Origin of the sequence: Erythrobacter donghaensis (assembly GCF_001557325.1) — a bacterium.
Lineage (GTDB): Bacteria > Pseudomonadota > Alphaproteobacteria > Sphingomonadales > Sphingomonadaceae > Erythrobacter > Erythrobacter donghaensis_B.
The window spans coordinates 1-40,861 of record NZ_LSJS01000206.1; the positions used below are offsets into that span (position 1 = coordinate 1).

Consider the following 40,861-nt stretch of genomic DNA (forward strand, 5'->3'; position numbering starts at 1 on the left):
GGTGAGACCTGCTTCACCGCCCGCCACGGCGGCGAGGAATTCGTGCTGCTGTTCGCCGGGCTGGGCGCGGAGGCCGCCAAGGCGCGGCTCGATGCGATCCGCCGCGCGCTCGGGGCGCGGGTGCTGATGAACCGCGACACCGGCCAGCCGTTCGGCAAGATCACCTTCTCGGGCGGGGTCGCCGAAGTCACCGACGACGCCGACACCCGCGGCGCGCTCGCCCGCGCCGATGCGGCGCTCTATCGCGCCAAGCAGCAGGGCCGCAACCGGATCGAGCTGGGTTAGGCCCCTCCCGGCCCGTCGACCTCGGCATCATAGGCGAGGCTGGCGTAGATCTGCGCTTCTGCCCCCGCAGTGATGATCGTGCGCACCCGCGCGCCGGCCGCGCGCGCCTCGGCGGCGAGCGTCTCGGCGCTGGCCCAGGCTTCCGCCTCGCCGCCCGGACGGTGGACCGCGAAGATGGTCAGCGTCGCGCGCGGATCGGGGGCCTGCGCCTCCAGCCATGCACCGAGGCTCGGCCCCTCCGCAACCGGACGGAACAGCGCCTGCGCGGCGGCGATCTCGGCTGCGGGCTGGGCGGCCTCGCGCGCGGCTTTCTCCTGCACCGCGCGCGCGGCGAGCTGGCGGCCGGTCTCGGCCTCGGCGGCAGGCAGGGCGGAGAGTGTCAGCAGGAACAGGATCAGGGCGAGGTCGGCGAGGATCAGCTGCCAGCCATGACCGCCCCGCCCGGAACCTGCTCTTGTCCCCGCCCGCAGGGACGCGGCAGTGCGGTTCATGCGACACCCCGCAGATGGGCGCGCCGCTCGCGCTGGGCGGCTTCCGCGCCGTCGACCTGAACGACGAACCAGTCGGCCAGCGCCTCGCGTGCGGCTTCGTCGGCGAGACCGCGCCGCTCGATCGCGCTCGCCAGCGGAAAGCAGGCGAGGTGCGCGATCAGGGCGCCGTAGAGCGAGGTCAGCACGGCGGTCGAGACCGCGGTCATGATCATTGCGGTCGCGCCGACCCCTGCGCCCGCAGGGGTAAGCTGGGTCAGGCCGTAGAGCGTGCCGATCAGCCCGAACACCGGGGCCAGCTCGCCCGCGCAGGTGAACACCTGCACCGCGGCGTAGCGGCGCTCCTCGGCGATGGCGCGGTCGGCGCGGCGCAGCCCGGCGAGCGTGTCGAGCGCGCCGTGACGCAGATAGGAGGCGACCAGCGCGGCCAGCGCCGGGTCGGGCGGCAGCGGCGGGTCGGCACGGCGCGAACCCTCGCGCTGGATCGCGCCCGCCGCCTGCGCCAGCGCCTTGCGGTTGGGCTCGCCCGCAAAGCCGCCGCGCAGCAGCCGCGCCGCCGCGCCGAGCGCCTCGCGGGAATCGGCCAGGCCGCAGCGCGCCAGCGTGGCGATCACCGTTCCGAGGGCCACGACCCCCAGCGCGGCGGGATCGAACAGCGACGACATCGTGGGCGGCATGGCGGATCCCTCCTGGTGGCAACAGGCGGAAGAACGGCAGCGCGCCCCGCCGATTAAGCGCCCGGAACCTGCGGCAGGGGTTTGCCCGGAGGTGCTGCGCCGGGCGGCAAAAGCCTGCCGCTCGTCCCCCGCGCTGCAGGCCGCGCGCCGCCAGTGAGCGGGTTTGGCACGCTTCCTGCTGAACCGCTGGCAACCCCGCGGGCCGTGCCCGCCCGCAGCAAGGAGGCTCTGAATCGTGAGCGAGCGACTTTTCGGAATCCACGGCGCCGCGCTGACCCTGCGCTCCGAACGCATGGGCGTGATCGCGTCGAACATCGCCAATGCCGCGACCCCCGGCTACAAGGCGCGCGACATCGACTTCAACGCCGCGCTCGATGCCCGGCTGGGCAATGCCCGTGGCCGCGCGCGCCTCGGCGGCGGCGAGGCCACGCTGCTCTACCGTCAGCCCACCATGCCCTCGCTGGACGGCAACACGGTCGAGCTGAACCGCGAACAGGTCGCCTTTGCCGAGAACGCCGTGGCCTATTCGGCCACCCTGAGCTTCGTGCAGGGCCGGGTGAACACCATCACCCGCGCGCTGAAGGGCGAGTGAGGCCGATGCCCGAACGCTCCCCCATGACGCTGTTCAGCCTCACCACCCGCGCGATGAGCGCGCAGATGGTGCGGATGAACGCGGCGACATCGAACCTCGCCAATGCCGGATCGGTCTCGTCCACCGAGGAAGGCGCCTATCGCCCGATCCGCGCGGTCTTCGCCGTCGAGCTCGATCGCGCCTCGGGTCTGGCCGGGGTCACCACCAGCGGGCTGGTGCGCGCCGATACCGCGCCGACCAAGCGCCACGATCCCTCCAATCCGCTCGCTGATGCCAATGGCGACGTCTTCGAAGCCCCCGTCGATGAGACCGCCGAGATGGTCGAGATCATGGACGCCTCGCGCCAGTACCAGAACCTGGTGCAGGCACTCCAGACCGCCAAGCAGCTGATGCTCGATACCCTGAGGAGCCAGTGATGAACACCACCAACACCACCAACAGCCTGCCCCCCGCCGCACAGGCGACGCTCGACCGCCTCAACACGCCCTCCACCCTGAGGGGCGGCGGGCTCGGCTCGCTCGATGGCGGGGACTTCATCCGGCTGCTGACCACCCAGCTGACCTTTCAGGACCCGCTCGAGCCGACCGACAACCAGGACATGCTCGCGCAGATGGCGCAGTTCTCCGCGCTTGCCGCCACCACCGAGAGCGGCGCGACGCTCGAGGACATCGCCGCCAAGCTCGACCGCCTGATCGAGGCGCAAGAGGCCACCGCCCGCGCCGCGGCTGCCGCCAATCCCGCCCCCTGACCCCTTCCCCAAGCAGAGGATCAAACCCCCATGTCGTTCTTCACTTCGCTGTCCGGCCTCAAGAACGCCGAGACCGACCTGCGCGTCATCGCCCACAACATCGCCAACGCCGAGACGGTGGGCTTCAAGAAGAGCTCGGTGCAGTTTGCCGATCTGGTCGCGACCGGCTCGGCCACCGATCCGCGCCGCAGCCCGGGCATCGGCGCGACCGTCGCCGGGATCACGCAGGACTTCGTGCTCGGCCCGCTCGAGCAGACCGGCCGCGCGCTCGACCTTGCGATCGACGGTGACGGCTTCTTCGCGCTCGCCAATCCCTTCTCGGGCGAGGTCAGCTATTCGCGCAACGGCAACTTCCGCCTGACCGCGGTCGGCGAGCTCGAGGATTCGTGGGGCAACCGCCTGCAGGCCTATCCGGTCGATGCCGCGGGCAACCCCACCTCGACCACCGCCGCCGATGTCAACGTGCCGGTCGCCAATGCCGCGGGCGTGTCGCTCGCCAACGTCACGATCAACAACCGCGGGATCGTCATCGCCGCCTATGCCGATGGCAGCACCGAGCCCGTCGGGCAGGTCGCGCTGGCGACCTTCGCCGCGCCCAACGGGCTGCGCTCGATCGGCCAGACCAAGTGGCAGGCGACCGGCGAGAGCGGCGCGGCCGTTTTCGGCAACCCGGGCATCGGCACCTATGGCGAGATGATCAGCGGCGCGCTCGAACGCTCGAACGTGGAACTGGCGGAGGAGATGGTCGCGCTGCTCACCGCGCAGCGCAATTTCCAGGCCAACGCCCGCGCGATCGATACCGCCACCCAGATCTCGCAGACCGTGCTGAACCTGCGTTCGTAAGTGAGCTGAGACGATGGACCGGCTGATCTACACCGCCATGACCGCGATGAACGCGGCGATGGACCGGCAGCGGGTGGTGGCGAACAATCTCGCCAACGCCTCGACCCCGGGCTTTCGCCAGGAGATCTTCGCGGTCACCCCGGCCGTGCTGCGCGACGGCTCGCTCGAGGCGCGCGCGCCCGCGCGCGGCAATGTCCGCGGCGCGGACATGCGGGTAGGGCGCGTGGTGCCGACCGGCAATGCGCTCGACGTGGCGCTCGAGGGCTCGGCGCTGATCGCGTTCCAGTCCCCCGACCGCCAGGGCGAGGTCTATTCGCGCCGCGGCGACCTGCGCGTCGGCGCGACCGGGGTGCTCGAGAACGGCGAGGGGCTCGCCGTGCTCGGCGAGACCGGCACCCCGATCACCGTGCCGCCGGGCTTCATCCTCAACATCGCCGCCGATGGCACGGTGCTCGCGGGCGATCCGGCGGCGGGCGATGCGCCCCCCGAGGCGGTCGGCCGCATCCGGCTGGTCAATCCCGAGGGCAGCCCGCTCGCCAAGGGGATCGACGGCTTCCTCAAGGTGCCCACGGCTGCGGGCGGCACCGGCGTCCTGCCCCCCGATCTTACCGCGCGCCTGACCCCGGGCGCGCTCGAAATGTCCAATGTCGAGACCGCCGACACGCTGGTGCAGATGATCGAGGCGCAGCGCGCCTTCGAGCAGCGCGCGCGCATCATCGCCACCGCGGGCGAGCTCGACGAGAGCGGCAGCACGCTGATGTCGCTGCGCTGATCCCCCTTTCTTCACGGAGACCCGACCCATGCCCACGTCCGCCCTTCACGTCGCCCGCACCGGCCTCGAGGCCCAGGATGCGCGGATGCGCGTCATCGCCAACAACCTCGCCAACATCGGCACCACCGGCTTCAAGCGCGACCGGATCGACTTCGCGACGCTCGCCTATCAGGAGCAGCGCAGCGCCGGCCAGCCCTCGACCGGGCAGACCGCCTTCGCGGTCGGGCTCAACCTCGGGACGGGCGTGCAGATCCAGGGCACCACGCGGATCCAGACGCAGGGGAGCATGAACCCCACCGGCAACACGCTCGACATCGCGCTCGATGGCGACGGCTTCTTCCAGGTCGAACTGCCGGGCGGCGGCCAGCCGGGCTATACCCGCGCGGGCAATTTCACCCTGTCGAACGACGGCACGCTGATCACCTCGCAGGGCTATGCGCTCCAGCCGCCGATCCAGATTCCGGCAGGCGCGCAGTCGATCACCATCGCGCCCGACGGCACCGTCAGCGCGCTCACCCCCGGCAATGCCGAGGCGACGCTGATCGGCCAGCTTTCGGTCGCGAGCTTCGTCAACCCGGCGGGGCTCCGGGCGATCGGCGACAACTTCCTGGTCGAAACCGCCGCCTCGGGCCCGGCCGAAACCGGCTTTGCCGGCGAGAACGGGCGCGGGCAGATCCGGCAGGGGATGCTCGAGGCCTCGAACGTCAATGTCGTCGAGGAGCTGGTCGAGATGATCGAGACCCAGCGCGCCTACGAGATCAATTCCCGGATGGTGAGCGCGGTCGACGAAATGCTGCAAAACGCCAACCAGACGCTGTGAGGAAGGTCATGGAGGGTCGTTTCATCGCGCTCGCGCTCGCCGCGCCGTTCCTGCTCGCCGCCTGCGGCGGGCTTGGGGGCAAGGGGCCGCAGCCGGGCTTCACCGCGCCGCCCCCGCCGGGGACAATGCTCACCGCCGCATCGCCGCAGGGCGATCCGGCAATGCCGCTGTCCGGGCCCGCGCCCGTGCCGCAGCCCGTCAGCGCGGGCGCGATCTTCCAGAGCGCCAACGGCTATTCGGGTCTCGTCACCGGCACCCGGGCGCGCCAGCTCGGCGACATGGTGACGATCATCCTCACCGAGGCCACCACCACCTCCAAGAGCACCACCGGCCAGACCAGCCGCGAAGGCAGCCTCGGGATCACCCCGCCGACCAAGGGCCCGCTCGATTTCCTTGACCCCGAGGCCCTTAAAGCTGCGGCCGAAGGGTCGTTCACGGGCAGGGGCAATGCCGGACAGCAGAGCCGCCTCAACGGTGCGGTCGCGGTGACCATCGCCGCGCTCTATCCCAACGGAACCGCCGAGGTGGTCGGAGAAAAGCAGATGATGTTCAGCCAGGGAGACGAGTGGGTGCAATTCGCCGGCCGCATCCGGCTGGTCGACATCGACGGCGACAACCGCCTCGCCTCCTCGCAGGTCGCCAATGCGCGGATCATCTATTCGGGCAAGGGCGCGGTGCAGCAGGCCAGCCGCCCGGGCTGGCTGAGCCGCTTCTTCAACCTGATCTCGCCGTTCTGAGGAGGACAGGCCCATGACCCGCACCCGCATCCTCGCCCCGATCCTCTACCTGCTGATCGCGCTGATTGCCGGGCAGATCCCGCTGCCCGCCCATGCCGAGCGCATCCGCGATCTCGGCCAGTTCGAAGGGCTGCGCGCGAACCAGCTGACCGGCTACGGCATCGTCGTCGGGCTCGCCGGCACGGGCGACAACAACCTCGCCTACGCCACCGAGGCGATGCGCGGCGTCTCGGGCCGCCTCGGCCTGCCGCTCCCGCCGGGCGTGAGCCCGACCTTGCGCAACGCCGCGGCGGTGATCGTCACCGCCGAACTGCCCGCCTTCGCCAAGCCGGGGCAGCGGATCGACATCACGGTCTCGACCCTCGGGCAGGCGTCTTCCCTCAGAGGCGGCGCCCTGGTGCTGACCCCGCTCTACGGGGCGGACGGGCAGATCTACGCGATGGCGCAGGGCAACGTCGCGGTCGGCGGCCTCGGCGTCAGCGGACGGGACGGCTCGCAGGTCAGCGTCAATGTCGCGACCGTCGGCCGGATCGCCGACGGGGCGAGCGTCGAACGCGCGGTCGCCACCGGCTTCGACACCGCGCCTGCCCTCAAGTTCAACCTCCACAAGGCCGATTTCCTCACCGCCGCGCGCGTGCGCGATGCGATCAATGCGCGCTATCCCGGCATCGCCAGCATCGCCGACGGCGTGTCGATCGCGCTCGCGCTGCCGCAGGGCAACGACGCGCGCTCGGGACTGATGGCCGAGATCGAGATGCTCAGCGTGACGCCAGCGCCGGTCGCGGCGAAGGTGATCGTCAACAGCCGCACGGGCACCGTCGTCATCAACGATGCGGTGCGCCTTGCGCCTGCCGCGGTCAGCCACGGCAAGCTGGTGATCCGCATCGACGAGAACCCCACCGTGGTCCAGCCCGCACCCTTCAGCCAGGGGCAGACCGCGCTCGAGCAATCCTCCGACATCAGCATCGAGGAGCAACAGAGCCGGATCGCCTATGTCCCCGGCGCAGCCTCCTTGAACGAGATCGTCGATGCGCTGAACCTGCTCGGCGTGGGCGCGGCCGATCTGGTGGTGATCCTCGAAAGCCTGAAGCAGGCCGGCAGCCTGCAAGCCGAAATGGTGGTGCTGTGATGATCGGCCCGCTCTCCCCCGCGCGCGCCGTGGCTGCGCCGCTGACGCCCGAGCAGGCCGAACTTCGCAAGGCCGCCGAGGGCTTCGAGGCGATCATGGTGCGCAAGATGCTCGAAACCGCGCGCGCCGCGAAGTTCACCGAGGAGACCCCGCTCACCGGCGGGGGCATGAAACAGTTCGAGGCGATGCGCGACGAGCACTTCGCCGACATCGCCGCCAAATCGGGCGCCTTCGGGTTTGCCCGCAGTATCGAGGCGAGCCTCGCGCAATACCTCCCTGCCAAAGGTGACAGCTGATGCCGACCGCGATCTTCACCATTGCCCGCTCGGGGCTCACCGCGACCCGCCGCAGCCTCGAGCTGACGGCGCAGAACGTCGCGAATGCCGAGAACCGGGATTACTCGCGCCGCACCCTGACGCAGGGCGAGCTGGTGATGACCGGCAATATCGGCAACAACGCGCAGGATTCCCTGGGCGGGGTGAGGCCCGGGGTGATCGAGCGCGCTGAAAGCGCGCTGGTGCAGCGCCAGGCGCGCGATTCGTCCTCGGCGCAGGCCGCGGCCGATGCCCAGTTCTTCGCGCTGAAGGAAGCCGAAAGCGCGCTCGAAACCTCGGGGGTCTATACCGGCCTCGTCGATTTCGAGGCGGCGCTGACCCGGCTCCAGAACAACCCGACCGAGCCTGCCCTGCGCCTTTCCGCGCTCGAGGCGGGACGCAAGATGGCGGGCAATTTCCGCATCGCCAACGGCACCCTCGCCAATGCCCGCAGCCTGGTGCAGGCCGAGACCAGCGCCAAGACGCTGACGGTCAACGAACTCGCGGGCGAGCTGGCCAAGGTCAACGCCGACCTCGTCGGCTCGCGCGAGGGCACGGCGGGCCGCGCCGCGCTGCTCGATGCGCGCGACAAGGCGCTGCGCGGCCTTGCCGAGGAATTCGGCATCGGCGCGACGATCAACCCCAACGGCACCGCCGACGTGGTGCTCGAAGGCACGCCCCCGCTCGCGCTGGTGACGGGCGGCGCCGCGCAGACGCTGGCGACCAGCTTTGCTGCCGACGGCACTGTCACTTTCACTCTCGGCGGCACGGCCTTCGTCCCCTCCGGCGGGGCGATGGCGGGCCGGGCGGGCGCGCTGGCCGAGATGGCCGGGCTCCAGACCAGCCTCGATGGCATCGCGGTCTCGGCAATCGCGCTTTCGAACACCGCGCAGGGCAATGGCGTGGGGCTTGATGGCAATCCCGGCCCCGCCTTCTTCGCGGGCACGGGCGCAGCGGACATCACCGTGGTTCTCGCCTCGGCCGACGGGCTTGCGACCGCCCCCGCAGGCGCACCGGCCGGGAGCCGCGACACCGCCAACCTTGGCGCGCTGATCGCTGCGCTGGGCGATGCGAGCGGGCCGATCACCGGCACGGATTCGCTGCTGCTCGGACTCTCCAGCCGCGTCTCCGCGCTCGAGACCCGCAAGGACGGGCTCGCCGTCGTCGCCGCCAGCGCCGAGGCCGAGCTGCTGCGCGAGACCGGCGTCGATCTCGACACCGAGGCGGCCAATCTCGTCCGGCTGCAACAGGCCTTCGAGGCCAACAGCCGGGTGATCCAGGTCGCAGCCCAGCTGTTCGACACGATCCTCGACCTCAGGTAAGGGAGCGCTGCGAGATGCCCTCGATCACCAATTCCGCCGGTTCCTTCTTCAACCGCTCGCTCGCGCAGATGGCCGAGCTGCGCAGCGGGATCGAACGCACCCGCACCCAGATCGCCACCGGCCGCAAGATCGAGCGCGGCTCGCAGGATCCGGCGGCGGCCGCGCAGCTGCGCAGTGTCGCGCGGCGCGAAGCGCTGGCCGAGGTCGAGGGCGACAACGCTGCGCGGCTCGGGCAGGATCTGGGCGCGGCGGCGAACGAGGTGCAGGCGGTGACCGACCTGCTCCAGCGCGCGCGCGAACTCGCGGTGCAGGCGGCGAGTTCGGCGACGGGCGCCGATGGGCGGCAGGCGATCGCCTTCGAGCTCGAGCAGCTCCAGCAGGAGCTGTTCAGCCGTTCCAACGCGGTCTCGCTGACCGGCGAGCCGCTGTTCGCGGGTCAATCGACCGACACGGCCTTCTCCCGCGATGCGGCCGGCGTCGTGACCTATGCCGGAACGCCCTCGAGCGGCGCGGTGCCGGTCGCGCCGGGCACCGCGATCGAGCGCGGGCTGCCGGGCAGCGAGGTGTTCGAGTTCGATCTCGGCGGCACGCCGTCGAGCGCCTTCGCGGTGCTGGCCACGCTCACCACCGCGCTCCAGGGCGGCGCGGGCGATCCGGTCGCGGCAGCCAATGCCAGCCTCGCCGGGATCGACGCCGCGCTCGACACCACGAACCGCGCCACCACCATCCTCGGCACGCGCATGGCCTGGGTCGAGCAGGTCGAAGACCAGCAGGCCGACCGCCGGGTCGCGCTCGCCGAGCGCCGCAGCCGGGTGGGCGACACCGACATCGCCGATGCCATCGCGCGGCTCCAGCAATCGCTGACCGCGCTCGAGGCGAGCCAGGCTGCCTTTGCCCGTGTCAGCTCGCTGACGCTGTTCGACGCGCTGCGCTGAGGAGACGGGGCCCGTGTTTGCTGCCATCGGTATTGTCGTTCTGCTGGCCATGGTGTTCGGCGGGTTCATCCTCGCCGGCGGTGCCATGGGCCCGGTGCTGGCGGCGCTCCCGCTCGAATTCATGATGATCGGCGGCGCCGCGACCGGCGCGACGCTGATCGGCAACTCGATGCACGAGATCAAGCTGCTCGGGGCCGGCTTCGGGCGGGTGTTCAAGGGGCCCAAGTACAACGACCAGGACCATATCGATGCGATCGCGCTCACCTCCAAGCTGATGAAGCTGCTGCGCTCGGAAGGTGCGGTGGCGCTCGAAAGCCACGTCACCGAGCCCGGGTCCTCGACGCTGTTCTCCGAATATCCGCGCCTCCAGGCCGATCCGGTGGTGACCGCGATGATCTGCGATCCGCTGACGCTGATGGTGGTCTCCTCGGGCACGCTCGATACCCACGCGGTCGAGGACATCATCGACAGCGCGATCAAGACCCAGCTGCAAGAGATGGACGAGCCGCAGCACATGATCCAGTCGCTCGCCGACGCGCTGCCCGCATTGGGGATCGTCGCGGCGGTGCTCGGGATTATCAAGACCATGGGCGCGATCGACCAGCCCCCGGCGGTGCTCGGCAAGATGATCGGTTCGGCGCTGGTGGGGACGTTCCTCGGCGTGCTGCTCGCCTATGGCCTCGCCGGGCCGCTGGGCGCGCGGCTGAAGCAGATCAACACGCATGACCAGCAGATCTTCCATTCGATCAAGCAGGTGATCATCGCCAGCCTCCACGGCTATCCGCAGCCGCTGGTGCTCGAGGCCGCGCGCTCGGGCCTGCCCCCGGCGCACCGTCCGAAGCTCACCGACCTCCTCGACATGATGCGCGGGCGCTAGGGGCTCTGACATGGCCGACGCAGGCGGAGCCATCCCGGCACCCATCATCGTCAAGAAGGTGACCATCGTCGAAGGCGGCCACCATGGCGGCGCGTGGAAGGTCGCCTATGCCGACTTCGTCACCGCGATGATGGCCTTCTTCCTGCTGCTGTGGCTGCTCGGCGCGACCGAGGAAAAGCAGCGCAAGGGGATCGCCGACTACTTCACCCCGACGCTCGTCAAGCTGCGCGAGGAAAGTGCGGGGAGCAACGGCTTGCTGGGCGGCTCGTCGATCACCGATGTCGACAACTACCCCAATCGCCAGGGCCAGACCGGTCAGCAGACCCTCACCATCCCGCGGGATGCGTCGGGCGGTCCGCAGGCTGCCGGACGGCAGACCAGCGAGACCGAGCAGGCCAATCGCCTTCGCGACCTGCGCGCGAAGATCGAGAAGAAGCTCGCCGAGCGCCGCACGCTGAAACACCTTGCCCGTCAGGTGCGGGTGATGCGCGCGCCCGACGGGTTCCGGATCGATCTGATGGACAATGCCGATTTCTCGATGTTCGAGCTCGGCACCACGATCCTCACCAAGGAAGCCCGCGACCTGCTCGAGGTGATGAGCGAGACGCTCAAGGACGAGGCGGCGCCGCTGATCGTGCGCGGCCACACCGATTCGCTGCCGTGGCGCGGCGGGGTTAAGACCAACAACTGGTCGCTCTCCGCCGGCCGGGCCGAGGCGACGCGACAGGCGCTGGTGCTGGGCGGGGTGACGCAGAACCGCTTCGCCCGGATCGAGGGCGTGGCCGACACCGAACCGCTCGTCACCGACGACCCTGCCGACCCGCGCAACCGCCGCATCTCGCTGCTGCTGCTCGAGGGCCGCGGCGCGGCTTCGGGCGGGCCGAGGGCGGCCGCGCCGGCGGCGCCCGAGGGCAAGGGCAAGGCGGCGGGGCGGCGCTGACCCGTCAGCCCATGCCCGCAGCCGCGCTGCTTCGGCCCGGGCCCCCGCCTTCCAGCCAGTCGGCCAGTTCGTCGTAATTGGCGATGATCTCGCGCAGCGGCCGGGCATTGATCTTGCGCAGCGGGGTCGAGACCGGGCGGTGCGGCAGGCCGAGAAAGTCGAGCACGCGGTTCGCGGTCGCCTGGTGCGCCGCGGCAGGCTCGAGATCCTCTTCATAGATCACGCGGGTGTGCGGGATCCCCTCGAGCGCCGCACGCTCTTCCTCGGCATAGGCGAGCCGCTCGGCGATCGCCGCATCGAGCGCCGCGCGTTCGACCCGCACCGCGGTCGTCTCGGGCCGGTCGTCGAGCTTGTGATACTCCTTGCGCGCCTCGGCGACGAGGTTCGAGAGCACGTGGCGCACGCGGTCCTCGCGGGTGAGGTGGATGATTCGCCAGCCCTCGCCGTGGAGCTGCCGCAGGAAGGCGCGCGGGTCGATCGGCGCGGCGCCCGCGGCGATGCGGTCGCGGTTCAGGTGGTAGACCTTGACATGGGCAAGGAAGCTGCGGCGCCCCGTCCGGCGGGCATGACCGCGCAGGAAGGCGTGGGGGTAGCGCACCCGCTCGTGCCCCTCGCCCAGCAGCTCCCCGCGCGAGGCGAAATGGCCGGTCGAGGCGAGCAGGCTTTCGAGCACCGTGCTCCCCGATCGCCCCTGCGCGAAGATCAGCACCGGGATGCTCCGCGGCTCGCCCGGCAGCAGCCCCTGCGCATAGGCCCACAGGTCGCTGGCCTGCCGCCGCAGCGGATCGAGCGGGGCGGGCACGTTGAGCATTGCGAACCTCCTCCTGTCGCCACGTGGCGTGGGGCCGCTGTGCCGCGCGCGCGGGCGGCCTGTCGCTAACCTGCGCTGCTTTCTCGCGGGCCGACGAAAAGAAGCCCGGAGCCTGTGAAGGCTCCGGGCTCTCGTTGGCCCCCGCTTCAGGGGAAAAGCGGCGGCGCGGGGACTTGGCGCTTAGCGGAGCAGCGACAGCACGTTCTGCTGCGACTGGTTCGCCTGGGCGAGCATCGCGGTCGAGGCCTGGCCGAGGATCTGGGCCTTGGCGAGCGCGGTCGTTTCCGCCGAGTAGTCGGTGTCTTCGATCCGCGAACGGGCTTCGGTCAGGTTGGTCGAAACGTTGGTGAGGTTGGCAACCGCCGAGCTGAGACGGTTCTGCACCGCACCCAGGTCAGCGCGGGCCGTGGTCACGGCGCCGATCGCGGTGTCGTAATCATCGAGCGACGCGGTGGTCACTGCGCCCGGGGTCGCACCGAAGGTGACAACCGCCGACAGATCGCCGCCCGCCACATCCAGCTCCGGCAGATCGATGTCGATCGTGTCGGCGGTCTGCGCACCGGCCTGGACGGTGATGGTGTTGGTCGCGGTCGAGAACAGGTTGATGCCGTTGAATTCGGTGTTCTCGACGATCTGGTTGATCTGCGAAGCCAGCGCGTTCTGCTCGGTTTCGATGTTGGCGATGTCTTCGGCCGAGTAGGTGCCGTTGGCCTTCTGCACGGCCAGTTCGCGGCTGCGCTGGAGGATGTTGGTGATTTCGTCGAGCGAACCTTCCGCGGTCTGGGCAAGGCTGATGCCGTCGTTGGCGTTGCGGACGCCCTGGGCGATGCCGCGGATCTGCGAGGTGAAGGACGCGGCAATCGCGAGGCCCGCAGCGTCGTCCGAAGCGCTGTTGATGCGGCGGCCGGTCGACAGACGCTCGGCGGCGACGCCCAGCATCTTGGCAGCATCGGTGCTGGCGTTGGTGGCGCGCAGCGCCGAGATGTTGGTGTTGATCACGTTCATTGTTCAAACTCCCGAATGGTCAGGCAGGACGAACAGGCCCGTCGCTGCTGGCCCTAAGAGCGGCCACCGTTCGGGATGTTTAAGGCGAAAAAATAATGCTTTCCAATCAATGGTTTGAGCGAAAGGCGGCGATGGGCCGCCGGATCCTGCCGCAGCCGCGGCGCGCCTGCATCGGGCCGGTCTAGGGAAAGCTACGGGGGCTTAAATTTGCCTCCTGTCCAGCCTGTATGCGGCACAGGATTGCCGAGACCGACCACGAGACCAACCATTCAGGGGCAAGCATGATGCAACCGGCGATCGGACCGACGCGCCGCACCAGGGGGGAGCCGCAAGCAGGCGCGCCCGCGCCCGGCGCGCACGATATCCTGATCGGCATGACCGTGCCGCTGATGGGCGGCAGCTGGCAGCGCGACCGCATCGTGCTGGGCGATGGCCTGCCGCCGGCGATGGCGGCGGGGATCGCGCGCGGCGGCAAGGTGGCGATCACCCTCGCCCATGCCGATACCTGCGCGCTCGCGCTCGCGGGAGAGGGGCGCATCAGCCTTGCCTATGATCCCGCCGAGATCACCCAGGCGCGCGCGGCGCTGATCGCGGCTTCGGCGCAGGGCGGCTGGCCGGTGGCGGGCGATCCGCAGTCGCTCGCGCTGCTGACGCTCGCCGAACGAATCGCTGCCTCCGACATCCCGGTCCTGCTCGAAGGCCCGACCGGCACCGGCAAGGAAGTGCTCGCGCGCTTCGTCCACCGTCTTTCCGCCCGCGCGGGCGGGCCGTTTGTCGCGGTCAACTGCGCCGCCATGCCCGAAGCCATGCTCGAGGCGCTGCTGTTCGGCCATCGCAAGGGTGCCTTCACCGGCGCGGCCGAGGCGGCCGAGGGCCTGTTCCGCGCCGCCGATGGCGGCACGCTGCTGCTCGACGAGGTCGGCGAGCTGCCGCTGGCGCTGCAATCCAAGATGCTGCGCGCGCTGCAGGAGGGCGAGGTGCTGCCCTTGGGCGCGACGAAGCCGCTCAAGGTCGATGTCCGGGTGGTCGCCGCGACCAACCGGCATCTTGCTGCCGAGGTCGAGGCCGGGCGGTTCCGCGAGGATCTGCTCTACCGCCTCAATGTCTTTCCCCTCGCGCTCCCCGCGCTGCGCGACCGGCCGGGCGATATCGCCCCGCTCGCCTTCGCGATGCTGCTGCGCCACGCGCCCTCCGCCGGCCAGCCCGGGTGGCTCTCCCCGCAGGCGCTCGCCGCGCTCGAGGCCCATCCCTGGCCGGGCAATGTCCGCGAGCTCGAGAACGTGATCCGCCGCGCGATCCTGCTCGGCGGCGGCACGGGCGCGATCGCGCCCGAGCATATCGTGTTCGACACCGCGGTGCGCCCCGTCGCCGAGACGGCCGCCGCCGGCGCCTCCGCGCTGACCCGCATCACCGCCCCGCGCTCGCTCTCCGATGTCGCCTTCGCCTCCGAGGCGCGCGCGATCCTCGAGACATTGAGCCGCCACGGCGGCAACCGCGCCGCCACCGCGCGCACGCTCGGCATTTCCGAACGCACGCTGCGCTACCGCCTCGCCTCGATGCGCGGCGCGGGGATGCTCGCAGCGGGAGGTGCGGCATGAACGCGCTCAGGGTCGGCTTTGGCGTCGAGGACGTGATGGCGCTGCGCAGCCAGGTGCTCGCCCGCAACGCCGCGCTGCGCGACGTGCGCGCGGCGAGCGAAGCGGGCAGCGCGCTCGCCGTGCCCGGCCGGGCGCCGGGTGCGGGCTTTGCCGACACGCTCCACAATGCCCTGAAGCAGGTCAGCGCGGTGCAGGAGCATTCGAGCCAGATGCAGGTCGCCTTCGAGCGCGGCCAGGTGACCGATGTCGCGCAGGTGATGCTCGCGCGGCAGGAAGCGGGGGTCGCCTTCGAAGCCACGCTCCAGGTGCGCAACAAGCTGCTCACCGCCTATCAAGACATCATGCGGATGGGGGGCTGATAGATGGCCGAGGCGCTTCCCGTCCCTGCCGATCCCGCAGGCCTGCCCGCTGCACCGCCCGCGCCTGCAAGCGGCTGGCGCACCATGCTGCCGCCCGGCATGCAGGGCTTCGTCAGCCAGCCCGCACTCGCCCGCGCGCTCCCTGCGCTGGGCGCCCTGGGCGCGGTCGCGGCTGCGGCCACGCTGTGGATGGCGATCTCCTCGGGCGCGGACCGCGTGCTCTACACCAGCCTCACCGACGCCGAGCGCGCCAAGGTGGTCGAAACGCTCGAGAGCGGCGGCATCGCCTATGCGATCGACAATTCCACCGGCGCGATCCGGGTGTCGGAGAACGATGTCTACCGCGCCAAGATGCTGGTCGCGAGCGACGCCGGGATCGCCGCGCCCGAAGGCGCCGAGGCGATGCTCGACGCGATGCCTCTGGGCACCTCGCGCACGCTGGAAGGCGAACGCCTGCGCCTCGCGCGTGAACGCGAGCTGATGCTGACGATCCGCGAGATCGACGGGATCGAGAGCGTGCGCGTCCACCTCGCCACGCCCGAACGCTCGGTCTTCGTGCGCGAGAACAATGCGCCCAGCGCTTCGGTGATGGTGCGGCTGGTGGGCGGGCGCAGCCTCAGTCCCGAGCAAGTGGGCGCGATCGTCAACCTGGTTGCCGCCAGCGTCCCAGGGATGAGCCCCGATGCGGTGCGCGTGGTCGATCAGAACGGCCGCCTGCTCTCCGACCCCAAGTCGCAGCAGGGCGAGGGCCTCGATCTCCAGCGCGAGCACGAGGCCAAGCTGCGCGAACAGCTCGATGCGCTCCTGCTCCCCTTGCTGGGCGAGGGCAATTTCAGCGCCCAGGTGCAGGTCGAGCTCGAGAAGAGCGAGGTCACCACCGCGCGCGAGACCTACGAGAAGGAGGGCGCGATCCGCTCCGAGAGCGCGCGCGAGGCGACCCGCACCGGCACTGCGCCCGCGGGCGGCGTCCCCGGCGTTCCGGCCAACACCCCGCCCCCGCAGGCGCAACTCGTCAACGGCCCGCCGCAGCCGACCACGCCCGCGCAGGCGACCACCTCCGACACCGAAACCGCGACCGACCGCGCCTATGAACTGGGCCGCGAGGTCGCCGTCACCACCGCTGGCCCGGGGGCGCTGAAGACGCTCTCGGTCGCGGTGGCGGTCAGCGACAAGGCCTTGAAGGCCGCCGCCCCGCTGACCCGCCAGCAATTGCAGGCGCTGGTGAGCGCGGCGGTGGGCGCGAACACCCAGCGCGGCGACACGGTGCAGGTCGTCGCCAGCAAGTTCGAGCCCGCCGATCTCACGCCGCCCGCCTTCTACGAAGAGCCGTGGTTCGCGATGCTGGTGCGCTATGGCACCGCGCTGATCGCGGTGCTGCTGGTGCTGCTGCTCGCGGTCAGGCCGCTGATCGGCAAGCTGCGCGGCGGCGGCGGGGGAGCCAAGGGCAAGAGCGGCGACGGGGCCGCTGCCGATGACGCGCCGCTGGCGCTCGCGGCGGATGACGAGGAAGCGGGCGAGGGCGCTGGCGCCCCGCTCGGCACCACCGACAGCGGCGTCCCGCCCATGTCTCTTGATACCGATCTGCCGCGCCAGGTCGAACTCGCGCGGCGGCTCGCGGCGCAGCAGCCCGAGCGCGCGGTCGAGGCGCTCCAGCGCATGCTCGAAGCGCCCGAACCGCGCCCGGAGGAGGCTGAGGCGGCATGACGCCCGAAGCGCTCCCCACCCCCGCCGCCCCCGCGCCGCTGCTGACCCGCGTCGACCGCGCCGCGGTGTTCCTGATGCTGCTCGGCGACGAGGAGGCGACCGGGCTGCTCTCGCGCCTCTCGCCGCAAGAGCTCGAGAAGCTCGGCGCGGCGATGATGGCGCTGGGCGAGATCGAACAGCCGCACATGGCCGAGGCGCTCGCCGATTTCGCGGGCGAGGCGGCGCGCGAGATGCTGCCGATGCGCGGGCGGGGCGACCGGGTGCGCACGCTGCTCGACAAGGCGCTGGGCCCCGCGCGCGCGGAGAGCATGATGCAGCGCATCGAGCCCGATGCCGCCCCGCGCTCGCTCGAGCTGGCGAAGTGGCTCGCGCCCGGCGTGTTGGTGCGCCTGATCCTCGATGAACACCCGCAGGTGATCGCCGCGCTGCTTCTCCTGATCGAGCCCGAGCCTGCCGCCGAGGTGCTGGCGATGCTGCCGCTCGAACTCCAGACGCTGGTGGTCGAGCGCGTCGCCAAGAGCGGTTCGATCTCCGTCACCGCGATCGCCACCATCGACACGCTGCTGACCCAGCGCATCTCCGCCACCTATGGCACCGCGGCGCTGATGTTGGGCGGGCCGCGCGAAGCGGCGAACCTCATCAACCTTGCGGCCGGAGAGCTGCGGGGCACCGTGCTCCCCGCGATCGCCGAGCGCGATGCGCCGCTCGCCGAGAAGATCGAGGAGGAGCTGTTCACCTTCGAGATGCTGTTCGCGCTCGACCCGATGTCGATGGGGCGCCTGCTGCGCGATGTCGACAACGAGAAGCTGGTCGATGCGCTCAAGGGCCTCAGGGAACCCGAGCGCGCGCCCTTCTTCGCCGCCATGTCGAGCCGCGCGGCGGACGGCGTGCGCGACGAGATCGACCTGCGCGGGCGGCTGGCCAAGAAGGACGTCGCCGCGGCGCAGAAGGCGATCGTCGAGATCGCCCGCGGGCTGGCCGATGCGGGCGAGATCGTGATCGGAAGCGGCAATGGCGAATTCGTCTGATTGGGTCGGCGCGTTTGCCGCCGCGCCCGATCCCGACATCGCCGAGGAGAACGCCCCCGGCTGGCTCGCGCTGCTTGGCGAGGGCGAGACCGCGGGCTTCCGCGAGGCGCCGCTGTTCGCTGCGCCCGAGGAGCCTGCTCCACCTCCCGCGCCGGCGGCGGCCGATGCCGATGAACCCGATCGCCACGCCGAGGCGCTCGCGCGGGCCCATGCCGATGGCATCGCCGCAGGCCGCGCCGCCGCCGAAGCCGAAGGCGAGGCGCGCAGCGCACGCCAGCGGGCCCTGCGCCTGACCTTCCGCACGCTCGACGAGGTCGCGCTCGGCGTGCTGGCCGATGATCTGGCCGCGACCGTCCTCCACCTGTGCGACGGCGTGCTGGGCGAGGCCGCGCGCGATCCGTCCGCCTTGCGCGAGCGCTGCATCGCCGCCGCGCGCCGGATCGGCGGGGCGGCCGACACGCTGGTGCTGCATCTCCACCCGGATGACATCGCGCTCCTGGGCGAAGAGGCGCTTGCCGCGATGCGGATTGTGCCCGATGCCGCACTCGAACCCGGCAGCGTCGTGATCGAGGGTGCGGAGGGCACGGTCAGCGACGGCCCGGCCGAATGGCGCCGGGCGATTGCCGCAGCGCTGCGCCTGTGATCGGCGAACTTCAACTCGATCTCGCGCGGATGCGCGCCGCGCCGGTCGCCAGTGGCCCGGTGCTGACCGGCCGGGTGGTGACCTGCGACGGCGGTCTGATCGAGGTCGCCGGGCTCCCGCTGCCGGTCGGCTCGCTCGGCCTGATCGAGAACGATGCCGGGGCCGAGTGCCTCGCCGAGGTGATCGGCTTTCGCGCAGGGCACTCGCTGATGATGCTGCTGGGCGATGCGATGCTGCTGCGCCCGCAGGCGCGGGTGCGCGCGCTCGGCCAGCCCGGCGAGGTGCGCGTCGGCGAGGCGCTGCTCGGGCGCGCGGTCGATGCGCTGGGCGATCCGATCGACGGCGGCCCGCGGCTCGATCTGCCGCAGGCCTGGCCGCTCGGCGGCAGGCGCGAGGGCGCGCTGGAGCGGGCGAGTGTCGAGGCGCCCTTCGATTGCGGGGTGCGCGCGATCAATGCGCTCGCCGCGATGGGGGTCGGTCAGCGGCTCGGGATCATGGCGGGCTCGGGCGTGGGCAAATCGGTGCTGGTCGACACCATCGCCGGCCACGCGGTCGCCGATGTCACCGTGGTCGCGCTGATCGGCGAGCGCGCGCGCGAGGTCTCGGACTTCGTGGGCCGGCACATGGTCGGGCACCGGCGCGGCGGGATCGTGGTGGTCGCCGTCCCCGCCGACCACGCGCCCAACCTGCGGCTGCGCGCAGCGCAATATGCCTGCGCGATCGGCGAATATTTCCGCGCGCAGGGCAAGCGCGTGCTGCTGATCCTCGACAGCCTGACCCGCGTCGCCCATGCCGCGCGCGAGCTCGCGCTGGTGCTGGGCGAGCCCGGCGCGGCGCGGGGCTATCCCCCTTCTGCGCTCGCGGCGATCACGCGGCTGGTGGAGCGCGCGGGCAATTCGGCAAGGACGGGCGGGGCGATGACGGGGATCTACACCGTGCTCGCCGATGGCGACGACACCAACGACCCCGTGGTCGACACCGCGCGCGCGATCCTCGACGGCCACATCGTGCTCTCGCGCGAGCTGGCGGCGCGCGGGCACTATCCCGCGATCGATATCCCCGCCTCGCTGAGCCGGGTGATGGACGATGTCGTGACCCCGCCCGTCGCCGCAGCGGCGCGGCGTCTGCGGGCGCTGATCGCGGCGCGCGAGAGCGGGCGCGATCTGGTCATGATGGGCGCCTATCGCGCCGGGGGCGACCCGCTGCTCGACGAGGCGCTGGCGCTTTCGGGGCCGATCGACGCCTTCCTCACCCAGCCCCGGGGCGAGGCGGTGGGGCTGGCGGCGAGCCAGCAGGCGCTGCTCGAACTGATGCATGCGTGAAGCCCGCCGCCTCGCGCTGCTCAGACGGCAGAGCCTGATCGCCGAGGTCGCGCGCAAGCAGGCCCTGCGCGCGCTGGCCGAGGCGCTCGAGGCCGAGGCGCGCGGGGCCGCACTCGCCGCGCGCAGCCTGCGCCTGGTCGCGGCAAGCGCGGCGCGCGAGGGGGCGACCACCGGCGCGGCGCTGGCCCAGCGCGCGGCCTTCACCGCGGGGCTTGCCCAGCTCGCCGCCAATGCCGGGGACGCGGCGCGCGATGCCGCCCGCCAGCGCGAATGGCAGGCCGACGCGCTTGCCCGCACCGAGACCCGCGCGAAGCGCCTTGCCGAGATGAGCACGGAGGCGCGCGTGGCGCTCGCAGCCGCGCAGGAACGCCGGGCGGCGGCCCGCGAGGTGCCGCTGGCACGCAAGTTGCAGAGCCGTCGGGACGACTGATCTGCCCCCTCCAGCGCGACAAGGATGATGCCCGCCGTGACCAGCCTGCTCCCGCTCCTGCCCGACGGCCCGAGGCCTTCCGCCACCGACGCGCTGGCGGGTGGCCCCGCGCCCGCGCCTGCGCCTGCGCCCGGCGGCGCGATGCCCAACTTCGCCGACCTGCTCGAGGCGTTCGCGGCACCCGCGCCCGCGCCTGTGCCCGCGCCTGCGTCCGCGCCTGCGTCCGAAGACGCTCCGTCGTTGCCCCCCCTGCTCCAGGCCGAGGCCGCGCCGACGGGCGCGCTCGCCGGATGGCCGGGCGGCAAGATCCTGCCGGAATCGGGCGCGCTCTTGCCGCCGGCCCTGCCGCCCGGCGATGGGCCGGCTGTCCGGATCGCGGCGCCCACGAGCGTGCCGACCCCGCCTGCTGCCGCACCCCGCGCGCCGCACCAGGGCCCTGCAGTGTCGGCGCGCACGCCCGGGGTCGAAGACGAGGCGCTGCCTCACGCCGCTGCGCTGCCCCACCTCGCGCTGCGGCCCGAGCCGCGCGATCCCCTCGGCGGCCCCCTCGGCAGCGCGAGCCTCGCTCCGGCCGAACCGGAAGACGCCGCCCCCGCACCGGGGGACAAGGCGGCGGCGCCCGAAGCGGCGCTGGCGGCCATTCCCGATCCCGCGACCCTGCCGCAAGCGCTTGCGCCGACGCTGCCCCTTGATCCGGCGATGCCCGGTGAGGGCGTTGCCGCAAACCTCGTGCCCGCTTCGCCGCCTCCGCCCGCGACCTGGGCGACCGGCGCAAGCGCCGCCCCGGCCGCGCTTGCGGTTGTTGCTGTCCCGCGCGCCGCTGCCTTTGCGCGCCCTGCCGCCGCGCCCGGCGCCGGGGTGGAGACGAGCGGAGGCCCTGCGCGGCCCGGCTTGCCCGCACCGGCGGCCTCCCCGCTTGCGCGCGGCGAGGCGCCGGGCGCAGGGGCAGGGGCGTTGGCGGCGGATGCCCTGCCCGCGCCTGCGCCCGCGCTGGCGGCGGAGCCGGTCTTCGCTTCTGCTGCGGGCACAACCGCTCTGCCGGATGCCGGGATCGCCGCTGCCTCCGCGAATGCCTCTGCCGCCACGCCCGCCGCCGGCTCGCCCGTCGCGGCGTCGTCCCCAGCCGTTGCGCCGCTCCCCGAGCGTCCCGCCGATGCACGGGGGGCGATCGCCGCCCCTGCCGCGCCGCAGCTCGAATCCGCCATCGCCCAGGTCGGCGACATCCGCGAGGCGCTGCGCAATGCGCGGCCCGCGATGACGCTCACCCATGCCGAGTTCGGGGCGGTCTCGCTCAGGCTCGAACCGGCCGCGCCCGACCAGTGGCGCGCGGTGCTGGCGAGCCGCGATCCCGGCTTCGTCCCCGCGATCCACGCCGCGCTCGAGACCCGCGCCATCGCCGCTGCCGCCGAGAGCTCGGCGAGCTTCTCGGGCCATTCCGGCGCGTCCCAGAATGGGGCTGGCGACCAGCGTTACGGATCATCCCCTAACGGCGGTCAAGGATCGCCTCAACCATACCTGGGCCAATCGGGTCACCGAGACGGCGAGGCTGCGCCGGATCACCGCCGCCCCTCCACCGCCGCCGAACTGGCGGCGCGCGGGGCAAGCGAGGCGGAGGATCCCGCAGCCCTTGCCTCGGGATCGGGCGGCCTGTTCGCCTGATCGCGGCGGGCGCGACACGACATGGAGCTGACAGGGCATGGCGAAGGGTAAGGACAAGGCCGAGGGCGGCGCCGGAGACGGCGGGGGCGGCAAGTCGGGCAAGGGCGGGCTGGTCAAGATCGTGCTCGGCGCGGTGCTGCTGCTCGGCACCGGCGCGGGCGGGGCTTACGGCGCCTATGCGATGGGCCTGTTCGGCGGCGGCGAGGGCGAGCACAAGATCGACGAGCCCAAGCTGGTGCGCAAGGACGAGGAAGACCCCTACGCCCCCCCGTCCAAGGACAAGGACAAGGAAGGCGCCGGTACCGTCTACGGCGAGGGCGGCAGCAAGTACCGCACCGCCTACTATTCCTTTGAGGAGGCCTTCACGTCCAATCTCGCGGATTCGGCGGGGCTGATCCAGGTCGAACTGGCGGTCTCGACCCGCCGCGACGGGCGCGTGCTGCAATGGGTCAAGGTTCACGAACTCGCGATCCGCTCCGCAATCCTCGGCCAGCTCGCCGCGACCACCGAGGCCGAGGCCTATGATGTCGAGGGCAAGAAGAAGCTCGCCCAGCGGCTGACCAAGGCGGTCAACCAGGTGCTGGAGGAGCAGGAAGGCTTTGGCGGGATCGACGCGGTGGTCTTCAAGGGCTTCCTGGTCCAATGAGGATGGGCAATGATTTCGCGCCCGCGCGCGCCGCGGCGGTGCATTGCGCCGAGCTGACGACGCGTGGGCCCCGCCCGGAGGAAAGCGCCGCGCTGATGGCGGCATGGCGCCGCGATCTGGCGCGGCTGCTGGCCGACGACCTGTCGGGGCTGCTCTCGGGCGACCGGCTCGATGTGAACGTCACCGAGCCCGAGCGCCTCACCGGCGCCGACGCGCTGCGCAGGATCGGGCCGCTCGCCGCCAACAGCCTGATCCGCTGCGGGGCGAGCGGGGAGACCGCGCTCCTGAGCTTCGATTTCGCCACCGCGATCGCGCTCACCGACCGCAGCTTCGGCGGCGACGGGCGGGTCAGTGGGCATGTGCCCGAGGCCCTGCCGCGCTCGGCCGCGCTGCTGGTGGAGGAGACCGCGACGATGATCGCGGGCGCGATCACCGCGGCGAGTTATGGCGACATGCCGCCCCCGGCGGGGGCCTCCACGAGGGGTGAGGTGATCGTGCGCAGCGAGAGCGCGGCGCGATTGAAGCCCTTCGCGCTCGATGCCCAGACGCTGTTCTTCGTGCTCGAGATCGCCAACCGTCAGGGCTGCACCTGGCGCGCGGCGCTGGCGGTGTCGGCCGAGCGCATGGCGCGGCTGCTGCCCGGCGGCGGGCGGCGCCTGCGCCCGCGACCTGCGCGCACGGCGGCGAGCCCCTTCGCCGCGCCCTTTGCCGAGGTGCCGCTGGCGCTCCACGTGGTGCTCGCCGAATTCGACCTGTCGCTGGCGCGGCTCCAGAGCCTTGCCCCGGGCGACACCATCCCGCTCGCGATGGGCCGGCAGGTGCCGCTGCTGGCGGGCGAGACGCTGGTCGCCCAAGGCAGCGTCGGCGCCGCCGAGGACCGCATGGCGATCCGCCTCACCCGCATTCCCCAATCCGTCCAGCCTGAAGGTGTCGCACCATGACCGCTTACCAACCCGCCGCTTTCGCCCGTTTCGGCGACGTTGCCGTGCGCCTCTCGGTCGAGCTCGGCCGTACCGAAATGCCCCTGCGCGAGGTGCTGATGCTGGGCGAGGGGAGCACCGTGACGCTCGACCGGCTGACCGACGAGCTGCTCGATGTCACCGCCAACGGCCGCGTGATTGCACGCGGCGAGGTGGTGGCGGAGAAGGGCCGCTTTGCGCTCCGGATCGTCAGCCTCGTGGGCGAGGACGGGCAGGACGTTCCGCCCTCGGGCGAAGTCGCGGCGCCGACACCCGCCGCGCCTGCCGTTTCCACCGACGACGCGCTGTAAGCGGGCGAGGGGTCGCAGACCATGCTCGAATATCTCCTGCGCCTTGCGCTGCTGCTGCCGGTTCTGGCGGGGCTGATCTGGGGGAGCCTGTGGCTGACCCGCTGGCTCCAGACCCGGCTCGGCCAGACCCCCGGCGCTCCGGGTGCGGGGCGGCAGCTCCAGCTGATCGAGACCAGCCTGATCGCGCCCGGCATGAAGCTCGCCGTGGTGCGCTTCCGCGACCGCGAGATCCTGCTCGGCTGCACCCGGCAGGGCCTCGTGCGGTTGGGCGAGGCACCCCTCACCGCTGCGGTTCCTGCGGAGAGCGAGTGATGCGCGCCGCTGCGATGATCCGCGCAGGCCTCGTGTGCCTTGCCGCGTTAACCATGTTCTGGGCGGTGCCCGATGCGGCCTTCGCCGCTCCCGTCGCCGTGCCCGAACCTGCGGTGGCGGGCCTGGGCGCGGCGGTCGAGCGGGCGCTGGGCGACGAGGGGGCGGGGGATGACAGCCCGCTGAGCATGTCGCTCCAGCTGCTGGTGGTGATGGGTCTCCTCACCATCCTGCCCGCGCTGGTGCTGATGATGACGAGCTTCCTGCGCATCCTCGTGGTGCTCTCGATCCTGCGCCAGGCGCTGGGCTTGCAGGGCTCGCCGCCGGGACAGGTGCTGGCCGGATTGGCGCTGTTCCTCTCGCTGTTCGTCATGGCCCCGACATTGGACGTGGTGAACGCGCAGGCGATCGCCCCCTATGCGAGCGGAGCCCTGTCGGCCGACGCCGCGATCGGCAAGGCGGGCGAGGCGTTCCACACCTTCATGATGGCCCAGACCCGCGAGGCGAACCTCATCATGTTCACCGACATGGCGGGCGGCGGCACCTTCAGGAGCGGCGCGGACGTGCCCTTCTCGATCCTGCTCCCGGCCTTCGTCACCAGCGAGCTCGAGACCGCCTTCCAGATCGGCTTCATGATCTTCCTGCCCTTCCTCGTCATCGACCTCGTCGTCGCGAGCGTGCTGATGAGCCTCGGCATGATGATGCTCTCGCCCACCATCATCTCGCTGCCCTTTAAGCTGCTGCTGTTCGTGCTGGTCGATGGCTGGGCGCTGCTGATGGGCAGCCTTGCGCTGAGCTTTGCGACATGACCGAGGACGCGCAGCTCCTCGCATTGGCGGACCAGACCCTGTGGGTGACCGCGCTGATCGCAGGGCCGGTGCTGATCGCGACGCTGGTCGTCGGACTCGTCGTCGGGATCATCCAGGCTGCCACCTCGGTCAACGAGCAGACCCTCTCCTTCATCCCCAAGCTCGCGATCACCGCGCTGGTGTTCGTCGTGCTGGGCGCGGCGATGATGGGGCTGCTGGCCGATTTCACCCGCGAGATCATGGCGCAGGTCGCCGACCTGTCGCGGTGAGACTGGGCCGGTGAACATCCTCGACCCCGGCTTCGGCAGCCTCGAGGCGCAGCTGTGGGTGATCATGCTGCTCTCGATCAGGAGCGGCGCGGCGCTGATGGCCGCGCCGATGATCGGGGGCACGGGGGTGCCGGTGCAATTGCGCATCCTCCTGAGCCTCGTGCTGGGCCATTTCGTGGCGAACTGGGTGCCGCTCCCCGCACCCCCGCCGATGCTGAGCATCGCCGCCGTGCTCGCCGTGGTGCAGGAGGTGGCGGTCGGCCTGATGCTCGGCTTCGTGCTCCAGATCGCCTTTGCCATCCCCCTCATCGCCGCCGAGCAGATCGCGGGCACCATGGGCCTCGCCATCGCCACCTCGATCGACCCCGCGAGCGGCGCGCAATCGGGGGCGCTGGGCACCTTCTTCGGTCTCGTCATGAGCCTGCTGTTCTACGCCACCGGCGCGCATCTCCTGTGGTTCGAGCTGCTGATCGAAAGCTACCGGCTGCTGCCGGCGGGCAGCTATGCCTTCGGCGCGTGGCGGGCCGAGAGCGTGGTCATGTTCATGGGCTACGGCCTCGCCACCGCCGCCGCCATCGCGCTGCCGGTGGTGCTGGTGCTGCTGCTGGTGCAGATCGTCACCGGGCTGATCGCCCGCTCGGCCCCCTCGCTCAACCTCTATGCGCTCGGCCTGCCCGCAGGCGTGATCGCCGGGATCGCGGCGATGATCATCGCGCTGCCGGTGATGACCGCGCAGATGCGCGGCGCGATCGAGGCCGCGCTCGAACAATCGCAAGCGCTGATCCAGCCCGAGGCAGCGCCCGATGGCTGAGGAGACCGCCGGCGAAAAGACCTTCGCCCCGACCCAGAAGCGCCGCGAGGAAGCCGCCAAGAACGGCGATGTCCTGCGCTCGCGCGAACTCGCCACCCTCGCCGCGACCGGCGCGGGGGTGCTCGGGCTCTACGCCCTGGGAGAGTGGCTCGCCGAAGGGATGGCAGGCGTGGCGCGCGCGGGCTTCCGCTTCGACCGCGCCGCTTTGGACGGCTTCACGCCCGGCGCGATCATGGCCGACGCCGCGCTCGCCGCGCTGCCGCCGGTCATGGTGCTGGGCGCGATCGTCGCCCTCGTCACCACCGCCTCGCAATTGCTGCTGGGGCAGGACGGGCGCTGGATTGCGGGAAACGCCGGGTTCAAGGCGCGGCGGATCAACCCGCTCTCGGGCTTCAAGCGGATCTTCGGCACGCAGGGGCTGATCGAGCTCGGCAAGGGCCTCGCCAAGCTCGCGCTGCTCGGCGGGATTGCCTGGGTCTGGGCCAAGGGCCGCATGCCCGAACTGCTGGCGCTGGGCGCGATGCCGTTGGAGGCGCAGGTCGCGCGCGGGCTCGATGCGATCACCTCGCTGACGGCGGCGCTGCTGATCGGCTTCGTCGTGATCGCCGCGATCGACTACCCGCTGCAACGCTTCCAGCGTGACAAGCGGCTGATGATGAGCCTCCAGGAAGTGCGCGACGAGAACAAGCAGTCCGAAGGCTCGCCCGAGATGAAGGGCGCCCGCCGCCAGCGCCAGCGCGACCTGGCGCGCGGGGGCGTCGCCAAGGCGATGAAGGAGGCGCAGTTCGTGATCGTCAACCCGCTGCACTTCGCGGTCGCGCTGACCTACGACCCGGCCCGCGCGCCGGCCCCGCTGCTGCTGTGCAAGGGTCGCGGGGAGACCGCGCTCGCGATGCGCGAGATCGCGGCGGAGGAAGGCCTGCCGGTGCTCGAATACCCGACCCTTGCCCGCGCGGTCTATTTCACCACCCGCCCCAACCAGATGGTGCGCGAGGAGCTCTATGTCGCGCTCGCCTCGCTGGTGGCCTTCGTGATGGCCTTGAAGCGCGGCCAGCGCCCGCGCCGCCCGGTGATCGAGGTGCCCACGGCGCTGCGCTTCGACGGCGACGGGAGGGCCGAAACATGATCCTCCCCCTTGGGGGAGGGGGACCACCCGCAGGGTGGTGGAGGGGCGAGCGGCGCTGCCCCGAGCACAAAGCCTTTGGATCACCCTCGCCCGCCCCTCCACCATGCTGCGCATGGTCCCCCTCCCCTTAAGGGGAGGATCAACCCCTTAAACCCACCCCCGGATGGACGTCTTCAGCGACATGGAAAACTTCGGCTCATCGATCCTGAACTCGCTCGGCTTCGGCAACGGCATCAATTACAGCCAGCTGGCGACCGATATCGCCGAGGCGAGCTTCGGGTTCCAGCGCCAGACGGTGGAGACCCGCCGCGAGACGCTGGAAGCGCAGATTTCCGCCGCCTCGCAGCTGCGCAGCTCGATCTCCGGGCTGGCGAGCGCGTTGGGGGACCGTATCCGCAATGGCGAACTCGCCCCGCAGGCAAGCATCGGCAACGCCGCCGTGGCGCGCGCAACCGTGCCTGCGGGCCTATCCCCGCGCGGCAGTTTTTCGCTCGAGGTGACCGAGCTTGCCCGCAGCCAGACGCTGGTGACGGGGGCCTATGCCAGCGGCACCGCGCTGGTCGGGGCGGGCACGCTCAACATCCGCTTCGGCACGGTCGACGGCGCAAGCTTCAACCCCGATGCCGCGCGCGATCCGCTGGCGATCACCGTCACCGCCGACGACACCCTCGCCACGCTGGCCGCCAAGATCACGCGCGAGAGCCGGGGCGCGGTCAGCGCCTATGTCGCGCAAGGCACGAACGGGGCGCAGCTGGTGCTCAAGGGCGCAGAGGGTGCGGCCAACGGCTTCGTGCTCGAGCCTGTCGGCGCAGGGGGAGCGGCGGCGCCGGGCGATCTCAGCTACCTCGCCTGGGCCCCCGCCACCGACGCGGGCGAACTGCGCGGCACGGCGGGCGATGCGACCCTCGTGCTCGACACGGTCGAGATCACCAGCCCCACCAACCGCGTCACCGGCCTGCCGGGGGGCTTCACGCTCGAACTCACCGCCACCAATGTCGGCGCGCCGACCACGGTGTCCTTCACCAACGACAGTTCGGCGATCACGTCGGTCATGAACGATTTCGTCGCCGCGCTGAACGACGTCGCCGCGCAGCTCAACACCGTGGCCGCGCCGCTCGGCGGGGAACTGGGCAACGACAGCGGCGCGCGCGAATTGCGGCGCGAGCTTTCGGCGCTCTCGCGGCTGGTGGTCAACCCCAATGCCGCCCCGGGCGAGCCGCGCACGCTGGGCGACCTTGGCGTTGCGATCAACCGCGATGGCACCTTCCGGCTCGATCCCGTGCCGCTCAATCGCGCGCTGGAGGCTTCGCCCGAGGTGGTCGCCGGGCTGTTCACCACCGGCGCGACCGGGGTGTTCGCCGCCTTCGACCGCTTCGCGCGCGAGGCGACGCTGCTGGGTGATCCGGGTTCGCTCGGCGGATCGGTGCAGCGCTACGAGCGCCAGCTCGAACAGACCGACGAGCGCCTCGCGCGGATCGCCGAGCAGCAGGAAGCGCTGCGCGAGCGCCTGAGCCGCGAGCTGATCGCCTCGGGCCGGCGGGTGTCGGCGGCGCAATCGACGCTCGAATTCGTGCGCGCGAACTTTGCGCCGCGGGATGAGAACTAAGGGGCCGGAACGATGCAGATGCTCTCCCGCAACCCCGCCGCCGCCTATCGCCGCGTCGCGCTCGATGCGCGGATCGAGGCCTCGGGCAGCGCCGATCTCACCCGCATTTGCCTCGAAGAGGCGCAGGCCGCATTGGCGCAGGCCTATGGCGCGGTAATGCGCGGGTCATCGGCGGGTCGTGAGCCCCTGATGCGCGCGCAGACGATTCTGGTGTGGCTGGCCCGCTCGGTCGCCCCCGGCCATCCGCTGGGTGCCAGCCTCAAGGCTTTCTATGGCGGGCTGGCCGGGCAGGTGGGCGCGCAAATCCAACAGGCCGATCCCCGGGCGATTGCAGAAATCCGGAAAGATATCAGCGATTTGCTGGAGGCGGCGGGTTAGGCTGGGGGCAATGTTTCACGTGAAACATTTGCGGAACATCACGCTTCCCCGATGAACTCCGCGATGATCCGCGCCGCATCCTGCGGATCCTGGAACGGGTGGAAGTGGGTCATGTCGGGGCGGTGGAGGTCGGTGCCCCGCGGCAGCCGCTCCGCCAGCCCGGACCACGTCGGCGAGCTCTTGAAGTCCTGAAGCGTCGTGTGCCTGGCGCGCACCACCAGCACTGGGATGGCGACCCGCGTTGCCGCCTCCAGAATGCCCGGATTGCTGCGGCTCGCTGCATAGACGCTCGCCTCGACCTCGGGCGCGCAGGCGAGTTCGAGGCCGTCCCCGTTCGCGGCGGGGACGAGGCCGTGGCGGCAGTAATCCTCGAACACGCGTGCATCGAACAGGTCGTAGGGATCGCGGGTGGCGAAGCGCTCGATCATCGCCTCGGCGCTCGCGAAGTCGCGCTTGCGGCGGATCGCGGGGTGGGGGTTGTCGGCGGTGTAGAGCGCTTCGCTCGGCGCGTAGAATTCGGGCGCGAGGATCACGGGGTCGAACAGCACGAGGCGGGCAAAGCGCCCCGGCGCATCGGCAGCGACCTGAAGCAGGGTGTGCGCCCCCATCGAATGGCCGATGCCGACCGCGGCGGTGATGCCGGATTGATCAAGAAATTCAGCGACATCGCTCGCCATAAGGCGCCAGTCATCGATCGGCCCGGCGCGCGACCGGCCGTGGCCGCGCAGGTCGATGGCGTGGACCGGATGCGCCGGGAAGCGTTCGGCGATCGCGTCCCACACCCGCCCGTGAAACCCCGTCGCATGGGCGAAGACCAGCGGCACGCCGCCACCATCGGAGGCCCATTCGTGGACGGCCAGGTCGATGCCGTTGACGGGGTAGAAACGGGTCTGCGGAGCGGGTCGCGGCGTGGTCATGCCCTGCGCCCAACCGCATCGCCTGCGCCGAGTCAATCGGGCGCTTTTGACAGGCCTATTCCGCCGGCGCGGGCTCCGGCTCGCTCGTGCCGCGGTTGCGCGCGAAGTTCAGCGCCTCGGCCAGGCGGTCGGGGGCGATGATGTTGAGCGCGCCGAGATAGAGCGCGACGCCGATCGGCACCGCGATCCCGAGCGCCAGCCAGTCGGCGACCGGGGGCATGCCGCGCAGCACCAGCCACACCCCGCCCGCCATGGCGAGCGCGGCGAGCAGCGGCGGGAGCACGGCGCGCAGCAAGCCAGCGGGCGTCAGGCCGATGATCCGGCCCGACAGCGTCACCGTCGCCGCGGTCAGCACCGCCATCCCGCCGACCCAGCTCCACGCGAAGCCGGTCACCCCCCAGTGCGAGCCGATGAAATAGGAAACCGGCATCACCACGCTGCCGATCATCGTGATCCGCAGCGCCGCCATCGGCACGCCGCGGGCATTGGTCGCAGGCGCGAACAGGATCTGCAGCGTCATCATCGCCATCGCGCTCGCGAGGATCGGGAGCAGCGGGACGATCTCGTGCCATTGCTCGCCCAGCAGCACCGGCACCAGCACCGGAGCGACCACCGCGAGGCCGGCATAGGCGGGCAGCGCGACCAGCATGACAAGGCGGATCGTCGCCAGCAGCGCCGTCGCGCCCAGCTCGGGCTGACGGGCATAGGCGGCGTAGGCGACCTCGTTGATCGGGGGCACGAACTTGGCGGCGAGCAGCTGGGCGAGGAACAGCCCGGTGGTGTAGACGCCAAGGGAGTGGGGATCGAGCACGCGCCCGGCGATCATCACGTCGGCCTGGCTCTGGACGAACCAGAACAGCTGGGTCGCGGTCATCACCCCGCCGAAGCCGGCGATGTGCCCGGCCCCGGCGAAGCGGAAGCTCGGGCGGATCGGCGTGCCGGCGGCGCGGGTCATGCCGACCGCCTCGGTCAGGATCATCACCAGCGGCGCCGAGACCAGCGTCCAAACCCCCCAGCCCGAAAGCGCGCCGGTGAGCGCGGTCAGGGCCCCGGCGATCGCGGCGACGAGGCGCACCTGGGCCGGGCGGCGGAAGTCCATCCGCCGCGAGAGGATCGCGTGGGACAGCGCGCAGAACGGAACCGCGAGATAGAGCAGCGCCTGCACCCGCAAAAGGTTGGCCACCATCGGCTGCTCGAACCACAGCGCCACCAGCGGCGCGGCGCAGAACTGCACCAGCGCAAGGCCGCCGTTCAAGAGCATCAGCATCCCCAAGGTCTGGCGCAGGCGTTCCTCGGTCACCTCCGCCTCGCGGATCAGCGCCGAGGCGAGGCCGTAGCCGTTCATGGTGTTGAGCAGCACCAGCATCACCTGCGCCATGGCGAACAGGCCATAGTCCTGCGGGGCGAGCAGGCGGATGACGATCAGGGTCGAGGCCCAGGACACGATCTGCGTCCCGATCTGGCTGCCCGAGCGCCAGATCACCGCAGTGCGCACCTGCGCCGCAAGCGAGGCGGTGGGGCCCGGCTCAGCCATGGGCGAGGCTTCGGGCCGCGCCCTCGTCCGCGGCCAGCGCTTCGCCCCACAACGGGGCGATCAGGCGGGCGGCGATGCGGCTCCTGACGAACAGCAGGTCGACGAGGTCATAGCCCGCCACCGCGCCCATGTCGCGCTTGTAGCCGCTGTCGCCCGTTCCGAGATCCAGCGTGCGCAGGCCCTCGGCAAGCGCCGCGTCGAGCGAATGGTAATTGGCGATCTTGCCGACCTGGCAGTGCCTGAGATCCTCGGCATGGGTTCCGGCGATGGCATAGCGCACGGGGCCGTCGTCCAGATCGAAGCTGAAAGCGACCGGGCGCTCGTCCAGCATCAGGATGATCGCGACGAGGCCCTCGGCGATGACCGGATCGCGCAGGGCCTCCTGCCACACGGCGCGCTGCGCGGCGGTCAGGAACTTGGCGCCGCTTCCATCGGTGGTGCGGGCGATCCAGCTGTCGGCTTCGACCCGGGCCATCGCCTCGAGGGCTGCGGCGCTCCACTGTGCGCCGCGCACCGTCCACCAGCGCGGGGTGCCGAGCGCTTCGAGCTTGCGCCATCCGGCGCGCAGCTTGCGCGGGGTCGAGCCGCGCTGGGGGGGATGGGCCCGCACCGCATCGAGGTCGATCACCCAGCTGGTCCCCGCCGGGCGCGAAAGGATGCGCCAGCCCGCCAGCTGTGCGGCGGTGACCAGCAGGGCCATGGCTGGATCGTCGCGGCGCGTTGGGCCGATACGGCACACCTGGCCGAGGCCGCGGGCAGCCGGGTCAGCGAGGGCATGGGCCAGTTCGATCGCGCTGCAATCGGGGGCGAGCAAGGGGGCGCGCAGCGGCCAGTAGCCGCCTGCCAGCTTGCGCGCGCCGGTGATCGCGGGGCCGAAGGCGAGTGTCGGGATCGCCGCGATGACATCGCCGCTGCCGCCGCGCCGGACAACCAGCGTGCGCCCCGCTCGCTGCCCGTCGCCGCGATACCATGCCGCGCGCAGAAAGCCGTGGCCCGCCAGATTGCGGACCGCCAGATCGTCGATGGCGGGCGCGAAGCCCTCGATCATCATGACGGTCGGGGGATCGGCGGCAATCCTGCTTGCGTACATTCCTCACCTGCGTTGAGCGGTGCCGAGACCCCGCCTTACGCCGCGCGCGTAACCACCGGGTTAACCAACGCCGCCAATCCGCGCAGGCGGAGGAATTGCCTCAGATATTCAGCGGCTTGAAGGCCGTTGCCGGATCGCCCGTATTGGGCGTGTCGGCCGGGTCGATAAGCAGCAGCCTGACCTCGCCTTCGGGCACGCGCGGGAAGTGTTCGGTGCCGGCAGGAACGATGATCATCTCGCCCGGGCCGAGCACCTCGGTGCGGTCGCGGAACTCCATGTGCAAGCGCCCCTCGAGGACGAGGAACAGCTCGTCGGTCTCGGGGTGCGAATGCCAGCGGAAATCGCCCGCGGCCTTGACCAGCCGGATCTCGTTCCCGTTGTAGCGCCCCGCGATGCGCGGCGCCCAATGGTCTGAAAAGAGAGCAAGTTTCTCGGCAAGGTTGACCTTCGCCGGGGTCTCGCCCGCCGCCATCAGAACACCACCACAGAGCGGATCGACTTGCCTTCGTGCATCAGGTCGAAGGCGGTGTTGATCTCCTCGAGCCCCATGACGTGGGTGATCATCGGGTCGATTGCGATCTTGCCGGTCATGTACATGTCGACGATCTTGGGCACGTCGGTGCGCCCCTTCGCGCCCCCGAAGGCGGTGCCGCGCCAGTTGCGGCCGGTGACGAGCTGGAACGGGCGGGTGGCGATCTCCTTGCCCGCTTCGGCGACTCCGATGATGATGCTGGTGCCCCAGCCGCGGTGGCAGGCTTCCAATGCGGTGCGCATCACTTCGGTGTTGCCGGTGGCATCGAAGGTGTAGTCCGCGCCGCCATCGGTCATCTCGACGATCTTCGCGACGATCTCCTCGCGGCTCATGCCCCGGCTGTCGAGGAAGTGGGTCATGCCGAAGCGCCTGCCCCATTCCTCGCGCGCCGGGTTGATGTCGACCCCGACGATCAGGTTCGCCCCCGCCAGCCGCGCGCCCTGGATGACGTTGAGGCCGATCCCGCCGAGGCCGAACACCACGACATTGTCGCCCACCTGCACCTTGGCGGTGTTGGTCACCGCGCCGACTCCGGTGGTGACGCCGCAGCCGATGTAGCAGGCGCTCTGGAACGGCGCGTCCTCGCGGATTTTCGCCACGGCGATCTCGGGCAGCACGGTGAAGTTCGAGAAGGTCGAGCAGCCCATGTAGTGGAAGATCGGCTGGCCCTTGTAGCTGAACCGCGTCGTGCCGTCGGGCATCAGCCCCTTGCCCTGCGTCGCGCGGATCGCGGTGCACAGGTTGGTCTTGCCGCTGAGGCACGACTTACACTGGCGGCATTCCGGGGTGTAGAGCGGGATCACGTGATCGCCGGGCTTCACGCTGGTCACGCCGGGGCCGACCTCGCGCACGACGCCTGCGCCCTCGTGTCCGAGCACGCTTGGGAAGATCCCCTCGCTGTCCAGCCCGTCCAAGGTGTAGGCATCGGTGTGGCAGATCCCCGTCGCCATGATCTCGACCAGAACCTCACCGGCCTTGGGGCCCTCGAGATCGAGTTCGACGATCTCGAGCGGCTGCTTGGCGGCAAAGGCGACGGCGGCGCGGGTCTTCATCGGCAGGCTCTCCTCGGGTCAGCGGGCGGGCGGTACGGCTTCGTGATCGTAAGGGCAATGGCGACAGGCCGATCCGCAGCACTTGCCGCGCGCCAGATGCGCCACGCGGGTGAACACGGTGTAGCCGGTCGCCGGATCGCGATAGGTGCTCTCGCCGCGGGCGCAGGCGGCTTCGTGCAGGGCATGCCATGGCGGGATCGTCATCGCTGTGCCCCATAAAGAACAAGTGGCGGCGATGCCATGCATGAGACAAAATCTCTCAGGCTTCAGCTTAGCGGCTTGCGCGCATACGGCTTTTGCGCTCTCAAACGCGACTGCATTGTTTCGGAGACCGTCCTTGCGCACCCTATTGTTGCTTGCCGCCCTGTTCCTCGCCGTCCCCGCGCATGCGCAGGGCGTCCAGCAGACCAAGGGCGATTATCAGGACAAGTTCCGCCAGCTGGACGAGGTGCTGCCCGATCCCAACACCTACCGCAACGCGAGCGGCGCGCCGGGGCACGAATATTGGCAGCAGAAGGTCGATTACGACATCAAGGCGACGCTCGACGAGCCGAAGCGGCGGCTGACGGCGAAGGGCACGGTGCGCTACACCAACAATTCGCCCGACGCCCTCCCGTGGCTGTGGCTGCAGCTCGACCAGAACATCTTCAAGCGCGATTCGATGGCCGAGCTGACCGACGTGTTCGGCGGGGCGGGACGGCGCGGGCCCAAGGTCACGCTCGGTTCGGGCAATGAGCCCACCAAGCTCTCGATGGAAGAACTGCGCCGCCAGCAGGCGATGGCCGACAACAGCTACGGCTACGACATCACTTCGGTGACGCTGAATGGCGCGGCCCTGCCGCACACCATCGTCGGCACGCTGATGCGGATCGACCTGCCCGAGCCGCTCGCACCCGGCGAGACGGTCGAATTCGCCATGGAGTGGGCCTTCAACATCGTCGAGGAGGACGCGGTGTTCGCGCGCTCGGGCTACGAGCACTTCCCCGACGATCCGAGGAAGGGCGGCAACGACATCTTCCTCCTCGCCCAGTGGTTCCCGCGCATGGTCGCCTATTCGGACTACGAGGGCTGGCACAACAAGGAGTTCCTCGGGCGCGGGGAGTTCACGCTCGAATTCGGCGATTATGCGGTCGAGATGACGGTGCCGAACGACCACATCGTCGCATCGACCGGCGTGCTCCAGAACCCGGAGGCCGTGCTCACCGCCGCCCAGCGCCAGCGGCTCGAAACCGCCAAGGATGCCGCCGCGCCGGTCTTCATCGTCACGCCCGCCGAGGCCGCCGCGGCCGAGGCCAAGGGGCCGACCGGCACCAAGACCTGGCGCTTTGTCGCCGCCAATGTGCGCGATTTCGCCTGGGCCTCCAGCCGCAAGTTCATGTGGGACGCGCAAGGCCACAAGCAGCCCGGCGCAGAGCACGAGACCGTCATGGCGATGAGCTTCTGGCCCAAGGAGGGCGGGGAGTTGTGGCGCAAGTACTCGACCGCCGCGGTGGTCCACACCATGAAGGTCTATTCGCGCTTCAGCTTCGACTATCCCTATCCCACCGCGCAGTCGGTCAACGGCCCGGTGGGCGGGATGGAATATCCGATGATCACCTTCAACGGCCCGCGCACCACGCTGAACAAGGACGGCACCCGCACCTATTCGCTCGCCACCAAGGTGGGCCTTGTCGGCGTGGTGATCCACGAGATCGGCCACATCTACTTCCCGATGACCGTGAACTCGGACGAGCGGCAGTGGACCTGGATGGACGAGGGGATCAATTCCTTCCTCGATTCGGTCGCGGGCTATGAATGGGACCCGGACATGCCGTGGACCCGCAGCCTGCCGCGCGACATGATCCCCTACATGGTCTCCTCGAGCCAGCAGCCGATCATGACGCAGTCGGATTCGGTCACGGATCTCGGCGCCAATGCCTATGGCAAGCCCTCGGCCGCGTTCCACCTGCTGCGCGACACGATCATCGGGCGCGAGCGGTTCGACTTCGCGCTCAAGGAATATGCGCGCCGCTGGAAGTTCAAGCGCCCGACGCCGGCGGACTTCTTCCGCACCATGGAGGAGGCATCCGGCACCGATCTCGACTGGTTCTGGCGCGGGTGGTTCTACACCACCGACCATGTCGATATCAGCCTCGATTCGATCTACCGCCTGAAGGTCGACACCAGGAACCCCGACGTCGACCTCGCCCGCCGCCGTCAGGAGCGCGCGGACGAGCCCGAGGCGGTTGGCATCGGTTTGAACGAACAGCAGCGCCTGCCGATCTGGGTGCTCGAGAACCCGGGCGTCACCGATTTCTACGACGCGAACGACGAGTTCACCGTCACGCCCAAGGATCGCAAGAGCTACACCGAGTTCCTCGACAGCCTCGCCCCGTGGGAGCGCACCGCGTTCGAGCGGGCGGTGAAGGAGGATGCCAATTACTACGTCCTCAACTTCACCAACAAGGGTGGGCTCGTCATGCCGATCATCCTCGGCCTGACCTTCAAGGACGGGTCGAAGGAAAAGCTCTCGATCCCCGCCGAGATCTGGCGGCGCAATCCGCGCGAGGTGGCCAAGCTGCTGGTCTATCCCAAGGGCAAGGAGCTCATCGAGGTGGTGATCGATCCCGAGTGGGAGACGGGCGATGCCGACATCGAGAACAACCACTACCCGCGCCGCATCATCCCGAGCCGGATCGAGGCCTTCAAGGAGGAAGCGCCCAAGACGCGCACCGGCCGCGACCTGATGGGCGAGGCGGCGAACGCGGTGCCCGACGGGAAGAAGAAGTGACCCTGCTGCGGCGTCTGCTTGCGGCGCTCGCGCTGGCGCTCGTCCCGCTGGGGCTCGCGGGGGAGGCGGGTGCCCACCAGCAGAAGATCGCGATCAGCACCGTCTCGCTCAACGCGCGCACCGGCATGATCGAGCTCGCGCACCAGGTGCCGGTCCACGATGCCGAACACGCGCTCACCGCGCAGGGGATCAAGGGCCCCGACATCATCGGCAGCGCCGCGAGCCGCGAGGCCTTTGCCGCCTACGTCGCCCGCCGCTTCCTGCTCGCGGTCGACGGGAAGCCGGCCGCGCCCGCCTATGTCGGCAGCGAGATCACCGGCGGGAGCCTGTGGGTCTATCAGGAAGTGCCCGCGCCCGCTGCGGGCGGGAGGGCGGTGCTGCGGTTCAATTCGCAGATCCTCACCGACGTCTGGGCGCGGCAGGAGAACCGGGTGAACATCGGCGCGGGCACGGCGCCGGAAACCTTCATCTTCAAGGCCGGCGATCCCCCGCGCGAGGCCTTGCTGCAATAGGCTCTAGGCGCGGCGGCGCTTCGCTTCGAGCGGGGCGGTGAAGCGCGCCTGAAGATCGGGCAGCAGCATCGGGCGGCCATAGCGGAATCCCTGCGCGTGGCGGCAGCCGATGGCGCGCAGGAAGGTCTCCTGCTCCTCGGTCTCGACCCCCTCGACAACGACGCGCAGGCCCAGCGAGTGGCCCATCTGGACGATCGCCTGGATGATCAACCGCGCCTGATGGTCCTCGCCGATCGCGGCGATGAAATCCCGCTCGATCTTGACCGTGTTGATCGGAAAGGCGCGCAGGTGCGTGAGCGAGGAGAAGCCCGTCCCGAAATCGTCGAGGCAGATGGTGAAGCCGCAGGCGTCGAGCATCGCGAGCGACTGGCGCAGGTGCCCGCCGGCATCGAGCAGCATCGTCTCGGTCACCTCGATGGCGATGTTGTGCGGGCCGAGCGGGCTGTTGTCGATCACCTCGATCATGTGCCGCACGAAATCGCCGCGCCGCAGATCCGCATCGGAAAGGTTGATCGCGATCCGCACGTCCGGGCCGAACTGCGCAAGGATCGCAGGCCCGTCCTCGACCACCTGGTCGAGCATCACCCGGCTCACCCGGCGCGACAATTCGGGATCGAGCAGCGCGGCGAAGATGTCGCTGGCGACGATGATCGTGCCGCTCTCGTCACGCAGCCGCAGCAGCGCCTCGACCGCGACCACCCGGCCGGTGGCGAGTTCGATGATCGGCTGATAGGCGGCGATGGCGCGGTCGCTGTTGAGCGCGCTGCGCAGCCGCGCGATCGCCAGCTGGCGCTCGCACTGGCGGGCTTCGATCTGCTCGTCCCAGACCACCACCGTGCCGCGCCCGAGCTCCTTGCCGCGATAGAGCGCGAGGTCGGCGCGGCGCATGATCTCCTCGCCGCTGCCCGCAGTGGTCATGCAGGCGACCCCGCAGGTCGCCCCGATCTTCAGCATCGCGTGGCCCAACGGGGGCATGTCGTCGAGCTCGGCGATGATCTCGTCGAGAAAGCGCATCACCTCGCCCATTGCCATGCCGGCCGGGAACAGCAGCGCGAACTCGTCGCCGCCCCACCGCGCCAGGAACACCCCCGATCGGGTGCGCAGCTGGAGCTGGCTGGCGATCGTCTCCAGCACCCGGTCGCCGACCAGATGCCCGAGCATGTCGTTGACGTCCTTGAACCCGTCGAGATCGAGCAGCGCGATAGTGACCGGCTCGCTTTCGACTCGCTGCATCGCCTTGGCGAGCTGGCGGTCGAAGCTGGCGCGGTTGTAGAGCCCCGTCAGCCGGTCGCGCTCGGCCGCGCGCTTGAGCGCGACGTTGCGCAGGTGCTCCTCGGTGCAATCGAGGATGATCCCCGCCACGCTGTCGGGCGCGCCGTCGACATCGACCCTTTCGCCCACCACCCGGATGCGGCGCCGCTGGCCGTTCTGCCGGCGGATGCTGGTCTCGAACAGGAAGGGGCGCCCGTCGGCGACGGTCTGCTCGAGCTTCTGGATCACCATCGCGCGGTCCTCGGGCTCGTAGAGGTTGATGGCCTCCTCGACCGTCGGGGCGGGCCCGGGTTCGAGCCCGTTGATGGCAAAGACCTGGTCCGACCAGTGAAGCTGCTGGGTGGCGATCTCGACCCGCCAGCTGCCGACATTGGCGGCCCGCTCGGCCTGGCGGAAGATCTGGCTCGACTGGCGCAGCGCGGCATTGGCGTTGCTGAGCGCGCGGGTGCGACCATGCAGCGCGATCGACTGCTCGGCCAGCTCGGCGAGCATCGCCAGCGGGGCGATCTGATCCGGGCGGAAGGCGTTGGGCTCGGGCGAGATGCAGCACAGCGCGCCCACCAGGATGCCGCCATCCGAGCGGATCGGCACGCCCAGGTAGGAGCGGATATGGGGGGAGGCCGTGACCAGCGGATTGTCGGCGAGGCGCGGATCGAGGCGGGCATCGGCGATCAGCATCGGCGCCTCGCTGTGGATGCACACCGCGCAGAAGGATTCGCCGATCGGGGTCTCGATCAGTTCGATGCCGGTGCGCCCGAGGAACCACTGGCGATCCTGCTCGACCACCGAAAGCAGCGCGATCGGACAGCCAAACATGGTGCTGGCCAGCAGGGTGACGCGCGAGAACAGGTCGCGATCGGGCACCGCATCGAGGCCGAGGCTACGGATGGCATCGAGGCGCTGGGATTCCTTCACGTCTGCCCCTTGCCCCACCGGCCCTTAACAAAGGGTAGGGTACCATCCCCGGTGTCATCGCAGGGGAGCAGGTGCCGGGAAATGCGGCGCTTTCTGCGCGCTTTGCCGCAAGACCGGCCTCGACCGGGGCGAGATTCACCCGAGGCTGCGGCACTTCGGGGCGCGGGGTGCCCGAAGGCGAAATCCCGACTTCAGCAGGGCCCGATTTCAGCGGGGAATGTTTGGTGCGGTCGAGAAGACTCGAACTTCCACGGGCTTTCGCCCACAACGACCTCAACGTTGCGCGTCTACCAGTTCCGCCACGACCGCACTCGGGTTTGCCGGGGCAGCCAAAGCGCTGGCCCCGCGGTAGGAGCGCGCCCCTAGCAAGGGGTCTTCGCTCGCGCAAGCACTTTGACGCGGGGTTTTCGTCGCCGTCCTATTGCTGCGCCCAGCCGATCCACGCACCCTCGGCGTTCGGCGGGATGTCGGCGATCGCCTCGGTCACGGTGACGGTCTCGCCCGGCGCGAGGCGACGCTTGGAGGGCACCACCACCCAATCGACGATATCGCGTTCGCGCCGGTCGCGGAAAACCACCAGCACGTTGGGCAGATCGAGGCTCTCGCTCGCGGTGTTGCTGATCGTGCCGCGCACCCGGAAGATTTCCTGCCCGTTCTCGAGCGTGTCCTTCTTCTGCTCGGTCGTGGGGAAATCGAGCTTCAGCCCCGGACGGCCGATCCCGAAGGTGGCGCGCTGGAGCGGGAGCCATTCGGGCAGGCCGTAGTAATTGACCGCGACCGCGGTGCCGCCCGCGAGCAGGGCGAAGATCACCGCGGCCAGCGTCCACATGCGCAAGGGGTTGCGCCGCCGGGTGAAGGGGGCACGGTAATCGAACTGCGATCCGCCGTCCTCCTCGCCCTCGTCGTCCTCGGAGTAGGGCGTGTCTTCGCCGAGCGGGGGATCGGCGTAGTCGTCCTCGGCCGGAGCGGGATCGGAAAAGGCCGGGAGCGGCGGCGGAGGCGGGG

Annotated in this window: 45 protein-coding genes, 1 tRNA gene and 1 pseudogene; 34 read left to right on the forward strand and 13 right to left on the reverse strand. The window is 70.6% G+C overall.

Translation table 11 applies throughout. From position 1 onward, the window contains the following. Window positions 1-285 (forward strand): diguanylate cyclase (locus AX692_RS12230; RefSeq protein WP_155646315.1); only part of this gene is annotated, 285 nt, incomplete at its 5' end. Here the strand turns inward: AX692_RS12230 and AX692_RS12235 are convergent. Then, window positions 282-776: a hypothetical protein gene (locus AX692_RS12235; RefSeq protein ID WP_073973115.1), complete on the reverse strand. Its 495-nt coding sequence runs from the start codon at window positions 774-776 to the stop codon at window positions 282-284. The two genes, AX692_RS12230 and AX692_RS12235, sit on opposite strands and share 4 nt — an antisense overlap. Further along, window positions 773-1,450 carry a MotA/TolQ/ExbB proton channel family protein gene (locus AX692_RS12240; RefSeq protein ID WP_073973116.1) on the reverse strand — a complete coding sequence of 226 codons (678 nt, stop codon included), beginning with the start codon at window positions 1,448-1,450 and terminating at the stop codon, window positions 773-775. Before AX692_RS12240 ends, AX692_RS12235 begins: the two co-directional genes overlap by 4 nt. A 235-nt stretch (window positions 1,451-1,685) precedes the next feature. Between AX692_RS12240 and flgB the strand changes: the two genes are divergently transcribed. From flgB to AX692_RS12305, 13 genes are read left to right on the forward strand one after another with little or no spacing between them, the layout of a single operon-like run. Beyond that, a complete protein-coding gene (flgB, locus tag AX692_RS12245; RefSeq protein WP_073977708.1) occupies window positions 1,686-2,042 on the forward strand; it encodes a flagellar basal body rod protein FlgB in 357 nt (118 codons plus the stop codon). Window positions 2,043-2,047: 5 nt separating this feature from the next. After that, on the forward strand, window positions 2,048-2,458 hold the full coding sequence (gene flgC / locus AX692_RS12250; RefSeq protein ID WP_073973118.1) for a flagellar basal body rod protein FlgC: 411 nt from the start codon (window positions 2,048-2,050) through the stop codon (window positions 2,456-2,458). After that, on the forward strand, window positions 2,458-2,790 hold the full coding sequence (locus AX692_RS12255) for a flagellar hook capping FlgD N-terminal domain-containing protein (RefSeq protein ID WP_081095285.1): 333 nt from the start codon (window positions 2,458-2,460) through the stop codon (window positions 2,788-2,790). Before flgC ends, AX692_RS12255 begins: the two co-directional genes overlap by 1 nt. Before the next feature lie 30 nt (window positions 2,791-2,820). Beyond that, window positions 2,821-3,633, forward strand: a complete 813-nt coding sequence (locus tag AX692_RS12260; RefSeq protein WP_073973119.1) for a flagellar hook-basal body complex protein — start codon at window positions 2,821-2,823, stop codon at window positions 3,631-3,633. 13 nt (window positions 3,634-3,646) lie between these two features. Next, window positions 3,647-4,405 carry a flagellar basal body rod protein FlgF gene (locus AX692_RS12265; RefSeq protein ID WP_073973120.1) on the forward strand — a complete coding sequence of 253 codons (759 nt, stop codon included), beginning with the start codon at window positions 3,647-3,649 and terminating at the stop codon, window positions 4,403-4,405. 28 nt (window positions 4,406-4,433) lie between these two features. After that, entirely contained in the window at window positions 4,434-5,225 is a 792-nt protein-coding gene (gene flgG, locus AX692_RS12270; protein WP_073973121.1) for a flagellar basal-body rod protein FlgG, read from the forward strand. 8 nt (window positions 5,226-5,233) lie between these two features. Continuing rightward, a complete protein-coding gene (locus AX692_RS12275; protein WP_073973122.1) occupies window positions 5,234-5,962 on the forward strand; it encodes a flagellar basal body L-ring protein FlgH in 729 nt (242 codons plus the stop codon). Between the two features lie 13 nt (window positions 5,963-5,975). Beyond that, window positions 5,976-7,091 (forward strand): flagellar basal body P-ring protein FlgI, encoded by a 1,116-nt coding sequence (locus AX692_RS12280; RefSeq protein ID WP_073973123.1) that lies wholly within the window; start codon window positions 5,976-5,978, stop codon window positions 7,089-7,091. Further along, window positions 7,091-7,387, forward strand: coding sequence for a hypothetical protein (locus AX692_RS12285; protein ID WP_073973124.1), 297 nt, complete (start codon window positions 7,091-7,093; stop codon window positions 7,385-7,387). Before AX692_RS12280 ends, AX692_RS12285 begins: the two co-directional genes overlap by 1 nt. Continuing rightward, on the forward strand, window positions 7,387-8,727 hold the full coding sequence (gene flgK, locus AX692_RS12290) for a flagellar hook-associated protein FlgK (RefSeq protein ID WP_073973125.1): 1,341 nt from the start codon (window positions 7,387-7,389) through the stop codon (window positions 8,725-8,727). Before AX692_RS12285 ends, flgK begins: the two co-directional genes overlap by 1 nt. A 14-nt stretch (window positions 8,728-8,741) precedes the next feature. Further along, window positions 8,742-9,662 carry a hypothetical protein gene (locus tag AX692_RS12295; protein ID WP_073973126.1) on the forward strand — a complete coding sequence of 307 codons (921 nt, stop codon included), beginning with the start codon at window positions 8,742-8,744 and terminating at the stop codon, window positions 9,660-9,662. A gap of 13 nt (window positions 9,663-9,675) precedes the next feature. Further along, window positions 9,676-10,539 carry a flagellar motor stator protein MotA gene (motA, locus tag AX692_RS12300; RefSeq protein WP_073973127.1) on the forward strand — a complete coding sequence of 288 codons (864 nt, stop codon included), beginning with the start codon at window positions 9,676-9,678 and terminating at the stop codon, window positions 10,537-10,539. A 10-nt stretch (window positions 10,540-10,549) separates the two neighbouring features. Beyond that, window positions 10,550-11,479, forward strand: a complete 930-nt coding sequence (locus AX692_RS12305) for a flagellar motor protein MotB (protein WP_073973128.1) — start codon at window positions 10,550-10,552, stop codon at window positions 11,477-11,479. 4 nt (window positions 11,480-11,483) lie between these two features. Here AX692_RS12305 and AX692_RS12310 read toward each other — a convergent pair whose 3' ends face one another. Both AX692_RS12310 and AX692_RS12315 read right to left on the reverse strand, forming a co-directional pair. After that, window positions 11,484-12,290, reverse strand: coding sequence for a hypothetical protein (locus AX692_RS12310; RefSeq protein ID WP_073973129.1), 807 nt, complete (start codon window positions 12,288-12,290; stop codon window positions 11,484-11,486). A 180-nt stretch (window positions 12,291-12,470) separates the two neighbouring features. After that, window positions 12,471-13,295, reverse strand: coding sequence for a flagellin (locus AX692_RS12315; RefSeq protein ID WP_073973130.1), 825 nt, complete (start codon window positions 13,293-13,295; stop codon window positions 12,471-12,473). 281 nt (window positions 13,296-13,576) lie between these two features. Here AX692_RS12315 and AX692_RS12320 point away from each other — a divergent pair, with 281 nt between their 5' ends. The 18 genes from AX692_RS12320 to AX692_RS12405 all read left to right on the forward strand — a co-directional run bounded on the left by AX692_RS12320 (window position 13,577) and on the right by AX692_RS12405 (window position 29,262). Then, window positions 13,577-14,893, forward strand: a complete 1,317-nt coding sequence (locus tag AX692_RS12320; protein WP_230959790.1) for a sigma-54 interaction domain-containing protein — start codon at window positions 13,577-13,579, stop codon at window positions 14,891-14,893. Next, window positions 14,890-15,252: a flagellar hook-basal body complex protein FliE gene (gene fliE / locus AX692_RS12325; protein WP_073973132.1), complete on the forward strand. Its 363-nt coding sequence runs from the start codon at window positions 14,890-14,892 to the stop codon at window positions 15,250-15,252. The genes AX692_RS12320 and fliE overlap by 4 nt, the downstream gene beginning before the upstream one ends. Before the next feature lie 3 nt (window positions 15,253-15,255). Then, on the forward strand, window positions 15,256-16,956 hold the full coding sequence (gene fliF, locus AX692_RS12330) for a flagellar basal-body MS-ring/collar protein FliF (protein WP_155644771.1): 1,701 nt from the start codon (window positions 15,256-15,258) through the stop codon (window positions 16,954-16,956). Continuing rightward, entirely contained in the window at window positions 16,953-17,984 is a 1,032-nt protein-coding gene (fliG, locus tag AX692_RS12335; protein ID WP_073973133.1) for a flagellar motor switch protein FliG, read from the forward strand. Before fliF ends, fliG begins: the two co-directional genes overlap by 4 nt. After that, on the forward strand, window positions 17,968-18,627 hold the full coding sequence (locus tag AX692_RS12340) for a FliH/SctL family protein (protein WP_073973134.1): 660 nt from the start codon (window positions 17,968-17,970) through the stop codon (window positions 18,625-18,627). Before fliG ends, AX692_RS12340 begins: the two co-directional genes overlap by 17 nt. A gap of 29 nt (window positions 18,628-18,656) precedes the next feature. Then, window positions 18,657-19,949, forward strand: coding sequence for a FliI/YscN family ATPase (locus tag AX692_RS12345; protein ID WP_073973141.1), 1,293 nt, complete (start codon window positions 18,657-18,659; stop codon window positions 19,947-19,949). Continuing rightward, window positions 19,942-20,379 carry a hypothetical protein gene (locus tag AX692_RS19700; protein WP_073973135.1) on the forward strand — a complete coding sequence of 146 codons (438 nt, stop codon included), beginning with the start codon at window positions 19,942-19,944 and terminating at the stop codon, window positions 20,377-20,379. The genes AX692_RS12345 and AX692_RS19700 overlap by 8 nt, the downstream gene beginning before the upstream one ends. A gap of 36 nt (window positions 20,380-20,415) precedes the next feature. Further along, window positions 20,416-22,038 carry a hypothetical protein gene (locus AX692_RS12355; protein ID WP_155644770.1) on the forward strand — a complete coding sequence of 541 codons (1,623 nt, stop codon included), beginning with the start codon at window positions 20,416-20,418 and terminating at the stop codon, window positions 22,036-22,038. Window positions 22,039-22,075: 37 nt separating this feature from the next. Further along, window positions 22,076-22,684: a flagellar basal body-associated FliL family protein gene (locus AX692_RS12360; protein WP_073974917.1), complete on the forward strand. Its 609-nt coding sequence runs from the start codon at window positions 22,076-22,078 to the stop codon at window positions 22,682-22,684. Beyond that, a complete protein-coding gene (locus AX692_RS12365) occupies window positions 22,681-23,625 on the forward strand; it encodes a flagellar motor switch protein FliM (protein ID WP_081095288.1) in 945 nt (314 codons plus the stop codon). Before AX692_RS12360 ends, AX692_RS12365 begins: the two co-directional genes overlap by 4 nt. Further along, the gene (locus AX692_RS12370; RefSeq protein WP_073974919.1) at window positions 23,622-23,954 is read left to right on the forward strand and encodes a FliM/FliN family flagellar motor switch protein; all 333 of its coding nucleotides are present in this window, start codon (window positions 23,622-23,624) and stop codon (window positions 23,952-23,954) included. The genes AX692_RS12365 and AX692_RS12370 overlap by 4 nt, the downstream gene beginning before the upstream one ends. A 21-nt stretch (window positions 23,955-23,975) precedes the next feature. After that, window positions 23,976-24,266, forward strand: a complete 291-nt coding sequence (locus AX692_RS12375; protein ID WP_073974920.1) for a flagellar biosynthetic protein FliO — start codon at window positions 23,976-23,978, stop codon at window positions 24,264-24,266. Continuing rightward, on the forward strand, window positions 24,266-25,072 hold the full coding sequence (fliP, locus tag AX692_RS12380; RefSeq protein WP_081095289.1) for a flagellar type III secretion system pore protein FliP: 807 nt from the start codon (window positions 24,266-24,268) through the stop codon (window positions 25,070-25,072). Before AX692_RS12375 ends, fliP begins: the two co-directional genes overlap by 1 nt. Then, window positions 25,069-25,341, forward strand: coding sequence for a flagellar biosynthetic protein FliQ (locus tag AX692_RS12385; protein ID WP_073974921.1), 273 nt, complete (start codon window positions 25,069-25,071; stop codon window positions 25,339-25,341). The genes fliP and AX692_RS12385 overlap by 4 nt, the downstream gene beginning before the upstream one ends. A 10-nt stretch (window positions 25,342-25,351) precedes the next feature. Continuing rightward, entirely contained in the window at window positions 25,352-26,152 is an 801-nt protein-coding gene (locus AX692_RS12390; protein ID WP_073974922.1) for a flagellar biosynthetic protein FliR, read from the forward strand. Next, complete coding sequence (locus AX692_RS12395; RefSeq protein WP_073974923.1) at window positions 26,145-27,278, forward strand: EscU/YscU/HrcU family type III secretion system export apparatus switch protein; 1,134 nt, start codon at window positions 26,145-26,147, stop codon at window positions 27,276-27,278. Before AX692_RS12390 ends, AX692_RS12395 begins: the two co-directional genes overlap by 8 nt. Window positions 27,279-27,441: 163 nt before the next feature. Beyond that, window positions 27,442-28,884, forward strand: coding sequence for a flagellar filament capping protein FliD (fliD, locus tag AX692_RS12400; protein ID WP_073974220.1), 1,443 nt, complete (start codon window positions 27,442-27,444; stop codon window positions 28,882-28,884). Between the two features lie 12 nt (window positions 28,885-28,896). After that, on the forward strand, window positions 28,897-29,262 hold the full coding sequence (locus AX692_RS12405; protein WP_073974221.1) for a flagellar protein FliS: 366 nt from the start codon (window positions 28,897-28,899) through the stop codon (window positions 29,260-29,262). Between the two features lie 38 nt (window positions 29,263-29,300). Here AX692_RS12405 and AX692_RS12410 read toward each other — a convergent pair whose 3' ends face one another. From AX692_RS12410 to AX692_RS12435, 6 genes are all read right to left on the reverse strand, one after another. Then, window positions 29,301-30,179 carry an alpha/beta fold hydrolase gene (locus tag AX692_RS12410; RefSeq protein WP_073974222.1) on the reverse strand — a complete coding sequence of 293 codons (879 nt, stop codon included), beginning with the start codon at window positions 30,177-30,179 and terminating at the stop codon, window positions 29,301-29,303. 55 nt (window positions 30,180-30,234) lie between these two features. Beyond that, window positions 30,235-31,713, reverse strand: a complete 1,479-nt coding sequence (locus tag AX692_RS12415; RefSeq protein WP_073974223.1) for a lipopolysaccharide biosynthesis protein — start codon at window positions 31,711-31,713, stop codon at window positions 30,235-30,237. Beyond that, window positions 31,706-32,803, reverse strand: a complete 1,098-nt coding sequence (locus tag AX692_RS12420; RefSeq protein WP_081095291.1) for a GNAT family N-acetyltransferase — start codon at window positions 32,801-32,803, stop codon at window positions 31,706-31,708. Before AX692_RS12420 ends, AX692_RS12415 begins: the two co-directional genes overlap by 8 nt. A 100-nt stretch (window positions 32,804-32,903) precedes the next feature. Continuing rightward, window positions 32,904-33,275, reverse strand: coding sequence for a cupin domain-containing protein (locus tag AX692_RS12425; protein ID WP_073974225.1), 372 nt, complete (start codon window positions 33,273-33,275; stop codon window positions 32,904-32,906). Beyond that, window positions 33,275-34,387: an S-(hydroxymethyl)glutathione dehydrogenase/class III alcohol dehydrogenase gene (locus tag AX692_RS12430; RefSeq protein ID WP_073974226.1), complete on the reverse strand. Its 1,113-nt coding sequence runs from the start codon at window positions 34,385-34,387 to the stop codon at window positions 33,275-33,277. The genes AX692_RS12425 and AX692_RS12430 overlap by 1 nt, the downstream gene beginning before the upstream one ends. An 18-nt stretch (window positions 34,388-34,405) precedes the next feature. After that, on the reverse strand, window positions 34,406-34,591 hold the full coding sequence (locus AX692_RS12435; RefSeq protein ID WP_073974227.1) for a DUF5522 domain-containing protein: 186 nt from the start codon (window positions 34,589-34,591) through the stop codon (window positions 34,406-34,408). A gap of 133 nt (window positions 34,592-34,724) precedes the next feature. On the opposite strand from AX692_RS12435, the gene AX692_RS12440 reads away from it, so the two are divergent. Continuing rightward, entirely contained in the window at window positions 34,725-37,157 is a 2,433-nt protein-coding gene (locus AX692_RS12440; RefSeq protein ID WP_073974228.1) for a M1 family metallopeptidase, read from the forward strand. Beyond that, window positions 37,154-37,669, forward strand: coding sequence for a DUF6702 family protein (locus tag AX692_RS12445; RefSeq protein ID WP_073974229.1), 516 nt, complete (start codon window positions 37,154-37,156; stop codon window positions 37,667-37,669). Before AX692_RS12440 ends, AX692_RS12445 begins: the two co-directional genes overlap by 4 nt. 3 nt (window positions 37,670-37,672) lie before the next feature. On the opposite strand, the gene AX692_RS12450 is transcribed toward AX692_RS12445, so the two are convergent. The 3 genes and pseudogenes from AX692_RS12450 to AX692_RS20175 form a co-directional block, all read right to left on the reverse strand. After that, complete coding sequence (locus tag AX692_RS12450) at window positions 37,673-39,856, reverse strand: putative bifunctional diguanylate cyclase/phosphodiesterase (protein WP_073974230.1); 2,184 nt, start codon at window positions 39,854-39,856, stop codon at window positions 37,673-37,675. 222 nt (window positions 39,857-40,078) lie between these two features. After that, a tRNA-Leu gene (locus AX692_RS12455) sits at window positions 40,079-40,165 on the reverse strand. 109 nt (window positions 40,166-40,274) lie between these two features. Continuing rightward, window positions 40,275-40,861, reverse strand: a pseudogene (locus AX692_RS20175) (thioredoxin); the annotation flags it as partial.

Coding starts and splice junctions, on each gene's coding strand:
- flgC (WP_073973118.1), top strand. CDS start 2,048: ATGCCCGAACGCTCCCCCATGACGCTGTTCAGCCTCACCACCCGCGCG.
- AX692_RS19700 (WP_073973135.1), top strand. CDS start 19,942: ATGCGTGAAGCCCGCCGCCTCGCGCTGCTCAGACGGCAGAGCCTGATC.
- AX692_RS12385 (WP_073974921.1), top strand. CDS start 25,069: ATGACCGAGGACGCGCAGCTCCTCGCATTGGCGGACCAGACCCTGTGG.
- AX692_RS12435 (WP_073974227.1), bottom strand. CDS start 34,591: ATGACGATCCCGCCATGGCATGCCCTGCACGAAGCCGCCTGCGCCCGC.
- AX692_RS12340 (WP_073973134.1), top strand. CDS start 17,968: ATGGCGAATTCGTCTGATTGGGTCGGCGCGTTTGCCGCCGCGCCCGAT.
- AX692_RS12405 (WP_073974221.1), top strand. CDS start 28,897: ATGCAGATGCTCTCCCGCAACCCCGCCGCCGCCTATCGCCGCGTCGCG.
- AX692_RS12360 (WP_073974917.1), top strand. CDS start 22,076: ATGGCGAAGGGTAAGGACAAGGCCGAGGGCGGCGCCGGAGACGGCGGG.
- AX692_RS12425 (WP_073974225.1), bottom strand. CDS start 33,275: ATGGCGGCGGGCGAGACCCCGGCGAAGGTCAACCTTGCCGAGAAACTT.
- AX692_RS12345 (WP_073973141.1), top strand. CDS start 18,657: ATGCGCGCCGCGCCGGTCGCCAGTGGCCCGGTGCTGACCGGCCGGGTG.
- AX692_RS12320 (WP_230959790.1), top strand. CDS start 13,577: ATGATGCAACCGGCGATCGGACCGACGCGCCGCACCAGGGGGGAGCCG.
- AX692_RS12410 (WP_073974222.1), bottom strand. CDS start 30,179: ATGACCACGCCGCGACCCGCTCCGCAGACCCGTTTCTACCCCGTCAAC.
- AX692_RS12265 (WP_073973120.1), top strand. CDS start 3,647: ATGGACCGGCTGATCTACACCGCCATGACCGCGATGAACGCGGCGATG.
- AX692_RS12240 (WP_073973116.1), bottom strand. CDS start 1,450: ATGCCGCCCACGATGTCGTCGCTGTTCGATCCCGCCGCGCTGGGGGTC.
- fliE (WP_073973132.1), top strand. CDS start 14,890: ATGAACGCGCTCAGGGTCGGCTTTGGCGTCGAGGACGTGATGGCGCTG.
- AX692_RS12310 (WP_073973129.1), bottom strand. CDS start 12,290: ATGCTCAACGTGCCCGCCCCGCTCGATCCGCTGCGGCGGCAGGCCAGC.
- AX692_RS12305 (WP_073973128.1), top strand. CDS start 10,550: ATGGCCGACGCAGGCGGAGCCATCCCGGCACCCATCATCGTCAAGAAG.
- flgG (WP_073973121.1), top strand. CDS start 4,434: ATGCCCACGTCCGCCCTTCACGTCGCCCGCACCGGCCTCGAGGCCCAG.
- AX692_RS12370 (WP_073974919.1), top strand. CDS start 23,622: ATGACCGCTTACCAACCCGCCGCTTTCGCCCGTTTCGGCGACGTTGCC.
- AX692_RS12430 (WP_073974226.1), bottom strand. CDS start 34,387: ATGAAGACCCGCGCCGCCGTCGCCTTTGCCGCCAAGCAGCCGCTCGAG.
- fliP (WP_081095289.1), top strand. CDS start 24,266: ATGCGCGCCGCTGCGATGATCCGCGCAGGCCTCGTGTGCCTTGCCGCG.
- AX692_RS12420 (WP_081095291.1), bottom strand. CDS start 32,803: ATGTACGCAAGCAGGATTGCCGCCGATCCCCCGACCGTCATGATGATC.
- flgK (WP_073973125.1), top strand. CDS start 7,387: ATGCCGACCGCGATCTTCACCATTGCCCGCTCGGGGCTCACCGCGACC.
- AX692_RS12255 (WP_081095285.1), top strand. CDS start 2,458: ATGAACACCACCAACACCACCAACAGCCTGCCCCCCGCCGCACAGGCG.
- AX692_RS12375 (WP_073974920.1), top strand. CDS start 23,976: ATGCTCGAATATCTCCTGCGCCTTGCGCTGCTGCTGCCGGTTCTGGCG.
- fliG (WP_073973133.1), top strand. CDS start 16,953: ATGACGCCCGAAGCGCTCCCCACCCCCGCCGCCCCCGCGCCGCTGCTG.
- fliD (WP_073974220.1), top strand. CDS start 27,442: ATGGACGTCTTCAGCGACATGGAAAACTTCGGCTCATCGATCCTGAAC.
- fliF (WP_155644771.1), top strand. CDS start 15,256: ATGGCCGAGGCGCTTCCCGTCCCTGCCGATCCCGCAGGCCTGCCCGCT.
- AX692_RS12280 (WP_073973123.1), top strand. CDS start 5,976: ATGACCCGCACCCGCATCCTCGCCCCGATCCTCTACCTGCTGATCGCG.
- AX692_RS12260 (WP_073973119.1), top strand. CDS start 2,821: ATGTCGTTCTTCACTTCGCTGTCCGGCCTCAAGAACGCCGAGACCGAC.
- AX692_RS12235 (WP_073973115.1), bottom strand. CDS start 776: ATGAACCGCACTGCCGCGTCCCTGCGGGCGGGGACAAGAGCAGGTTCC.
- AX692_RS12295 (WP_073973126.1), top strand. CDS start 8,742: ATGCCCTCGATCACCAATTCCGCCGGTTCCTTCTTCAACCGCTCGCTC.
- AX692_RS12285 (WP_073973124.1), top strand. CDS start 7,091: ATGATCGGCCCGCTCTCCCCCGCGCGCGCCGTGGCTGCGCCGCTGACG.
- AX692_RS12315 (WP_073973130.1), bottom strand. CDS start 13,295: ATGAACGTGATCAACACCAACATCTCGGCGCTGCGCGCCACCAACGCC.
- AX692_RS12415 (WP_073974223.1), bottom strand. CDS start 31,713: ATGGCTGAGCCGGGCCCCACCGCCTCGCTTGCGGCGCAGGTGCGCACT.
- AX692_RS12275 (WP_073973122.1), top strand. CDS start 5,234: ATGGAGGGTCGTTTCATCGCGCTCGCGCTCGCCGCGCCGTTCCTGCTC.
- AX692_RS12365 (WP_081095288.1), top strand. CDS start 22,681: ATGAGGATGGGCAATGATTTCGCGCCCGCGCGCGCCGCGGCGGTGCAT.
- AX692_RS12395 (WP_073974923.1), top strand. CDS start 26,145: ATGGCTGAGGAGACCGCCGGCGAAAAGACCTTCGCCCCGACCCAGAAG.